Annotated in this window: 46 protein-coding genes and 1 pseudogene; 25 read left to right on the top strand and 22 right to left on the bottom strand. The window is 66.9% G+C overall.

Going from position 1 to position 48,354, the window contains the following annotated elements; all coding sequences use genetic code 11:
- A pseudogene (locus Q0996_RS11845) lies at positions 1–596 on the top strand (3-hydroxyacyl-CoA dehydrogenase); the annotation flags it as partial.
- A gap of 41 nt (positions 597–637) precedes the next feature.
- Complete coding sequence (locus tag Q0996_RS11840; protein ID WP_299619511.1) at positions 638–2,425, top strand: acyl-CoA dehydrogenase C-terminal domain-containing protein; 1,788 nt, start codon at positions 638–640, stop codon at positions 2,423–2,425.
- A 172-nt stretch (positions 2,426–2,597) separates the two neighbouring features.
- Here Q0996_RS11840 and Q0996_RS11835 read toward each other — a convergent pair whose 3' ends face one another.
- Both Q0996_RS11835 and Q0996_RS11830 read right to left on the bottom strand, forming a co-directional pair.
- A complete protein-coding gene (locus Q0996_RS11835) occupies positions 2,598–3,071 on the bottom strand; it encodes a DUF1203 domain-containing protein (RefSeq protein WP_299619508.1) in 474 nt (157 codons plus the stop codon).
- An 82-nt stretch (positions 3,072–3,153) separates the two neighbouring features.
- Positions 3,154–3,801 (bottom strand): MarC family protein, encoded by a 648-nt coding sequence (locus Q0996_RS11830; protein WP_299619505.1) that lies wholly within the window; start codon positions 3,799–3,801, stop codon positions 3,154–3,156.
- A 247-nt stretch (positions 3,802–4,048) separates the two neighbouring features.
- Here Q0996_RS11830 and Q0996_RS11825 point away from each other — a divergent pair, with 247 nt between their 5' ends.
- From Q0996_RS11825 to Q0996_RS11810, 4 genes are all read left to right on the top strand, one after another.
- Positions 4,049–4,630 (top strand): TetR/AcrR family transcriptional regulator, encoded by a 582-nt coding sequence (locus tag Q0996_RS11825; protein ID WP_299619502.1) that lies wholly within the window; start codon positions 4,049–4,051, stop codon positions 4,628–4,630.
- A 117-nt stretch (positions 4,631–4,747) separates the two neighbouring features.
- Positions 4,748–5,164, top strand: a complete 417-nt coding sequence (locus Q0996_RS11820; RefSeq protein WP_299619499.1) for a hypothetical protein — start codon at positions 4,748–4,750, stop codon at positions 5,162–5,164.
- Between the two features lie 33 nt (positions 5,165–5,197).
- On the top strand, positions 5,198–5,935 hold the full coding sequence (locus tag Q0996_RS11815) for an SDR family NAD(P)-dependent oxidoreductase (RefSeq protein WP_299619496.1): 738 nt from the start codon (positions 5,198–5,200) through the stop codon (positions 5,933–5,935).
- Positions 5,936–5,995: 60 nt separating this feature from the next.
- Complete coding sequence (locus Q0996_RS11810; RefSeq protein ID WP_299619494.1) at positions 5,996–6,721, top strand: hypothetical protein; 726 nt, start codon at positions 5,996–5,998, stop codon at positions 6,719–6,721.
- Positions 6,722–6,727: 6 nt separating this feature from the next.
- Here Q0996_RS11810 and Q0996_RS11805 read toward each other — a convergent pair whose 3' ends face one another.
- Positions 6,728–7,627: a transcriptional regulator GcvA gene (locus Q0996_RS11805; protein WP_299619491.1), complete on the bottom strand. Its 900-nt coding sequence runs from the start codon at positions 7,625–7,627 to the stop codon at positions 6,728–6,730.
- A gap of 369 nt (positions 7,628–7,996) precedes the next feature.
- On the opposite strand from Q0996_RS11805, the gene mgrA reads away from it, so the two are divergent.
- On the top strand, positions 7,997–9,040 hold the full coding sequence (gene mgrA, locus Q0996_RS11800) for an L-glyceraldehyde 3-phosphate reductase (RefSeq protein WP_299619488.1): 1,044 nt from the start codon (positions 7,997–7,999) through the stop codon (positions 9,038–9,040).
- 180 nt (positions 9,041–9,220) lie between these two features.
- On the top strand, positions 9,221–9,766 hold the full coding sequence (locus tag Q0996_RS11795; protein WP_299619485.1) for a PAS domain-containing protein: 546 nt from the start codon (positions 9,221–9,223) through the stop codon (positions 9,764–9,766).
- 20 nt (positions 9,767–9,786) lie between these two features.
- On the opposite strand, the gene Q0996_RS11790 is transcribed toward Q0996_RS11795, so the two are convergent.
- The gene (locus tag Q0996_RS11790) at positions 9,787–10,137 is read right to left on the bottom strand and encodes a low molecular weight protein tyrosine phosphatase family protein (RefSeq protein ID WP_299619482.1); all 351 of its coding nucleotides are present in this window, start codon (positions 10,135–10,137) and stop codon (positions 9,787–9,789) included.
- Positions 10,138–10,156: 19 nt separating this feature from the next.
- Positions 10,157–11,164, bottom strand: coding sequence for an aldo/keto reductase (locus Q0996_RS11785; RefSeq protein WP_299619479.1), 1,008 nt, complete (start codon positions 11,162–11,164; stop codon positions 10,157–10,159).
- A 240-nt stretch (positions 11,165–11,404) separates the two neighbouring features.
- Between Q0996_RS11785 and Q0996_RS11780 the strand changes: the two genes are divergently transcribed.
- From Q0996_RS11780 to Q0996_RS11760, 5 genes are all read left to right on the top strand, one after another.
- Complete coding sequence (locus Q0996_RS11780; protein ID WP_299619476.1) at positions 11,405–12,364, top strand: ABC transporter substrate-binding protein; 960 nt, start codon at positions 11,405–11,407, stop codon at positions 12,362–12,364.
- Positions 12,365–12,596: 232 nt separating this feature from the next.
- Positions 12,597–13,499, top strand: coding sequence for an ABC transporter permease (locus Q0996_RS11775; protein WP_299619473.1), 903 nt, complete (start codon positions 12,597–12,599; stop codon positions 13,497–13,499).
- Positions 13,496–14,290 (top strand): ABC transporter ATP-binding protein, encoded by a 795-nt coding sequence (locus Q0996_RS11770; protein ID WP_299619470.1) that lies wholly within the window; start codon positions 13,496–13,498, stop codon positions 14,288–14,290. The genes Q0996_RS11775 and Q0996_RS11770 overlap by 4 nt, the downstream gene beginning before the upstream one ends.
- A gap of 77 nt (positions 14,291–14,367) precedes the next feature.
- A complete protein-coding gene (locus tag Q0996_RS11765) occupies positions 14,368–14,592 on the top strand; it encodes an AbrB family transcriptional regulator (protein WP_299619467.1) in 225 nt (74 codons plus the stop codon).
- A complete protein-coding gene (locus Q0996_RS11760) occupies positions 14,589–14,987 on the top strand; it encodes a type II toxin-antitoxin system death-on-curing family toxin (protein ID WP_299619464.1) in 399 nt (132 codons plus the stop codon). Before Q0996_RS11765 ends, Q0996_RS11760 begins: the two co-directional genes overlap by 4 nt.
- Positions 14,988–15,035: 48 nt before the next feature.
- On the opposite strand, the gene Q0996_RS11755 is transcribed toward Q0996_RS11760, so the two are convergent.
- Positions 15,036–15,272, bottom strand: a complete 237-nt coding sequence (locus Q0996_RS11755) for a hypothetical protein (protein WP_299619462.1) — start codon at positions 15,270–15,272, stop codon at positions 15,036–15,038.
- A 310-nt stretch (positions 15,273–15,582) separates the two neighbouring features.
- Here Q0996_RS11755 and Q0996_RS11750 point away from each other — a divergent pair, with 310 nt between their 5' ends.
- Positions 15,583–16,311, top strand: a complete 729-nt coding sequence (locus tag Q0996_RS11750; protein WP_299619459.1) for a hypothetical protein — start codon at positions 15,583–15,585, stop codon at positions 16,309–16,311.
- Positions 16,312–16,337: 26 nt separating this feature from the next.
- On the opposite strand, the gene Q0996_RS11745 is transcribed toward Q0996_RS11750, so the two are convergent.
- Positions 16,338–18,020, bottom strand: coding sequence for a thiamine pyrophosphate-binding protein (locus Q0996_RS11745; protein ID WP_322096694.1), 1,683 nt, complete (start codon positions 18,018–18,020; stop codon positions 16,338–16,340).
- Positions 18,021–18,175: 155 nt separating this feature from the next.
- Between Q0996_RS11745 and Q0996_RS11740 the strand changes: the two genes are divergently transcribed.
- The 6 genes from Q0996_RS11740 to Q0996_RS11715 all read left to right on the top strand — a co-directional run bounded on the left by Q0996_RS11740 (position 18,176) and on the right by Q0996_RS11715 (position 25,718).
- Positions 18,176–20,662, top strand: a complete 2,487-nt coding sequence (locus Q0996_RS11740) for a mechanosensitive ion channel family protein (RefSeq protein WP_299619456.1) — start codon at positions 18,176–18,178, stop codon at positions 20,660–20,662.
- Positions 20,663–20,780: 118 nt separating this feature from the next.
- On the top strand, positions 20,781–22,442 hold the full coding sequence (locus Q0996_RS11735; protein ID WP_299619453.1) for an ABC transporter substrate-binding protein: 1,662 nt from the start codon (positions 20,781–20,783) through the stop codon (positions 22,440–22,442).
- A 114-nt stretch (positions 22,443–22,556) separates the two neighbouring features.
- Positions 22,557–22,979: a rhodanese-like domain-containing protein gene (locus Q0996_RS11730; protein WP_299619450.1), complete on the top strand. Its 423-nt coding sequence runs from the start codon at positions 22,557–22,559 to the stop codon at positions 22,977–22,979.
- Between the two features lie 45 nt (positions 22,980–23,024).
- Positions 23,025–24,218 carry an O-succinylhomoserine sulfhydrylase gene (gene metZ / locus Q0996_RS11725; RefSeq protein ID WP_299619447.1) on the top strand — a complete coding sequence of 398 codons (1,194 nt, stop codon included), beginning with the start codon at positions 23,025–23,027 and terminating at the stop codon, positions 24,216–24,218.
- Between the two features lie 82 nt (positions 24,219–24,300).
- Complete coding sequence (locus Q0996_RS11720; RefSeq protein ID WP_299619444.1) at positions 24,301–24,684, top strand: hypothetical protein; 384 nt, start codon at positions 24,301–24,303, stop codon at positions 24,682–24,684.
- 221 nt (positions 24,685–24,905) lie between these two features.
- Positions 24,906–25,718: an alpha/beta hydrolase gene (locus Q0996_RS11715; RefSeq protein WP_299619441.1), complete on the top strand. Its 813-nt coding sequence runs from the start codon at positions 24,906–24,908 to the stop codon at positions 25,716–25,718.
- Between the two features lie 26 nt (positions 25,719–25,744).
- Here the strand turns inward: Q0996_RS11715 and Q0996_RS11710 are convergent, their stop codons facing one another.
- Both Q0996_RS11710 and Q0996_RS11705 read right to left on the bottom strand, forming a co-directional pair.
- Positions 25,745–26,188 (bottom strand): tellurite resistance TerB family protein, encoded by a 444-nt coding sequence (locus tag Q0996_RS11710; protein ID WP_299619438.1) that lies wholly within the window; start codon positions 26,186–26,188, stop codon positions 25,745–25,747.
- A gap of 88 nt (positions 26,189–26,276) precedes the next feature.
- Positions 26,277–27,326 carry a cobalamin-independent methionine synthase II family protein gene (locus Q0996_RS11705; protein ID WP_299619435.1) on the bottom strand — a complete coding sequence of 350 codons (1,050 nt, stop codon included), beginning with the start codon at positions 27,324–27,326 and terminating at the stop codon, positions 26,277–26,279.
- A gap of 182 nt (positions 27,327–27,508) precedes the next feature.
- Between Q0996_RS11705 and Q0996_RS11700 the strand changes: the two genes are divergently transcribed.
- The gene (locus tag Q0996_RS11700; protein ID WP_299619432.1) at positions 27,509–28,513 is read left to right on the top strand and encodes an NAD(P)-dependent alcohol dehydrogenase; all 1,005 of its coding nucleotides are present in this window, start codon (positions 27,509–27,511) and stop codon (positions 28,511–28,513) included.
- On the opposite strand, the gene Q0996_RS11695 is transcribed toward Q0996_RS11700, so the two are convergent.
- Complete coding sequence (locus tag Q0996_RS11695; protein ID WP_299619429.1) at positions 28,510–29,115, bottom strand: ABC transporter substrate-binding protein; 606 nt, start codon at positions 29,113–29,115, stop codon at positions 28,510–28,512. The genes Q0996_RS11700 and Q0996_RS11695 overlap by 4 nt on opposite strands.
- Positions 29,116–29,228: 113 nt before the next feature.
- Here Q0996_RS11695 and hpnA point away from each other — a divergent pair, with 113 nt between their 5' ends.
- Positions 29,229–30,263: a hopanoid-associated sugar epimerase gene (gene hpnA, locus Q0996_RS11690; protein WP_299619426.1), complete on the top strand. Its 1,035-nt coding sequence runs from the start codon at positions 29,229–29,231 to the stop codon at positions 30,261–30,263.
- Between the two features lie 168 nt (positions 30,264–30,431).
- Positions 30,432–31,586, top strand: a complete 1,155-nt coding sequence (gene hpnH / locus Q0996_RS11685; RefSeq protein WP_299619423.1) for an adenosyl-hopene transferase HpnH — start codon at positions 30,432–30,434, stop codon at positions 31,584–31,586.
- Here hpnH and Q0996_RS11680 read toward each other — a convergent pair.
- From Q0996_RS11680 to Q0996_RS11645, 8 genes are all read right to left on the bottom strand, one after another.
- Positions 31,569–32,249, bottom strand: a complete 681-nt coding sequence (locus Q0996_RS11680) for a hypothetical protein (RefSeq protein ID WP_299619421.1) — start codon at positions 32,247–32,249, stop codon at positions 31,569–31,571. The genes hpnH and Q0996_RS11680 overlap by 18 nt on opposite strands.
- Positions 32,250–32,302: 53 nt before the next feature.
- The gene (shc, locus tag Q0996_RS11675) at positions 32,303–34,342 is read right to left on the bottom strand and encodes a squalene--hopene cyclase (RefSeq protein WP_299619418.1); all 2,040 of its coding nucleotides are present in this window, start codon (positions 34,340–34,342) and stop codon (positions 32,303–32,305) included.
- 183 nt (positions 34,343–34,525) lie between these two features.
- Positions 34,526–35,809, bottom strand: coding sequence for a hydroxysqualene dehydroxylase HpnE (hpnE, locus tag Q0996_RS11670; RefSeq protein WP_299619415.1), 1,284 nt, complete (start codon positions 35,807–35,809; stop codon positions 34,526–34,528).
- A gap of 4 nt (positions 35,810–35,813) precedes the next feature.
- Positions 35,814–36,671 (bottom strand): presqualene diphosphate synthase HpnD, encoded by an 858-nt coding sequence (gene hpnD, locus Q0996_RS11665; protein ID WP_299619412.1) that lies wholly within the window; start codon positions 36,669–36,671, stop codon positions 35,814–35,816.
- Between the two features lie 8 nt (positions 36,672–36,679).
- The gene (gene hpnC, locus Q0996_RS11660) at positions 36,680–37,564 is read right to left on the bottom strand and encodes a squalene synthase HpnC (protein ID WP_299619409.1); all 885 of its coding nucleotides are present in this window, start codon (positions 37,562–37,564) and stop codon (positions 36,680–36,682) included.
- Entirely contained in the window at positions 37,561–38,778 is a 1,218-nt protein-coding gene (locus Q0996_RS11655) for a glycosyltransferase (protein ID WP_299619406.1), read from the bottom strand. The genes hpnC and Q0996_RS11655 overlap by 4 nt, the downstream gene beginning before the upstream one ends.
- Before the next feature lie 100 nt (positions 38,779–38,878).
- A complete protein-coding gene (locus tag Q0996_RS11650; RefSeq protein WP_299619403.1) occupies positions 38,879–39,400 on the bottom strand; it encodes a PAS domain-containing protein in 522 nt (173 codons plus the stop codon).
- Positions 39,401–39,545: 145 nt separating this feature from the next.
- Positions 39,546–40,133: an HD family hydrolase gene (locus tag Q0996_RS11645; RefSeq protein WP_299619401.1), complete on the bottom strand. Its 588-nt coding sequence runs from the start codon at positions 40,131–40,133 to the stop codon at positions 39,546–39,548.
- Positions 40,134–40,299: 166 nt separating this feature from the next.
- On the opposite strand from Q0996_RS11645, the gene phnX reads away from it, so the two are divergent.
- Positions 40,300–41,112, top strand: coding sequence for a phosphonoacetaldehyde hydrolase (gene phnX, locus Q0996_RS11640; RefSeq protein WP_299619398.1), 813 nt, complete (start codon positions 40,300–40,302; stop codon positions 41,110–41,112).
- Positions 41,113–41,124: 12 nt separating this feature from the next.
- Here the strand turns inward: phnX and Q0996_RS11635 are convergent, their stop codons facing one another.
- Positions 41,125–42,123 carry a Gfo/Idh/MocA family protein gene (locus tag Q0996_RS11635; RefSeq protein WP_299619395.1) on the bottom strand — a complete coding sequence of 333 codons (999 nt, stop codon included), beginning with the start codon at positions 42,121–42,123 and terminating at the stop codon, positions 41,125–41,127.
- A 35-nt stretch (positions 42,124–42,158) separates the two neighbouring features.
- Positions 42,159–43,106 (bottom strand): NAD(P)-dependent oxidoreductase, encoded by a 948-nt coding sequence (locus tag Q0996_RS11630; protein WP_299619392.1) that lies wholly within the window; start codon positions 43,104–43,106, stop codon positions 42,159–42,161.
- A gap of 194 nt (positions 43,107–43,300) precedes the next feature.
- Between Q0996_RS11630 and Q0996_RS11625 the strand changes: the two genes are divergently transcribed.
- Entirely contained in the window at positions 43,301–44,485 is a 1,185-nt protein-coding gene (locus Q0996_RS11625) for a mandelate racemase/muconate lactonizing enzyme family protein (protein WP_299619390.1), read from the top strand.
- 85 nt (positions 44,486–44,570) lie between these two features.
- On the opposite strand, the gene glsA is transcribed toward Q0996_RS11625, so the two are convergent.
- Both glsA and Q0996_RS11615 read right to left on the bottom strand, forming a co-directional pair.
- Complete coding sequence (glsA, locus tag Q0996_RS11620; protein WP_299619388.1) at positions 44,571–46,709, bottom strand: glutaminase A; 2,139 nt, start codon at positions 46,707–46,709, stop codon at positions 44,571–44,573.
- 95 nt (positions 46,710–46,804) lie between these two features.
- On the bottom strand, positions 46,805–48,142 hold the full coding sequence (locus tag Q0996_RS11615; protein ID WP_299619385.1) for an ammonium transporter: 1,338 nt from the start codon (positions 48,140–48,142) through the stop codon (positions 46,805–46,807).
- Positions 48,143–48,354 lie beyond the last annotated feature (212 nt).

Genomic DNA, 48,354 nt, shown 5'->3' with positions numbered 1-48,354 from the left:
ACGCGGTGCAGGCCCATGCCGAGAGCTACGTCGGCCTGGTGGAGGCCGGCGTCGGTGTGGTGCCGGCCTGGGGCGGCTGCAAGGAACTGCTGAGCCGGCTGGCCCGCGATCCGCGGCGGCCCAAGGGCCCCATGCCGCCGGTGGCCAAGGCCTTCGAGACCATCGGCATGGCGCAGGTGGCGAAGTCCGCTTTCGAAGCCAAGGAGATGGGTTTCTTGCGCGGCGAAGACCTCGTCACCTTCAACCGCGAACGCCTGCTGGCCGACGCCAAGAAAAAGGCGCTTTCCCTGGTGGAGGGCTACGCGCCGCCGGAGCCCCTGGAACTGACGCTGCCCGGGCCCTCCGGCAAGGCCTCCCTCGCCTTTGCGCTGCGCGATCTCTACGCCAAGGGCCTCGCTACCGACCACGACATGGTGGTGGCCGGCGAACTGGCGGACGTGCTGACCGGCGGCGATGACGCGGACCTGACCGAGCCCCTGAGCGAAGACGTCGTGCTGAAGATGGAGCGCGAGGCCTTCATGCGGCTGGTGCGGACCCCCGGTACCCTGGCGCGGGTCGAGCACACGCTCGAGACCGGCAAGCCCCTGCGCAACTAAAACCTCTGCGGAACTAGGAAGAGAATTCGAGGACCCTGATCATGGTTAGCTATACCGCTCCCTTGGACGATATCCGCTTCGTGCTCTACGACCTGCTGGACTACGACGGGCGGATCGCCAGCCTGCCGGGCTTCGAGGAGGCCGGCCGCGACCTGGTCGACGCGGTCATCGAAGAGGGCGCCAAGTTCTGCGAGAACGAACTGCTGCCGCTGAACCGCTCCGGTGACGAGGAGGGCTGCAGCTTCGAGAACGGCGTGGTGCGCACGCCCAAAGGCTTCAAGGAACTCTACGAGACCTTCTGCGAGGGCGGTTGGAACGGACTGGCGCTGAGCCCCGAGCACGGCGGCCAGGGCCTGCCCAAGACTCTGCAGTTCGTGCTGACCGAGCTGATCTGCTCCACCAACCTCAGCTTCGGCATGTATCCCGGCCTGACCCACGGCGCCTGCAACGCGTTGGAACTGCACGGCAGCGAGGAGCTGAAGGCGACCTTCCTGCCCAACATGATTCACGGCCGCTGGACCGGGACCATGTGCCTGACCGAACCGCACTGCGGCACCGACCTGGGGCTGATCCGCACCAAGGCGGAGCCCAACAGCGACGGCAGCTACAAGATCTCCGGCACCAAGATCTTCATCTCCGCCGGCGAACACGATATGAGCGAGAACATCGTTCACCTCGTTTTGGCCAAGTTGCCCGACGCGCCGGAAGGCTCCAAGGGCATCTCGCTCTTCATCGTGCCGAAGTTCCTGGTGAAGGCGGACGGCAGCCTCGGTCCGCGCAACGGCGTGGCCTGCGGCTCCATCGAGCACAAGATGGGTATCAAGGCCTCCTCCACCTGCGTCATGAATTTCGACGAGGCCGAGGGCTATCTGGTGGGCGAGCCCCACACCGGCATGGCCAAGATGTTCACCATGATGAACGTGGCAAGGCTCGACGTCGGCATGCAGGGCCTGGGCCTGGCGGAAACCGCCTATCAGTCCGCCGTCGCCTACGCCAAGGAGCGCCTGCAGGGCCGCTCCCTCGCCGGCCCGCAGCATCCCGACAAGCCCGCCGACCCGATCATCGTGCATCCGGACGTACGCAAGAACCTGCTCACCATGAAGGCCTACAACGAGGGCGCGCGGGCACTCGCCTTCTGGGTCGCCATGGCCGTCGACATCGCCGAGAAGCACCCGGACGAGGCCGCCCGGCAGGAGGCCGACGACCTGGTCGCGCTGATGACGCCGATCATCAAGTCCTTCTTCACCGACCAGGGTTTCGAGAACACGAACCTGGGGGTGCAGGTCTTCGGCGGTCACGGCTACATCCGCGAATGGGGCATGGAACAGTTGGTGCGAGACGCCCGCATCGCCCAGATCTACGAGGGCGCCAACGGCATCCAGGCGCTGGACTTGGTGGGCCGCAAGCTGGGCCAGAACATGGGCCGCCTGCTGCGCCGCTTCTTCCACCCGGTGCAGGATTTCGTCGAGGAGCATCAGACCGACCCGCAGATGGCCGAGTTCGTGGCGCCGCTGGCCAAGGTGCTGAGCCGCCTGCAGCAGTCCACCCTCTGGATCGCCCAGCAGGGCCTCAAAGATCCTGAGGAGGCGGGGGCGGCGGCCACCGACTACCTGAACCTCTTCGCCCTGACGGCGCTGGCCTACATGTGGGCGCGCATGGTGAAGGTGAGCCTGGTGCAGGCAAATGGCGAGATGTCCGAATTCCACGAAGCCAAGCTGGCCACCGCCCGCTTCTTCTTCCAGCGCCTGCTGCCGAGAAGCTCCGGCCTCTTCGCCGCCATCATGGCCGGCAAGGCCCCGCTCATGGACATGAAGGAAGCGGCGTTTTAGGGGGTAACCGTCAGGTCCCCCTCACCCAGCTTCGCCTAAGCTCGGTCTCCGACCTCACTAAGGCTCCGCAACCCTCTCCCGCCAGGGGAGAGGGCTGTTTTGGGTCCCTCTCCCCAGCGTGGGAGAGGGAGGGGCCCGCGTCAGCGGGAGGGTGAGGGGGGCTTTGGTTCCCTTACCCCCGCTCGATGCGGAACTGGTAGCAGTTGTTGCTGGCCGAGCGGACGTGGAGGTAGGCGATGTCGGGCCGTTCCAAGACCTTCGCGGAAACCGCTTCGATGTCCTTTGGCGCCACTGACTGGCCGGTGCCGTAGACGATGCGGTCGTCCGCGCCGTAGCCACGGATGAGCACGGCCTCGCGCTTGCCCAGGTAAGCCGGCACGGCGGTCTCCTGGGCATAGCGCGGACAGGCTTCGGCGTGGAGAAAGAGCGGCCCGACTTCCGCATAGGGCTGGGCCGCCGGGAAGGGGCGGTGGGCGAGCACCAGCATGGGTTCCTCCGCGCCGATGTCGTCCAAACAGTGGCGGCAGGGGTTGCCGCCGCCGTCGGAGAGCTGGCGTTCGGGCCGCTGGCCGTTGGCGTCCCTGCCGCCGTTGCGAAGATCCTTCACGGTCTCGCTGTGCAGGGCGACGACTCGTAGCGTGGTCATGGGTCCGGCTTTCCTTGGGTGATCCATGACCCGATAAGGCCAGATCCCGCCGGTGTCGTTCTATCCGCTTCTTGCGCGCCGTTCAGGACGTCCTGAAGAGCGCACTATCTGCGACCCCGTCGAAGATGAACTGCACTGCCAAGGCCGCCAGAAGCACACCGGCGACACGGGAGACAACGTGCAGTCCGGTCACCCCCAGCAGGCGTTGGACCTGGCCGGTGAGAAGCAACAGCACAAAGGTCAGCAACAACATGGCCGTGAGGCAAGCCACGACCACGGCGATGTGGGTCCAATCCCCTTCCGCGTCTGCCACCAGCAGGATGGTCGCACCCATTGTACCGGGCCCGGCGATCAGCGGGGTCGCCAAGGGAAAGACCGAGATGTCTTCCTTTGCCGTTGCCTCCCGGTTTTCCTCTGCCGTTGTGGTCACCGCGCCGGAGGACCTGGCAAAGACCATGTCGATGGCCATCAGCAGCAGGAGAACGCCGCCCGCGGTTCTGAGCGCCGGCAGCGTAATGCCGAAGAGCGCGAGAAGAGAGTCGCCGAAGGCTGCAAAGGCCAGCAGGATGGCGAGCGCGATCAAGGTTCCCTTGAGGGCGATAGCGCGACGCTCTGCTGGGGTGTTGTTCGGAGTAAGGGCGGCGAAAAGCGCTGCCACATCGGGCGGGCCGATGGTCGCAAAGAAGGTGGCGGAGGAGACGAGGGCGATTTCGAGCATGGTGACTGACACGGCTTTGGACGATCGTATTTTGGCTGTCGTATGTGGTGTCGTCCAGGAGCTTCATTCTGCGGATGAGGTGGGGGTCAAACGGGCGAGGGCTTGCGCCCTGCCGGGCAAGTCGCCCTTTTGCCAAAGGTTGGGCGAACAGGGAGAGCGGCCATGACCGATACGATTCGCCACTGCAGCGCGCCCCTTGACATCCTTCGCGGGTTCACTTATCTGATTTCATATCAATTGCTATGAAATGGAACTGATCATGGCGCGCCCGAAGGAATTCGAACCCGAAGAGGCCCTGGAAAAAGCCATGCACCAGTTCTGGGTTAAGGGCTATCACGACACCTCCATCCGCGATCTGGTGGAACGGACCGGGGTGAATTACTACGGGCTCTATGGCGAGTTCGACAGCAAGCACGGGCTCTTTCTGGCCGCTCTGGACCACTACCAAAGAACCGTCACCGCCGAGGCGCTGGGCGAACTGAGAAAGTCCGGCCCGATGCGGCGGGCAATCACCCGGACCTTCGAGCGCTTGGCCAAGGCCACCCTGACGCCGGATGGCCGTGTCGGCTGTCTGATGTGCAACACCGCGGTGGAAATGGCGCCAAGCGACCCGGAGGCGGCGGAGAAGTTCAAGGCGCACACCAAGCTGCTGCGAGATGCTTTCCGCGCGAAGTTGGCCGAGGGCCAGCAGGCCGGCGAGCTGGCTGCCGACAAGGATGTGGGGGCTCTGGCCGAGTTCCTGGCGACGACGGTCTACAGCGCCGGCTTTCTCACCCGTTCGGGCTTTGGCGAAGCCTATGTCGCCCGCCACATCCGCACCGCCCTGACGGCCCTGGGGTAAAAATTTTTGTCCAATTTCATATCAATCGATATGGAATGACAGAGGAGGTCGAAGGTGTCCGGTTTGCGGAGTTCATCGAACCCGAACCCGGTCGCCGCAGACCCAGAGGAGGAGATGATGACCGACACCTTGCAGTGGGCCGAGCGCGGCCTCAGCTTTTCCGACGGCAGCCGCCTGGCGGACTGGGTGAAGATCGAGGAGAGCGGTGTCTGGCACTGGCAGTATGACACCCACGAGCTGACCTTCGACATTTACGAGCACGATGGCCAGTACTGGAAACTCTACCGCGCCCGCTTCGTGCCGGAAGGCGAACGGGACTATGCCTACGGCTTCGGCGGCCAGGCCTGCCGCATGGCCTTGGTGGAATACAAAGAACAAACACGCTCGCTCCATTCCTCCAAGCTGATGCGCCGGGGCGAGCGGGAGTGGGTGCGCACCTACGAGGTCGACGAGTCCATTCACAGAGTCCTCAAGGCCGGCCGCCGCGATGCCAGGTACGGCGAACCCTACGGCCCCAAGTCTGCGGCCGCATGACGGCCGCCCGAATCCGAACCGAAGGAGATCGTCATGTCCAATCCGGTCTGTCTCATCACCGGTGTCGGTGATTCCACCGGCGCAGCCCTGGCCCGGCGCTTCACCGAGGGCGGCTATCGCGTCGCCATGATCGCCCGCAATGCGGAGCGCCTGGCGGCGCTGGAACAGGAAATCGAGGGCGCGAGAGGCTTCGTCTGCGACGTCAGTGATCTGGAGAAGCTGACCGCCACGGTGGAAGAAATTCAAGAGAGCATGGGGAAGCCGGCGGTGCTGATCCACAACGCCGTCTCCCATACCTTCGATACCTTCCTTGACGCCGATCCCGAAGACCTGGAGCGGAACTTCCGGGTCAACACGACGGCCCTGCTCTATCTCGCCCGGGCGCTGGCCCCCGACATGATTGCAGCCGGCAAGGGCGCCATCATGGTGACCGGCAACACCGCCTCCCTGCGCGGGGTTGCGAACTATGCGCTCTTCGCGCCGACGAAAGCGGCGCAGCGCATCCTGGCCCAGTCGCTCGCGCGCGATCTCGGGCCCAAGGGCATTCATGTCGGCTACGTCACCATCGACGCCGCCATCGATGTCACCTGGCTCGGCTCGGAGGAAGAGCGGCCGTCCTGGCTGACGCCGCCCGCGGACTGGGCCTGGCCGAAGGAGGACTATTACGCCAAACCCCCGGCCATCGCCGAAGAGGTCTACCACCTCGCACACCAGGACCGCTCCACCTGGACCTTCGACCTGGTGATCCGGCCCTTTGCCGAAACCTGGTGAGAGGGCGGTTTCCAGGCGACTTCCTTTTGAGAGGCCGCCGCGTGAACGAAAGCCAAGACCATGCAGCTCTCCATGACTCCCTTCCTCCTGGCGATCCAGCTCGGTTTCCTTCTGGTGCTGGCCCGGCGCAGCGAGCGGCTCGCCCCGGCGGACGGATCGATGGCTCCGGTCCATCTCTTCGTCCTCTGGATCGCGGCCTATGGGGTCGTCACCAGCGTCCTCGGCGCCCAGGGGTTCTACATCAGCGAGGAAATGCTGCGGCTCTATCCCGCATTCTGGCTGCAGGTGGTAACCGTGGCGGTCGCGGTTGTTCCGGTCGTCCTCTTTGCCGGTCTGCGAGACGGGCTGCGCCGCATTGTCGACAGCACACCGCTGCATTGGTTCGCCGGGTTCCATGCCCTGCGGATCACCGCCCTGGGCACCGCGGCCAAGACCCTGCAGGGCGAGTTCCCGCTCTACTTCGAAGTCCTGGTCGGCCTGCCGGACCTGCTGTTCGGGCTCTCCGCCCTCTGGGTCGCCGCGCGCCTGAAGCAGGCTCGCCTGGGCAAAAGAGGGTTTCTCTGGTGGAACCTCATCGGCGCTTTGATCATCGTGCCCTCCGCGCCGATCCTCATTCAGCTCGGCCTGCCAGGACCGCTGCAGGTCTTCAACGGCCTGCCGGATGCGCGCGCCGTGCTCGCCTATCCCATGTCCATTGCGCCGATGATCGTCGTGCCGCTGTTCGTGCTGGCGAACCTCTTGCTGGTCTGGCGCCTTTGGGAGCGGGCCGGCCCCGTCAAAACATGAAAGGCTCTATAGAACGTCCGTCTGGACTTTGCGGGCCTCTGTTTCCAGCCAGTCGCAGAAGACCTTAACCTTTGGCCGTGCCTCGGCGCCGGGCGGCGTGACCAGGTAGTAGGCACCGTCGCTGGGCACCCGCAGATCGAAGGGCTCCACCAGGCGCCCGGCCGCGAGGTCGTCGGCCACCAGCACCCATTGGCCGAGCGCCACGCCCTGGCCCTCGATAGCGGCCTGCATCATCAGGCCGGCATCGCTGAACTGCGGACCGCGGCGCTGGGCGAGGGTTTCCAGACCGGCTGCCTTCAGCCATTTGATCCACTCCGGGCTCATCAGCCGCAGCATGGTGTGGTGTTGCAGGTCTTCCGGCTGTTTCAGGGGGCGCGGCCCGTGCAGCAGGGCGGGGCTGCAGACCGGAAAGAGCTCCGTCGTCATCAGCCGCGTTGCCGAGACTCCGGGCCAGCTCCCGCCGCCGAAGCGCACCGCCACGTCGATGTCGTCCTCGCCGAAGTTGGTGAGCGCGTTTGAGGAGGAGAGGCGGACGTCCAGGTCCGGCTGCAGCGCCTGGAATCCGGCCATGCGGTGGACCAGCCATTTGGCGGCAAAGGAGGGGGTGGTGGCGATGGTCAGGCGCCCGCCGCGGTCGGCGCCACGGGCCTGTCGCGTGGCGGCGGCGATCTGGTCGAGGGCCGGGCCGAGGGCCTGGGCATAGTCCCTGCCGACGGCGGTCAGGGCGATGCCCCGCGGGCGGCGCAGGAACAGGCCGACGTCCAGCCGGTCCTCCAGGTGGCGCACCTGCTGGCTCACTGCCGCCGGGGTGATGTGGAGTTCCTCAGCCGCCTGGGTGAAGCTGCCGTGGCGTGCCGCCGCCTCGAAGGCGCGCATGGCGATCAGGGGCGGCAGGTCGCGGGCCATGATCTTCTCATTTGACTAAGCCAAACTTAGCCTCACCTTAGATCTTATCGTTTGTCAAGCTGGGGCATCGGCGCCATCTTGCCCTTGCACTCCCCAAGTGAGTGGCCGCTTTCCTCCCATCCAAGAGATCGGCCACATGTTTCGGATCCGCGTGACGGAAAGCACCGCCCTTCGCTCTTCCGTCACGCGGTTTCCGTTTGAGGAGCGCGCCTTCGGATTGCCGCCGGGGGGGCCGATGCCTGGTACAGCAGTCATTAAGTTGTGCTTTAAAGCGGCCCCGGTGTACCCTCGCTAGGACCGGGCCGACCCCCTGACGGCCCGCAAGACCCGCCCGCCCTTTCGCCCCCTCCGACCGCAGAGGAGTCAGCCATGTCCGCTTTCGCGCCCTATCTCGCCCGCCAAGAGCGCTACGACGCCATGACCTACAATCGCTGCGGCCACAGCGGGCTGAATCTGCCGGCGATTTCCCTCGGGCTGTGGCACAACTTCGGCGGCGACCGCCCCTTCGAGACCGGGCGCGCCATTTGCCGCCGCGCTTTCGACCTGGGGATCACCCACTTCGACCTTGCCAACAACTACGGTCCGCCGCCGGGCTCGGCCGAGGCCAACTTCGGGCGCATGCTGGCCCGCGACTTCGCGCCCTACCGCGACGAATTGATCATCTCCACCAAGGCCGGTTACGACATGTGGCCGGGCCCCTACGGCATCTGGGGCAGCCGCAAATACCTCCTGGCCAGCCTCGACCAGAGCTTGCAGCGCATGGGGTTGGACTACGTGGACATCTTCTATTCCCACCGCGTCGACCCCGACACGCCCCTGGAGGAAACCATGGGAGCCCTCGATTCCGCGGTGCGCCAGGGCAAGGCGCTCTACGTCGGGATCTCCTCCTACGGTCCGCAGAAAACCCGGGAGGCGGCGAAGATCTTGCGGGAGTTGGGCACCCCCTGCCTGATCCACCAGCCGAGCTATTCCATGCTCAACCGCTGGGTCGAAGAGGAGGGGTTGCTCGATGTGCTGGAAGACGAAGGGATCGGCTGCATCGCCTTCTCGCCGCTGGCCCAGGGCCTGCTGACCGACAAGTACCTGAAGGAGGTGCCGCAGGACAGCCGGGCCGCCGCCGACAAGTCGCTGAGACCCGACCACATCGGCGAGGAGAATCTGGCCAAGGTGCGCGGGCTCAACGAGATTGCCCAGCGCCGCGGCCAGAGCCTGGCGCAGATGGCCCTGGCCTGGGTGTTGCGCGACCCGCGGGTCACCACCGCGCTCATCGGCGCCAGCCGCGTGGCGCAGGTGGAGGACTGTGTTGCCGCCCTCGATCACCTGACTTTCACCGAAGCCGAACTGGCAGAGATCGACGGACTTGCCACCGAAAGTGGCATCAACCTCTGGGCCGCGTCCAGCGCCCATGGCTGAGGCGGATCTGGACCCGAAATCGGCTGGAATCGCTCGCTTTTTTTGACCAAGGCTCTGGCAGAGAGTCCGGCCTGTGCTAGATTTCACACATAGGGAGTTTGGAATACCTAGGCTCGGCCGCCGCCTGAGAACGGTCGTTGCAAAGACCGCAGGGTCCGGGCCTATGGGGGATGGGAAGCCATGATCTCAGGCATGGAAAGCCAGAGCCTGCACCTGCTTCTGGAGCACTACCTGGAAGCCAGGGGGGACCGGCGCATGCCGGCCCGCGGCGACATCGATGCCACCCGCCTGGGCCCGGTGCTGCCGATCATCTGGGTCAATGCCTATGAAACCGACGCCGGGACCTTTCGCTACCGCCTGGCGGGGGAGGAGGTGAACGCGATCTTCGGGGCACCCATCGCCGGCCGCCTGCTCTCGGACTTCGTCAGCGGCGAGCGCTTCGATCAGGTGAACGGGAATTTCCTGCGGGTCGTCCGCGAGGAGCAGGCGATGCTGGCGCGCGGGCCGATGTATCGCTGCGCCGACCGCATCGCCCTGGGCGAACGGCTGGCTTTGCCGCTGTCCAGCGACGGCACGACCGCCGACGGCATCATCGGCGCCACCGCCCGCAACTCCCTGGTGGACTTCGACGCCGTGCAACTGACCGCGCAGACCGTGACCTTTCTCCCCGTCGACGACCTCAGCCGGAACAGCGGCGGCCTGGCCGCGGGAAGCCACGGCAGCTAAGGCTGGTCCACCGCGCGCGGTCAATCCGTTGCTTTCCTGACGAGGTTCAATCTCAGATGGTGCGGCACCCGTGCCTCCAACAGCCGCACCAATGCCGGATCCATGTACGCGTAGTCGTCGGGTATGCCCAGGACGACGAGCCGCTTGTCCTTGAGCAGCGGCCGGAACCTGTCCATCAGCCTGTTGCGATGGGGCTTCTCCATCGCAAAGACGATGTCGGCCCATTCGATCAGGTCACCCGAAACGGGCGTTTCCGCATCGTTGTTGGTGCCGGCGGAGATCGCCTCGATCCCTTCGTATTGCGAGAACACCGCCTCTGCCGTCGGGCTGCGCAAACGGTTCTGACTGCAAACGAAGAGCAGGCGTTTCACGGTTTCGTTTGCGGCACCGTCACCCCACCGGTCGGCCGGTGAGCGGATAGGCGGGGTCGTTATAGCCGGGGCTCGAGGGGTGGCCCGGCGGGACCAGGGAATTCAGCAACGCCTCGTCCTCCTCATCGAAGCCGTGCTCCAGTGCGCCGAGATAGCCCTCCCAATGCTCCAGGGTGCGCGGGCCGGCGAGCACCGAGGTGACGATGGGGTTGGCCAGCACCCAGTTGACGGCGAAGTCGGCGGCCTTCATGCCCTTGGCCTCGGCGTGGGCCTGGATCTTCTGGGCGATGACCATGGACTCCTCGCGGAACTCGGTTTGCATCATGCGCTTGTCGTTGCGCGCCGCGCGGGTGCCCTCCGGCGGAGCTTCGCCGGGCGCGTATTTGCCGGTCAGGACGCCGCGGGCCAGCGGGCTGTAGGGCACCACGCCCAGGCCGTAGTGTTCGCAGGCCGGCAGGATCTCCACCTCCGGCACCCGGGTCATGGCGTTGTAGTAGGGCTGGCAGACCACCGGCCGGTCGATCCCCGCCAGCTCCGCCAGACGGATCAGCTCGCAGATGCGCCAGGCGCGGAAGTTCGAGACTCCCCAGTAGATCGCCTTGCCGGAGCCGAGCACGTCGGCCACCGCGCTCACTGCTTCTTCAAGGGGCGTCGAATAGTCGTCGAGGTGCAGGTACCAGATGTCCACATAGTCGGTGTCCAGGCGGTCGAGGCTGTCCTCGATGGCCTGCAGCAGCCACTTGCGGCCGAGACCGGCGCTGTTGGCGTGGGTCTCGCGCACCGGGTTGCCGGCCTTGGTGGCCAGCACCCAGGAGTCGCGGTTCTTGGCGATGGCGCGGCCGACGATCTCTTCCGAGGCGCCCTTGGCGTACTGGTCGGCGGTGTCGATGAAGTTCACCCCGTGATCGCGGGCATGGTCGATGATGCGCCGCGCGCTGTCCTCGTCGGTCTGGTCGCCGAACATCATGGTGCCGAGGCAGAGGGGGGAGACGGTCAGGCCGCTGCGGCCCAGTTTGCGCATGTCCATGGGGGTCCTCGCGCCGTGGGTTGTGGCTTCGGGAGCCGGTTGGGTCTGGGATTGGGGCTGGAATGACGGGCCGGAAGTGTAGTCCGATCCGCAGGCCCCGGGCAACAACCGGCAACCGCCGGCAAGCTTTGTTGCTCGGCTGAAACAGCTTGGCCATTGGATTGCCGCCGGGCCCCGTGCTAATCCAGAGGCAACGAATAATGGTTTCCCTTGGAATCCCCGAACAGGAGCGAGGCCGTCATGCGTCTTGGAACCGTCCTAACGACACTCTCGTTTGCGCTGCTCGCCGCGACTGCGGCCCGGGCGGCGGACATCACCGTCGCGACCACCGCCATCGTCGAACACCCGGCTCTGGATGCCGCGCGCGACGGGGTGCGCGACGAACTGGCCGCCGCCGGCTACAAGGAGGGCGAGAACCTGCGCTTCCTCTATGAAAGCGCCCAGGGCAATCCGGCCACGGCGGCACAGATCGCCCGCAAGTTCGTCGGCGAGGCGCCGGATGTGATCGTGCCCATCTCCACCCCCTCGGCCCAGGCCGTGGTCTCCGCCACCAAAGACATCCCCATCGTGTTCACCGCGGTCACCGACCCGGTGGGCGCCAAGCTGGTGTCCAATGCGATGAAGCCCGGCGCCAACGTGACGGGCATGAGCGACCTTTCGCCCATCGGCAAGCACATGGACCTGATCAAGCGGATCACCCCGGATGCGGCCTCCGTCGGCGTGCCCTTCAATCCGGGCGAGGCGAATTCAGTCACCCTGCTGGCGCTGATCAAGGCGGAGGCGCCGGCCCGTGGCCTGACGGTGATCGAGGCGCCGGCCACCAAGTCCTCCGAGGTGCTGGGCGCCGCCCAGAGCCTGGTGGGCAAGGCCGACGTGATCTACGTGCCTACGGACAACACCATCGTCACCGCCCTGGAAGCGGTCATCAAAGTCGGCGTCGACAACAAGGTGCCGGTCTATGCCGGCGATACCGACTCGGTGCCGCGGGGCGCCATGGCCGCGCTGGGCTTCAACTACTACGACCTCGGCCGCCAGACCGGGAGGATGGTGCTGCGGGTGCTCAAGGGCGAGGCGCCGGGAGACATCGCGGTGGAGGGCGTGGAGATCACCGAGCTCTACGTGAACCCCGGCATGGCCGCGAAGATGGGCGTCACCATTCCCGACGCGCTGATCGAGGAAGCCAAGGAAGTGGTGCGCTAAGCGCACCGCTCCCTTAGCAGGCTGTTGAGAAAGCCGGTTTGGTGATTGACCTCGTGCTTCGAGACGCTTCGCTCCTCAGCATGAGGTCAATCAGGCTTACACCTTGCCTCACCCTGAGGAGGCCCCCGGATTGTTCAAAAGGGGGGCCGTCTCGAAGGGTGGTGTACCTTATGCAGATACTTTTTCAACAGCCTGTTGGGGCCGCAGAGCCGCACGCGGGTCTGAAGTCTCCATGAACCTCGTCTCTTTCCTCGGGGCGATCGAGATCGGCCTGGTCTACGGTCTCGTCGCTCTGGGGGTTTATCTCTCCTTCCGTATCCTGAACTTCCCCGACCTAACGGTGGACGGCAGCTTTCCACTGGGCGCGGCGGTGGCCGCCACTCTCATCGTATCCGGGGTCGATCCCTACGTGGCGACGGCGGTGGCGATGGTGGCCGGCGGCCTCGCCGGGCTGGTGACGGCGGTCCTGAACCTGCGCTTCGGCATCCTCCACCTGCTGGCCTCCATCCTCACCATGATCGCGCTCTATTCGGTGAACCTGCGCATCATGGGCCGGCCCAACGTCGCCCTGATCACCGAGCCGACGGTGCTGACCCCCTTCGAGGGGCTGGGGCTGTCGGGGCTCTATCTGAAGCCGATTGTCGGATTGGTCGTCGTGGTGATCGTTGCCGCGCTGCTGGCCTGGTTCCTGATCACCAGCTACGGCCTCGGCATGCGGGCGACCGGGGCCAACCCGCGCATGGCCCGGGCCCAGGGAATCGCGACGGCCCAGGTGACCGCTGTCGGCATGGCGGTCTCCAACGGCATGGTCGCCTTGGGCGGCGCGCTGTTTGCCCAGATGAACGGCTTTGCCGATATCACCATCGGCACCGGCACCATCGTCGTCGGTCTGGCGGCTGTGATCGCCGGAGAGGCGATCTTCCGGGTGCGCGGCGTGGTGGTTGCCGTGGTCGCCTGCCTGCTCGGCTCCATCATCTATCGCCTGGCCATCGCCCTCGCGCTCAACGCCGACGTCTTGGGCCTCAAGGCCAGCGACCTGAACCTGGTGACCGCGGTGCTGGTGGCCCTGGCGCTGATCCTGCCCGGCGCGCGTAATCCGCTGAAGAGCCTCTTCAAACGGGCGGCGCCGCCATGATCCGGGTGGAGGACATCCGCGTCACCTTCAACGCCGGCACCATCATGGAGACCCGGGCCCTGCAGGGGCTCTCGGCGGCCATCGATGCCGGGGAGTTCGTCACGGTCATCGGCTCCAACGGCGCCGGCAAGACGACGCTGCTGAACTGCCTCACCGGCGAGGTGGCGCCCAGCGCCGGACGCATCGTCATCGGCGACACCGAGGTGACCGGCTGGCCGGCCCCGCGCCGGGCGGCGCTGGTGGCGCGGGTCTTCCAGGACCCCCTGGCCGGCACCTGCGAGGGCCTCACCATCGAAGAGAACCTGGCGCTGGCTGCCGCCCGCGGTGTGCGCCGCGGCTTCGACAAGGCGCTTACCCAGCAGCGGCGCCAGGAGTTCCGCGACAAGATCGCCCGTCTCGGCCTCAACCTGGAAAACCGTCTCGGCGACCGCATGGGGCTGCTCTCCGGCGGCCAGCGCCAGGCGGTGAGCCTGGTCATGGCCACCCTGCGGCCGACCAGGATCTTGCTGCTGGACGAGCACACCGCCGCCCTGGACCCGCGCATGCAGGCCTTCGTCCTCGAACTCACCCGCGAACTGGTGGAGAGCGAGCGGCTGACCACTCTTATGGTGACTCATTCCATGCGCCAGGCCCTCTCCTTCGGAACCCGCAGCCTGATGCTGCACGAGGGCCGGGTGGTGCTGGACGTGAAGGGGGAGGAGCGGTCCCGCCTGGAGGTCGCCGACCTCATGGCGCTCTTCGCCAAGGTGCGCGGCGAGGAACTGGACAGCGATTCCCTGCTGCTGAGCTAGGCCCTAGGAATTATACAATTGTAAAATCCTAGGCTATACTCTTGGCGCCGTTCAAGACCGCACCTGGAGCCGGCGCCATGTCCGAGCCTGTGAAGATCCGCAAGATCGGGAACTCCCTGGGAGTGACCCTTTCCGAGCACGTCCGCGCCATGGGCCTGAAGGAGGGCGACAGCCTCTATGTGGTGAAGACCCGCGATGGTATCGAACTCACGCCATACGACCCTGACTTCGCCGAGGCTCTGGACGCCGCCGGCGACTTCATGCGGCGCTATCCGAACGCCATGAAAAAACTGGCGGAATGAGTGACTACCGCTGGCTCACACTGGCGATGGTGGAGGCCTTTCATCGCCAGTCCATCGCGCGCTTTGGCGGGATCGACGGGGTCCGCGATCTTGGGCTGCTGGAAAGCGCGTTGGCCCGGCCGCAGCACCGCGCGACCTATGAACAGGACGCCTCGGTCTTTGCGCTGGCGGCCGACTACTGCCTGGGCATCGTCCGCAATCATCCCTTTCTGGACGGAAACAAGCGCAGCGGCGTTCTTGCCGGCGCCGTGTTCCTGGACTTGAACGGTTATGCTTTTGAACCGGAGGAAACCGAGATCGTGCAGGTGATCGTCGGCCTGGCGGCGGGCGAGATCGACTCCGCCGTTCTGGCCCAATGGTTCGAGGACTATTCGAAACCCAGGTCCCCGAAGTAGCACAGTCGACTGCTCCCGCCACGACGGCGAAATGAATGTCGACAGATTCTACTCCGGCTGGTCTTTCTTGGCCATCTCGCGGCGCAGGCGGTCCTGAAACTTGCCGCCGTCCTGGCGGGTTGTCAGGAACTGACGCACGGCTTCGCCCGCGGATTCGCGGTCATAGGGCTCCCAGCCGTCCACCTTGCGCAGGAAGTGGTTGATGGCGCGCGGGTCGATCCGGTCGCGCAGGGCGCTCAACTGCTGCAGCAGCTTGCGCCGGGGATCATCGGAAGACTTGCTCATCCCGATCTCCGGCTGCTGTCCGCTGCGGCTTCCGCCTGAGGGTAACCATGTCTCATTTTTGTCACTCTAGAAGGTCAAGCGGTAAGCTTTCGTTAACGCCTGAGGGCGCCCCGGCCCTGCGCAGACCCGGCTTGGCGGCTTGCTTGGGGGTCGGCCGGGTGGTAGAAATTGCTCCCGTCTTGATCAAAGATCACGCGATTTCAACCGGTTACGACTGAGTTCCAGGGATTTGGAACAAGCGCTGGCCGTCGGATCTTGACGCGGCGCGCTGAGCGGAAAATTCGAAGAGCAGACGAAAGCGTAGTTCGCAATGTCTTTAGGCCTCCATGAAAATCGGCTGCGCCGCCGTCGGCGGCTGTGGTGGGGTGTCATCAAGTGGGCGCTGGCGCTGGCGCTGATCATCGCCGCCGGAGCCTATTCCTACCGCATCGGATCCCAGCTCGCGGCGCGGGACGTGACCAAGGCCGAACAGCGCATCGCCGAACTCGCCAACGAGGTCTCCGGCCTGGAGCGTCAGTCCAGTGCGCTCGCGACCGAACTGGCCAAGGCGCGGAACGCGATCTCGGACTGGCAGGCGCGCTACGAGGAAGAGGTGCCCACCGGTTTCGTGCGGGAGCTGATGACCCTGGTGCAGCAGAAGCTCGAGGCCGGGGCGGACGAGGACCGTCTGGCCTTCCTGATCTCCGCGGCGGAGAACCCGCGTATCTGCGACGAGCAGCCGGAGACGAAGCGCTTCATCGTCACCACTTCCCTGCAGAAGGGCGCCAACGACGCGGTGAGCTTCGCCAACCGCAAGGTCACGGTGACCGCCAGCGGCACGGCCGCCCGCGATGCCGACGGCAACATCGAAGCCTGGTTCGATCCCAACCAGCCGATCACGGTCGCCTTCACCCAACTGGGTGGTGCCGCGGTGAAGACAGAGGGAAGCCTGCCCATCCACCACTCCCTGGTGATGGGCGACGACGAGTATCGCTTCACGATTCTGCCCGGCGCCCGCGGCTTCCTCAGCGTGACCGCCGACCGCTGCGACTACCCATGAGGGGCTGACCGCGAAGGTCGAGTCGGCTATTCCGCGCTGGCCAGGGCGGCCTCGCGCAGGCCGCTCAAGGTGGCGGTCGGCGTGATCGCTTCCGGATCGATCCGCAGTTCCAGGAGCGCCGGTTTGCCCGCGGCCTGGGCCCGCGCGAATGCGGCGGCGAAATCCTCCGTCCGCTCGACCACTTCGCCATGGGCGCCGAAGGCGCGGGCATAGGCGGCAAAGTCGGGATTGACGAAATCGGTGGCGGAGACGCGGCCGGGGTAGTGGCGTTCCTGGTGCATGCGGATGGTGCCCAGCATGTTGTTGTTGATCACCAGCACGATGATGTTGAGGCCGTACTGCACCGCCGTGGCCAGTTCCTGGCCGTGCATCAGAAAACAGCCGTCGCCGGCGAAGCAGACCACCGGGCGGTCCGGGTGGACGGCCTTGGCGGCCACCGCCGCCGGCAGCCCGTAGCCCATGGAACCCGACGTCGGCGCCAGTTGACTGCGGTAGCGCCGGAAGCGGTGGATACGCTGCAGCCAGGTGGTGTAGTTGCCGGCGCCATTGCAGAAGATGGTCTCCGGCGGCAGGGTCTTGTCCAGCCAGTCGACGATCTCGCCGAGCTGCAGCGGGCCGGGCATGGCGGTCGGCCGGTTGTGGGCGAGGTAGTCGGCCCGTGCCGCGGCGGTCCAGGCATCCCAGCGGCCGGAGTCCAGCGGCTCCATGACCGCCAGAGCCGCGGCGAAGTCGGCGCCGCCGGCCTGAATCGGCAGGTCGGGGCGGTAGACCCGGCCCAACTCCTCGGCGCCGGGATAGACGTGGACCAGGGCCTGTTCCGGGTTGGGGATCTGCATCAGGCTGTAGCCGCTGCTGGTCATCTCGCCGAAGCGGCAGCCCAGAAGCACCAGCAGATCGCTGTCCTTTACCCGCGCCGCCAGCTTCGGATCGATCCCGATTCCCACCTGGCCCACGTAGCAATCGTGATCGTTGTCGAGGTAGTCCTGGCAGCGGAAAGAGACCGCCACCGGCACGTGGTTGGCGGCAGCGAAGCCTTCCAGATCGCTCTTTGCCGCCACGGACCAGCCGCCACCGCCGACGATAATCAGCGGGCGCTCGGACTGTTCGAACTTTTGGCGCAGGGTGGCCAGTTGCTGCGGGGCGGGGTAGCCGGCGCTCGGCGTGTATGGCTTGGCCAGGGGCGGCGCCGGCAGGCTGGCGCTCAACATGTCTTCCGGCAGGGCCAGGACCACGGGGCCCGGCCGGCCCGAGGTGGCGGTGTGAAAGGCGCGGCTGACGAACTCCGGGATGCGCGCAGCCTCATCGATCTGGGCCACCCACTTGCTGAGTTCGCCGAACATACGTCGGTAGTCGATCTCCTGGAAGGCTTCCCGTTCGACCATGTCCCGCGCCACCTGGCCGATGAACAGGATCATCGGCGTCGAGTCCTGAAATGCGACGTGCACGCCGGCGCTGGCCGAGGTTGCGCCCGGCCCGCGGGTCACAAAGCAGATGCCGGGCTTGCCGGTCAGCTTGCCGTAGGCATCGGCCATCATCGCTGCGCCGCCTTCCTGGCGGCAGAGGTGAAAAGTGATCTCCTGAGTGTCGTAAAGGGCGTCGAGAACCGCCAGGTAGCTTTCTCCCGGCACGCCGAAGGCGCGGTCGACCCCCTCGGCCACAAGTTGATCCACCAGAATGCGCCCGCCGTTTGCCAGATTGCTGTCGCTCATGATCCGTCGTTCGTGTCTGTCACGTATCAAGGCCGTGAATCCGAGTTTCTTCCGGCCGAGTTGCCAGGACTCTAGAACGCGCTGGCGGCGCTTTCACTGCTTATTCGGCCCATGCTAGGCTTTTTCATCGGATTTCGCCGAACGGGGTGACATCGGTGCGCTTTCCTGCCTTTTTCGGCGTCCTTCTACTCTCAGCACTCTGGTTGGGTCTGTTCCTTCCGACCGCTGCGCTTGCCCAGACCACGACGGGGCCGGCGACCTCTTCGGTGCTGGTCGGGCAATGGACGCGCACCCTCGATCTGGTGGACCAGCAGTTGCGCCGCGCCGACACCACGGCGGAAAGTGCGCGCCGCTTTCTGGAGGTCACGGCGCGGGTGCGCGAGGAAGCCTCGGAAATCAAGGCGCTGGTCGAGGAGGAGATTGGCGGCCTCGAGCGGCGCCTGGAAGTCCTTGGCCCGGCGCCGGAATCGCCGGAGCAGGCCGAGGCGGAGGAGGTTGCCGAACAGCGCCAGGCTTTGAGCGATCAACTGAAGGGACTGAGGGCTCGTCTGGCGCAGGCCAATCTGGCCATTGTGCGCGCCGACGAACTGGACCGACTGGTGGGCTCGCTCTCCCAGAGGAAACGCTTCGAGGCGCTGTTCCAGGTCTATCCCTTTCCCTGGGCGCCGGGAACCTGGGCGCGCGGCGTTCCCGAATTCGTCGTGGTCGTCGAGAAGATCCTGCGATCGCCGGCGATCTGGTGGCAGGGGCTCGAAAACGATGAACGGCGCAATGCGGTTCTCTATCGAATCGCGATCCTGCTGACACTGGCCTTGTCGATCGGCTGGCTGCTGCGGCGTTGGCTGTTGTACCGCTATGACCGCGATCCCGCCCTCGCCGATCCGAGCTACGGCCGCCGGCTCATCGCATCCATCGCCAATGCCGTGGCCCGCGGCATCGTTCCGGCCCTTCTGTTCGGCGGACTGCTCTATCTCGCGGTTTCCAGCGGCGCGACGGAGCGCAGCCTCTTCGGAACGCTGGTGGCCCTCTTCTTTGCGGTGATGATCTTTTTCTCGCTGGCCTGGGCATTGCCCTATGCGGTGCTGTCGCCGGACATGCCCCAGTGGCGGCTGCTGCCGGTCTCGCCGGACAACGCCCGCATCCTGGGGCACCGCTTCACTCTGCTGGCCGCATTCTTCGCCTTCGAGATCTTCATGACCGAGGCGCATACGCAGATCGGTGTGACGAACACCTACTTCTCGCTTTCGACCTTCGTGCTGAACGCGCTGCCGGCGCTGGTGCTGATCGACATGACGCGCCGCCGCTGGTGGCTGATGGCCGCGCGGGAGAGCAGTCTGGACGAGCCGGGTCCCAGCGGCTGGAGCTGGGACGAGGAGGAAAATGACCATCTGACCTCGGGGCAGGAGGGGGCGCAGGAGCCGCGCACCGTCGTCCAGTCGAACTTCTGGAAGCTGATCCGCCAGTTGGTGATGATCTTGGCCGGGGCCAGTATTCTGGCCTCCCTGGCCGGCTACGCCGATCTCGGCGATTTCCTTCTCGCCAACCTCCTGCTCAGCGCCATTACCCTGGGCGGCATCGTGATTCTGCGCGGCCTGGGGCGCGAACTGGTCGGGGCCTTCCTGCGCTCCGATTTCATGCGCGACTATCTGGCCATCCGCCATGTCGCGCGGAGCCGGATCAAGTTCTGGCTGCGCGCCTTGCTCGACGCGATCTTCGCGGTGCTGGGCACGGTGCTGATCGCCGCCATCTGGTCTTCGCCCTTCGGCGAGTTCTGGTCCGAGGCGCGCAGCCTTCTGACCGGCGTCACCATCGGCGGCGTGACTATCGCACTGACCGACGTGCTGGCGGCGGTCGTTGTCTTCGGTTTCATCCTGCTGATCACGCGGCTGAGCCAACGCTTCCTGCGCAACAAGGTGTTGCCGGAGACCGGGTTCGATACCGGGGTTCAGCACTCGCTGACCGCCGGCTTCGGCTACGTGGGAATCATGCTGGCGGTGGTCTTCGGCATTTCGGCACTGGGGGTCGATCTCTCCAACATCGCCCTCATCGCCGGTGCGCTCTCGGTGGGCATCGGTTTCGGCCTGCAGACCGTCGTCAGCAATTTCGTCTCCGGCATCATTCTGCTGATCGAGCGGCCCATCAAGGTGGGCGACTGGGTGGTGGTCGGCGCCAACGAAGGCTTCGTCAAGCAGATCACCGTACGCTCCACGGAGCTGCAGACCTTCCAGTTCGCCTCGGTCATCATCCCCAATTCCGAGTTCATTTCGACCGCGGTAACCAACTGGACCCACAAGGACCACTATGGCCGCGTCGAGGTTCCCGTCGGGGTGGCCTACGGCTCCGACGTGGAAAAGGTGAAGTCGATCCTGCTGGCCTGCGCAGGCCGGCACGAACGGGTCCTGACCTCGCCGGAGCCCTTTGTGCTGTTCATGGACTTCGGCGCCAGCAGTCTCGACTTCGAGTTGCGCTGCTTCACCAACGACGTCAGCTACCGGGTGATCATCGCCAGCGATCTGCGATTCGAGATCGAGCGCCAGTTTCGCGAGCAGGGGGTGGAGATTCCTTTTCCTCAGCGTGTGGTGCATTTTGCCGATGGCAGCGCGGAGGCGCCAAACCCCAGGGAATCCGGGCCTTCCGCGTAAGCCCCGTCGCTTGGACAAAGGCCCGGAGCGGACTATCATCCTTGCATAGGGGAGCGCCGCTTCGGCCGCATTGTCTGCGCCGCCGTCGCCGGCAGCCATCTGCCCTCGGGGTGCGGCGATGGACGAGCAGTATCGACATCCCTTGCTTGAGCGCTTGCGCCAGGGCTTGGCGCAGGGCTCGCTGAGCCGGCGGAGTTTTCTCCGGGCCGCCACGCTGCTCGGCGTGTCGGCGCCACTCGCCTATACGATGGCGGGGCAGCCGGCGCGCGCCGGCGATGCCGCGGCGACGCGCCCGTCCAAGACACGCTCCGGCGGGCGACTGACGCTTGGCATGCGTGTCCAGGCGGTGGACGAACCGCACGCCCTCGGCTGGCTGTCGTCGGCAAATCTCGTCCATCAGGTCTGTCAGCCGCTGACCTGGATGGGATTCGACAGCGTGACGCGCCCACACCTGCTTGCGTCCTGGCGGGTCGCGCCCGACCTGCGCCGCTGGGATCTCTACCTGCGGCGCGACGTGACCTGGCACAGCGGGCGGGCTTTTACGGCCGACGACGTGATCTGGAACCTGCGCCGTCTGCTGGACCCGGCGACGGGCTCCTCGGCGGTCGGCCTGATGCGGTCCTACATGCTCGACGAGTCCTCTGGTCGGACCAGGTCGGGGCCCCCGCTGTGGGACGCCTCGGCGATCGAGAAGATCGACGACTTTCATGTCCGGCTGAACCTGAAGCGCCCGCAGATCGCGGTGCCCGAACACCTCTTTCACTACACCAACGTCATGCTCGATCCCGACGAAGGCGGACGCTTCGGCGTCGGGTCCAACGGGACCGGGCCCTTTGTCTTGGCAGAATTCGACGTCGGGGAGCGCGCGCTGTTCCGGGCACAGCACGGCCGCTCGGCCTTCGCCGCACACCTCGACGAGCTTCTCCTGATCGATCTGGGCGACGAGTCGGCGGCGGTCACGGCAGCGCTGGTGTCTGGTCAGGTCGACGGCGTCGATCGCTGCGACTACTCGGTGGCGGAGACCCTGGCGGACCATTCGGACCTGGAGGTTCACCGCACGGCAACGTCGGCAACGGCGATCCTGCAGATGGACGTGACCCGCCCGCCCTTCGACGACCCGCGTGTCCGCCGGGCCATGCGTCTGGCCGTCGACCCGGCGGAGATTACGCGCCTTGCCCTGCGCGGCTACGGCACCCCGGCGGAGCATCATCTGGTGGCACCCAGCCACCCGGACTATGCGCCGCTGCCGCCGATGCAGCGGGACCTTGCCGAAGCCCGCCGGCTGCTGGCCGAGGCCGGTCACCCCGGCGGCATCGACATCGAAATGACCTGCAAGAACTGGCCGGGTTGGGAGGCCGCGGCGGTACAGGTGATGGTGGAGCAGTATCGCGAAGCCGGCATCCGCAGCACCATCGACATCCTGCCCGCCGCCCGCTTCTGGGAGGTCTGGGACAAGGTGCCGCTGGCCTTCGTCGAATGGGCGCCGCGGCCGCTCGGCTTCATGCTGCTGGGGTTGACGGTGCGCTCCGGCGTGCCCTGGAACAGCACCGGCTTTTCGGACGCCGCCATCGACCAATGGCTGCTTGAGGCCGAATCGACCCTCGATCTGGAGGCGCGGCGCGCCATCATGGCGCGGGTCGAAAAGCGCATGCAGGATGTCGGTCCTATGGTGCAGCCTGCCTGGCTTTCGGTGGTCACGGTGATGTCGCGGCGGGTCCGGGGCTTTCGGCTGCATCCCACAACCCTGCTGTCGGCGGCCGACTACGCGATGGTTAATTAGCAAGGGCTTCAGAAATCCGGTTGCTTCTGTCGCCGGGACGCCTAAACTCCGCAGCCCCCGGGTGCAGGAGCCGCCAGATCGATCGAACCCCGGGGATGCACTGGGAGAGGCGCAATGCGAGACGGCTATGCCGGTGATCTGCGCCCGGCGGAAGCCTGGGCGCTGCTGAAGGACGATCCAAACGCGGTCCTGGTGGACGTGCGCACCGCACCGGAGTGGAATTTCGTCGGCCTGCCGCGGCTGGACAGCCTGGGCAAGGAGACGATCTGCATTTCCTGGCAGGTCTTTCCCCACATGGGCGTGAACGACGACTTCACCGAGGAGGTGGCCGCCCGCGGCGTCGGCAAGGATCAGCCGGTGCTGCTGCTCTGCCGCTCCGGCGTGCGCTCGCGCTCTGCCGCCATTGCGCTGACCGTTGAGGGTTTCGGGCCCTGCTACAACGTAGCCGAGGGCTTTGAGGGCGACCGCGACGGCGACCTGCATCGCGGCAGCGTCGGCGGCTGGAAGGTGGCGGGCCTGCCCTGGGCCCAGGGTTGAAGTGCGGGAAGGGTGACGCGGGACGGCGGAAAGGAAGACAAGACCGTGCCAAAGGATTCCAACTCAACGCGCCGCTGGCGCCCGCAGACCGAGATGGTGCGCGGCGGCCAGCTGCGCAGCGGCTTCGACGAGACCAGCGAGGCGGTCTACCTGACCTCCGGTTATGTCTATGCCTCGGCTGAGGAAGCCGAGGCCGCCTTCAAGGGCGACAAGGAACGCTTCGTCTATTCCCGCTACGCCAACCCCACGGTCTCCATGTTCGAAGACCGGCTGCGCCTGCTGGAGGGGGCCGAGGCCTGCCGCGCCACGGCCAGCGGCATGGGCGCCGTCTTCGCCTCCCTGCTCTGTCAGCTAAAGGCCGGCGACCGGGTGGTCGCTTCCCGCGCGCTCTTCGGCTCCTGCCATTACATCGTCTCCGAGCTCCTGCCGCGCTACGGCGTCGACACCCAGCTCGTCGACGGCACCGACCTCGCGGCCTGGGAAGCGGCCTTGGCCAAGGGTGCCACCAGCGTGTTCCTGGAAACGCCCTCCAACCCGACCCTGGAGATCATCGATCTGAAGGCGGTCTGCGATCTGGCCCATGGCGCCGGCGCCACTGTGGTGGTGGACAACGTCTTTGCCACCCCGATGCTGCAGCGGCCGCTGGATTTCGGCGCCGACGTGGTGGTCTATTCCGCCACCAAGCACATCGACGGCCAGGGCCGCTGCATGGGCGGCGCGATCCTCTCCAGCGAGGCCTTCATCAAAGACCATCTGCAGATGTTCTACCGCCACACCGGCCCCTCCATGAGCCCCTTCAACGCCTGGGTCATGCTGAAGGGTCTGGAGACCCTGGAACTGCGGGTCGAGCGCCACTGCGCCAACGCCCTGGCGGTGGCCCAGTTCCTGGAAGGACAGGCCGGGGTCGCCCGCGTGCTCTACCCCGGCCTCGACAGCCATCCCCAGGCGGCACTCGCCAAGCAGCAGATGAAGGGCGGCAGCGGCCTCGTCGCCTTCGAGCTGGAGGGCGGCAAGGAACGGGCCTTCCGCTTCCTGAACGCGCTGGAGGTGATCGACATCTCCAACAACCTGGGCGATGCCAAGAGCCTCATGACCCACCCGGCGACGACGACCCACCAGCGCCTCTCCCCCGAGGAGCGGGCGGAGCAGGGCATCGGCGACGGCCTGCTGCGGCTCTCCGTCGGCCTGGAAGACCCCGCCGATCTGATCGAGGACCTGGAGCTGGCGCTGAAGGCCTGACGCGCGCATAGGGCCAGCGGCTGGTCGATGGTTCCGAGAGAGTGCAGGTCGGCGGCATTACGCTTCGTACCGGGAATGTCGGATGGGCCTGTTTGACGAGTACATCCCAGACCCGCCGCTCGATTGCCCTGTCTGCGGATCGCCGCTCAACCGTTGGCAGGGCAAGGATGGCCCGAACGCTCTGATGGTCTGGAGGCAGGGCTGTGCAGGGCCGGTCGACCAGCGCGTCCCCGAGGAGTTAAGGCTGGACCCCGGCGAACTGGCCAAGCTTCGGCTTCCCGGGCAATTCACAATCTACACGCAGTGCTGTGGCGGGCGGTTCTTCGTGGAAGCCAGGTGTCGAACAGAAGACGGTATTTGGGCCCAGACCGACCTGATGACTGCCGAGAACGCCGTGCAGAAGACACGCGAAAGCCGTGGCGATTTCGAGGCGCGGCTTCGCTGGCTTCGAGGCGTGAACCACTAGGCGTTGCTTCCCTTCTGTTGCTGTGCTGCCGGGTCCTTCAATGGATTTGAAGGTCTGACGTCCGATCTCGCGGTGTTCGAAAGGAGCTCCCTGCTCCGACCTGACTTGGGGATTACCCGGAAATCAGGCATTCTGTGTAGAGAATCTCAATCTTGAGTTTCACCTCGGCGTTGCCTGGGGGAGATTTGTAGGGGGGTCGAAACATGGGGTTTTCGGAGAGCATGGCACGGAGTCTTGCCGCGGCGGCGATCCTTTGGCTCACGGGTTGCGCAGCGGCGGTGCAGGACCCGGCCGAGCCGGCGCCGGAGCGACTCGCTGCAAGCGTCGTGCTGCTCTACATGCCGGGCTCGACCCAGGAATTTAGGGAGGACCCTTGTAGTTGGAAGTCCGGGGAGATGCTCGGCCGCACGCCACTGTGGTTTCGCAGTTTGAATGGCACTGAAATCGGTGGCTGGCCGGTCTACGCGACGACCTACTGCACGCCGACGAAAGTCGGCATGTTCGATCACAAGACCAAAAGCGGCAAACTCAAGGTCGTCAAACGGGCCGAAGACATCTGCAATCGGGTTCGTGAACTGCAAAATAAGGGCGTGCCGCCGAACCGCATCTTCCTGGTCGGAAACTCGGCCGGCGCTTGGGCCTCGCTATTGGTCGCGGTGGACCATGCCGAAGAATTCAACGCCCTGATCGGAATGGCCCCCGCCTTTGCCGGACGCGAAGGTGGCCGGAAAGAGGGTTGGACGTGGGTGCGCGGCCAACAGATCGAAAAGATCAGTGCGGCGCCCGGGATCGACGGGCTCATCTTCGCCTTTGAAGGCGATCGCTTCGAGGGACCCGATGACCTTGACTTCCTGGACCGCATTGCGGACATCGAATTCGTGCCACTGCCCATCTACAACATGGATGGTCATTTGTGCGGACGGGGTGGATCAGCACACGCGCGACACCATCGCCCCTGCTTTGCCCGTTCGCAGCTTCCACGCATCCTGAAGTTCATCGAAGATCGCCTACCGGCCTCACCCGCAACAAGCTGAGCGTGCGCCTCTGCCGAAGCTGTCTGCTATACGGAGCCCTTCAGAGGGTCTTCGTAGTCTGCCGGGTTGAGCCCCAAGGCGGCGCAGATCTCTTCGAAGACGTGTCTTTCGCCCTCGCTGAAGACGCCGTCGGAGGCGCAGATCGCCAGCACCACGCTGGGGATGACCCTGGCGCTCTCGGGGTCCTGGCCGGCCCGCGCCAGTTTGCCCAGCAGGACCTCGCGGGCTTCGCGGTCATTGCTGCGCAGGTCGTGGATGAACTCGTCGAGAATGGCGATGGCCTTCTGCGGGTCGTAGATCTTCAGCCCTTCCAGGCGCTGCAGGATCTCGTCGAGGCGGTAGCGCTCGGCGAGCTGGACCTCGCCGTCGGCCAGCATGGCCAACGCCGAAGCCGCCATGGTCGCCTTCAGAAACGGCTTGTTGCGCTGTCTCGCGACCGCTGCTTGGATGAATTCCAGTGATGCCAGCATGGCGCCTTGTCCCCCTCTGCCCGCCAGGTCCCCAGTCTGCCCTTTGGGTTGTGCGTTGTCATCAGGCTCGCGCGGCTTTGCCGAACGTCTAGACGCTCTTGGCCGCCTCCGAGAGCACTCTCAGCTTCTTCACCGCCAGCTCCCGGCCCAGGTGGCCGAGGCCGCAGTCGGGCCCAGCCATGAGGCGCTCGGGCGGCAGGTGCTCCAGGGCCGCCTTCAGGCGCTCGCGCACCTCCGCCACCGATTCCACGCGGCTGCGGGCGATGGCGATGACGCCGAAGATCACGGCAGTGTTGCGGAAGCGGTCCAGCAGGCCGAGGTCGTTGTGGCGGTGGGCGTCCTCGATGGAGACCACGTCCACCTGCGAGGCGTCGACCGCCTCGGCCAGCTCGAAATAGGCGTTGGGGTTGGCCTTCGCATAGTCCTCCTGATCCAGATGGTTGGGATAGCCGCAGCACATGTGCATCACCTTGGTGACGCCCGCCGGCACGCCCTGCCAGCAGCGGTCGATGTTGGCCAGGCCATAGTCCAGCGCTTCCTCGGGCTTGCGCGCGAAGAGCGGCTCGTCGATCTGGATGTGGCGGCAGCCGGCCTCGGCCAAGGCCAGCACCTCGGCATTGAGCGCCGCCGCCAGGTCGGCGCCCAGCGCCTTGGGATCGCCGTAATGTGCGTCGGCGGTGGTGTCGGCGATGGTCATGGGCCCGGGCAGGGTGATCTTCACCGGCTTGTCGGTGAAGGACTGGGCGACCCGCCAGTCGTGGGGCAGGAAGGGCTCGCGCGCGCGGACCGGTCCGGTGATGGTGGGCAGCTCGGTTTCGTAGGCGCCGCCGCGCAGCACCCGGTGGGTGAGGGTCTCGAAGTCGAAGCCCTCCAGATGGCGGCAGTGGTAGTGGACGTAGTTCTCCCGCCGCACCTCCCCGTCGGTGGGGATGTCGATACCGGCGGAAACCTGGTCCTCGATCACCTGGCGCGTGCCCTCGGCGAACACCGCCTCCGCCTCGGGCCCGAGCCGTTCGACGGCGGTCTGGTAGTCCCGGGTGGCGACGCTGGTGTCCATGGCGCCGGGATCGAACCAGTCCGGCACAGCCACGCTCTCCGGCTTCGGATAGGCCCCGATGGTGGTGGTCAGCAGCGGCACGGGCGGCGTCCTCTTCTTCGAAGTTTCTTCTGGCCCCGCACCATGGCGATGCAGAGTCTTCTCGGCTCCGGGCGCCAAGGACGCTAGCAGAGCCTCCGCTGGGTCGCCAGCCGTCCCGGGCTTCTTCTCGGCAGCGGGCCGCCCTATGATCGCCGGCGGTGCACTTGAAGGGAGCAGGAGACATGCGGGCCTGGCAGATCCAGACGGCCGACGGCATCGAGGGACTGAAGCTGGCGACGCTCGAACCGCGGGAGCCGGGTCCGGGCGAGGTGCGGGTGAAGGTCCGCGCCAATTCCATCAACTACCGCGACCTGAGCGTGGTCAGCGACCCCGCGGCGCGCGGCATCCCCTTGCCGCGAATCCCCAACTCCGACGGCGCCGGCGAGGTCCTGGCGGCCGGCCCCGGCGTCGACGGCTTCCAGCCCGGCGACCGCGTGGCCGGCTGCTTCTTTCAGAACTGGAGCGACGGTGCCTGTTCGGCCGAGGCCATGGCCTCGGCCCTGGGCGGCGAACTCGACGGCATGCTGGCCGAAGAGGTGGTCCTGAAGGCGGCAGGGCTGGTGAAGATCCCCGGGCACCTGAGCTACGCCGAGGCGGCGACGTTGCCCTGCGCGGCCTTGACCGCCTGGCGGGCGCTGGTCGACGTCGGGCGGGTGAAAGCCGGCGACACCGTTTTGCTGCTGGGCACCGGCGGGGTCTCGATCTTCGCCCTGCAGTTCGCCCGGCTGATGGGGGCCAGGGCCATCGTCACCTCCTCCAGCGACGAAAAGCTGGAGCGGGCGAAGGCGCTGGGCGCCTGGCGGACCTTGAACTACCGCACCACGCCGGACTGGGAGCGGCCGGTGCTCGAGATGACCGGGGGGCGCGGTGTCGACCTGACGGTGGAGGTGGGCGGTGCCGGCACCCTGCAGCGTTCGGTCGCTGCCACCCGCATCGCCGGCGTCATCGGCTTCATCGGCGTTCTCAGCGACGCGCCGGTGAACCCGCGCCCGATCATGGCCAAGTCGATCACCCTGCAGGGCATCTACGTCGGCCCGCGCCGGTCCTTTCAGGACATGAACCGCGCCATCGCGGCGGCGGAGTTGCGCCCGGTGATCGACCGCAGCTTCGCCTTCGAAGAGGCGCCGGAGGCCTACCGCGCCATGCGGGCCGCCGGCCACTTCGGCAAGCTGGTCATCGAGTTTTAGGGCGCCGCGTAGCCGGCGGCCTTGTCCTTCAGGGCGTCGATCAGGGCATCGATGCCTTGATTGGCGACGATGCTGCCGTATTCGGACCGCCGGGTCGCCAGCTCCGAGTACTTGGCATCCAGCAGGGTGTCGATCAGGCGCCAGCCGTTTTTGGTCGGAAGGGCCAGGTAGTTGATGGCCACGGCTTCCCCGTCGCTCTTCACGATCCGGTTGCGCACCAGCACCGCGCCGCGCTTGGCCTCATCCTCGCCCAGGATCTCGAAGCGCTCGCCGGAATAGCCGTCGAAGCGGCTGGCGAAGATGGCGATGCTGTGGTCGGTGAAGGCGGTGACGAAGGCTTCCTGCTTGTCCGGCGCGGTCTTGCGCCAGTGGCGGCCCAGGGTCACCCGCGCCATACCCGGGAAATCGAAGATTTCCGTGAGCTCCGGCGAAAGCCTGTCGTAACGCCCCTGATAGCCAAGGCTGTCGGCATTCTTCATGACGTCCAGAAGCACGGTGTTCAGCCGCTCCACGGTGGCGCTGGGGCCGTCCTGCGCCCAGGCCGACGGGGCGAGCAGGAGGCAGAATACGAGGGCGAAAGCCTTCATTGGCGATGATGTCATGGGCGGTCTCGCTGGTCCTGGTTCCCTTGATGTACGGAGCCTGCGGGCCAATGCCAAGGCCATTGTCGCGCTGGCGTCTTGCTGTGATACGCGCGGAGAGGCAAGGTCGTGCCATGAGCATTCTTGTGACCGGTGGGACAGGTTTCGTCGGCTCCGCCGTGGTGCGGGCCCTGGTCGCGCGTGGCGAGCGGCCGCGCTGTCTGGCGCGGCGCGGCAGCGACCGGCGCAACCTCGTGGATCTCGAGGTTGAGATCGTCGAGGGGGACCTAACGGATTCCTCCTCCCTGGAGGCGGCGTTGGAGGGCTGCAAGGCCCTGTTCCATGTCGCGGCCGATTACCGCATCTGGGTGCGCGATCCGGAGGTCATGCACCGCACCAACGTGGAGGGCACCCGCCGGCTGATGGAGGCGGCCCTGCGCCTGGGCGTGGAGCGGGTGGTCTACACCTCCTCCGTCGCCGTGCTGGGCAAGGCCCCCGGCGGCGCGCCGGCGGACGAGGAAACGCCGGTGACCCTCGACGACATGATCGGCGTCTACAAGCGCTCCAAGTTCCTGGCGGAGGAGGCGGTGCGCCGGCTGCAGCGCGAGGCGGGGCTGCCGGTGGTGATCGTCAATCCCTCCACCCCCATCGGTCCGCGCGACGTCAAGCCGACGCCCACCGGGCGCATGGTGGTGGACGCGGCGGTTGGGCGCATTCCCGCCTTCGTCGACACCGGCCTCAACGTGGTCCACGTCGACGACGTGGCTGAGGGCCATATGCAGGCCTATGACAGGGGCAAGGTGGGGGAGCGTTACCTGCTGGGCGGCGAGAACCTGGATCTCGCCGAAATCCTGCGCCAGGTGGCCGAACTGCGGGACCGCCCGGCGCCCAAGGTGCGCCTGCCGCGGCGGCCGCTTTTTCCCCTGGCCTATGCGGCCGAGGCCTGGGCGCGGGCGACGGGCGGGCGCGAGCCGCTGCTCACCGTCGACGGCCTGAAAATGGCCGCCAAGCCGATGTACTTCGCCCACGACAAGGCGGCCCGCGATCTCGGCTACCGGCCCCGCCCGGCCGCCGAAGCGATCCGCGACGCCGTCGCCTGGTTCGAACGGGCGGGTTACCTCGGCGGGCACCCTTCGAGCCCCGGTCCTGCGGACCGCTCTTCAGGGTGAGGCCGGGAAGGGGCCTCATGGTGAGGAGCCGCCAAGGGCGGCGTCTCGAACCATGAGGCGGGGCATGGCGCCCCAATATCCCCACAGCCTCTGGGGTGGTGTTGCCGGGCAAAGTCGCTAGACTGGCGCGAATCGGGCCCACGATCCCTGTCTTCCCGGAGTCCAGTTTTGGCAGTTCCCCTGATCCAGCAGTTGCGCGTCGGCGCCTATATCCTGAAACAGCGCCTGAAGCGCAACGAGCGCTATCCCCTGGTGCTGATGCTGGAGCCGCTGTTCCGCTGCAACCTGGCCTGCCCGGGCTGCGGCAAGATCGACTATCCCGACGAGATCCTGAACCGCCGCCTTTCGGTCGAAGAGTGTATCGAGGCGGTGGAGGAGAGCGGCGTTCCCATCGTCTCCATTCCCGGCGGCGAGCCGCTGATCCATAAGGAGATGGACCGGATCGTCGCCGAGCTGGTGGCCCGCAAGCGCTTCGTTTATCTCTGCACCAACGCGCTGCTCCTGGAGAAGAAGCTCGATCTCTTCACCCCCAGCCAATACCTGACCTTCTCCATCCATCTCGACGGCCTGGAGGAGGAGCACGACAAGGCGGTGGACCAGAAGGGCGTCTTCAAGCGCGCCGTCAAGGCCATCGAGGCGGCCCGCGACCGCGGCTTTCGGGTCAACGTCAACTGCACTCTCTTCAACACCGCCAAGCCGGAAGAGGTGACGGAGTTCCTGGACTTCGCCCGCGATCTGGGGGTCGAGGGGGTGACCATCTCGCCGGGCTATGCTTACGAGCGGGCGCCGGATCAGGAGCACTTCCTGTCGCGGCGTCAGACCAAGGAGCTGTTCCGCGAGGTCTTCCGCCGCGGCAAGGGCCGCAAGTGGCGTTTCTCCCAGTCGACGCTGTTCCTCGACTTTCTGGCTGGCAACCAGAGCTATCACTGCACGCCCTGGAGCAATCCGACGCGCAACGTCTTTGGCTGGCAGCGGCCCTGCTATCTGCTGAACGAGGGCTACGCGCCCAGCTTCAAGGCGCTGATGGAAGAGACGGACTGGGGCAGCTACGGCACCGGCAACTACGAGAAGTGCGCCAACTGCATGGTCCACTGCGGCTATGAGGGCACCGCCGTCGCCGACACGGTGAAGCACCCGCTGAAGGCGTTGAAAGTCGCTATGGGCGGCATTCCCACCGAGGGCGAGATGGCCCCGGAGATCGACCTCAGCGGGCAGCGCAAGGCGGTCTACAGCTTCGAGGACTTCGTGGCCGAGGCCGTGACGCAGAAGCCGCAGTCCCCGGCCCCTGCCGGCGGATCTTCGCCCTCACAAGCCGCCGAATAGCACTGCGCTTTCAGCTTCAAGACTCTCCAGCCGGCTGAGCGCCAGCCGGCTCTGCCGGCGCATGCGAAACAGCGCCGGCAGGTCCTGGGGGCGCTTCGCCAGAGCGGCCAGGACCCGGGCCACGGCCGGCTCGCCGTCCGGGCGCACCGCCGTTTCGATCAGCGGCGGCAAACTGTCCGCTTGCGTGTCGGAGATGGCGCGCAGGGCGAGGAAGGGGCGGCCGTGGGCCGCGGCGACAGCCGCCACCCCCTGGCTTTCCATGTCGACGGCCAGACAGCCTGAGGCGGCGAAGGCGGCGGCCTTTTCGTCGGGCTGCCGAAGGGCCCGGTGGTGCCCGAGGATACTGCCTTGCCGGAACGGCAGGCCGGCCCCATCGATCCGTTCGTTGAGGACGTCCCGCCAGGGAGGGTGACAGTCATGCCGGGTGCCGTCTTCGAGGCGGACGCTGCCGGCGACGACAAGGTCGCCGCAGTTCAGGTCGGGGGACAGTCCGCCGGCAATGCCGAAGCTGAGGAGGGCCTCGACGCCTTCGGCCAGGAGGCCCTGTGCCAAGCGCTGTGCCTCACTGGCACGCGCGCCGCTGCAGACGACACGCACCGCGATGCCGGAGGATTTGGCAAGCCGTTCGACGAGGGCTGCTTCCGCCGCGATCCCGGTGACCACCCCGACGCGCGGTCGGCGGGGTGCGTTTTGCTCAGGGGCTGATGCCGCCGGGCTCACATCCCGAAAGACACGCGCCGTTCGTTGCTGCGCATGAGGTTGCGGTAGCGCGCCAGGGCGAGCAGCGGGAAGTAGGCGCTGTAGCCGTGGTATTTCAGGTAGAAGACGCGCGGAAAGCCGGTGCCGGTCCAGAAATCCTCTTCCCAGCGCGCGCCCTCGCGCGGCTGGGCCATCAGCCAGGCGACGCCGCGGCGCACCGCATCGCTCTCCACCGCGCCCGCGGCCATCAGCGCAAGCAGCGCCCAGGCGGTCTGCGAAGCGGTCGAACCCTTGGCCGCGTCGTAGCGCCGATGGGCCCAGTAGCTGGCGCAGTCCTCGCCCCAGCCGCCGTCTTCACGCTGGCGGCTCTCCAGCCAGGCCACCGCCTTGCGGATGTGGGGGGCTGTCAGGTCCTCGCCGCAGGCATTGAAGGCCGAGAGCACCGACCAGGTGCCGTAGACATAGTTCACGCCCCAGCGGCCGTACCAGGAGCCGTCCGCTTCCTGCTCCCGACGCAGGTAGTCGAGCCCCCGCCGCACCACCGTGTGGTCGCGCCCATAGCCGAGCTGGGCGAGCATCGACAGGCAGCGCGCCGAGACGTCGGCGGTCGGCGGGTCGAGCAGCGCGCCATGGTCGGCGAAGGGGATGTGGTTCAGGTAGTCGAAGGCGTTGTCCGCGTCGAAGGAGCCCCAGCCGCCGTTCTTGCTCTGCATGGCGATGATCCACTGGGTGGCCCGCTCCATGGCTTCGCCGCAGGACTCCGACCGGGCGCGGTCCATGGCCATGACAACCACCGCCGTGTCGTCCACGTCGGGATAGTGAGCGTTCTGGTACTGGAAGGGCCAGCCGCCCGGGGGGGCCTTGGGTCGCCGCCAGGCCCAGTCGCCACGGACCTCCGTAATCTCCCGCTGCAGCAGCCAGTCGAAGGCCTTGGTCACCGTGTCACCGGCGCTGGGATCGTCGCTGGCGCCGGAATCGCCCGCCTCCAGGACGGCATGGGCCGCCAGGCAGGTGTCCCAGATCGGCGACAGGCAGGGCTGACAGGTGGTCTGTTCGGCGTCGCGGTCGATCAGCAGGCGGTCGATCGCTTCGCGCGTCATGCGGTAGTTCACTTCGTCCCAGTCGTAGCCCAGGGCATGGAAGGCCATGGCGGCATTGGCCATGGCCGGGAAGATGCCGCCCAGCCCGTCTTCGCCGTTCAGCCGCTCCTTGACGAACTCGATGGCGGCCTTGATTGCCTTTTGCCGCTGGGCGCGTGGCCGCAAGGGACCGCTGAGCCGCAGCATCCGGTCGAGGCCGGCGAAGACCGCGCCCAGAGGGCTGCCGGTGGCGTTCATCTGATACTGCGTGCGCTCGGGGTCCTCCTGGAACAGCTCGCGGATGTCGATGCCCAGCGGATTGGCCGCCTGCGGCTTCAGATCCATGATGATCAGCAGCGGGGCGATCACCGTGCGCGACCAATAGGAGACCTTGGAGAGGTGGAAGGGGAACCAGCGCGGCAGCAGCATGATCTCCACCGGCATCTCCGGCACGGCCCGCCAGGGCACCTGGCCGAAGAGCGCCAGGGCGATGCGGGTGAAGACGTTGCTCTGAGCGGCGCCGCCGGCGGCGAGGATGGCCGCGCGCGCCCGCGCCATGTGCGGGGCCTCGGGAGCGTCGCCGGCCAGCTTCAGGGCGTAGTAGGCCTTGACGCTGGCGCTGAGATCCAGTTCGCCGCCGTGGAACAGCGGCCAGCCGCCGTCCTCGCCCTGCAGGCTGCGCAGGTGGTTGGCGATCCGCGGTTCGACGCTGCGGTAGTCGGCCCGTTCGATGCGGCCCAGGAAGTGCTGCAGCAGGATGTACTCTGCCGGGATGGTGGCATCGGCCTCGAGTTCGAAGACCCAATGCCCGTCATCGCGCTGCGCCGCCTTCAGGGCGGTGCCCATCGACGCGACCAGATCCTCCACTTCACCCAGGTCCGGCAGTGGCGCCGGGGGGCGGGCGTCCGGAGGGGCGGCATCCGGGGCCAGATCGGTCCGCGCAAGGGGGTTGCTGGTCATCGCGCTGTCAGGGGACATGGTCTCAAGGGATGGTTGTCAGGAAATCTCGGTGAGGGGTTTCGAATGATCTGTCCCGCTGCGCGGCATGAATGGTGTGGGCGGGCGAAATGGATAGCGTGCGACTCGGGTAGTGATATAGCCGAATTGTGACCAAGCAGGCCTGCGGTGACAAGCCCCGGCACCTCGGAATTTGGGGCAAAATCAGGACTTTGCAAGTGTTTTGACGGCCGCAAGGCCGGAGCGGACGGCAGATTCGATGGTGGCCGGGTATCCGGTGTCGGTCCAGTCGCCGGCCAACGCCAGGTTGGGCCAGCGGGTCTGCTGCGGGGGCCGGCGGCGCAGGGCGTCCGGGGTCTGCGCCAAAGTGGCGCGGCGTTCCTTGATGATGCGGGTTATGGGCGCTGCGGCCGGATCGAGGCCGAGGGCCCTGGCGGTGTCGCGCCACATCCGTTTGGCAATCTCCTCCGCCGGATCGTCGGCCAGCGTTTCGGCGGCGCTGACCGTGAGGCTGGCCACGTCATCGCGCAGGAACAGCCAGTCGGCAGCCCCGCCCACCAGGCCCAGGATGGGCAGCTCGGGCGGCAGCCGCCGTTTGGGCACGGCCCCCTCGGGCAGGCGGATGTGGGCGTTGACAATGGGCCGGCTGTCTTCCGGCACGGTGAGGCCGGGCACCAGTTCGGTGGCATTGCCGGGCGGTAGTGCCAGCACCACCGCGTCCGCCGCGTCGAGCGCAATCCGCCGCTCGCCGAAAGTGAGCGCCGCGACCCCGGCGTCCGCGAACTCCAGGGCCCTCAATCTCTGCCCGAAGTGTACTTCGCCGCCGCGGTCTGCAAGCATCGCCAGAGCAGGGTCGACGAAGGTATCGCTGAGGCTGTGCCGGGCCACATAGGGCCGGCAGGCCGCGGCCCCCTTGGCGAAGGACTCCCGCACCACCAGCCACAACAATCTGGCGGAGGCCTCCCGGGGATGGGTGTTGAGGGCGGCGACGGTGAGCGGCACCCAGAAGCGCTCCCAGAGGGGGCCGTGAGTCCGCAGGCAGTCGGCGACGGTGGCGTCCCGCGGCGCGCGGGCCAGGCGCAGCGCGGCCAGATAGTCGCCGGCCGCGGTGCCGGGAATGCGCCGCCGGGAATCGAAGATCCACCAGGGCAGGGCCCCCCGGCTGGGCTCGACCTGCCAGGCCTCCCCGGTCTTCAGGTCGAGGAAGGGAAAAGCGGTGCGCTGCGGGCGGGTGACGCGGTCGCCGGCGCCGATCTGATCCAGGTAGGAGAGCGCCGCCGTGTTGGCCGCCAGCAGCATGTGGTTGCCGTTGTCGATCCAGCGGTCGAGCTTGGCGTCGTGGTAGGACCGGCAGCGGCCGCCGGCCTGGGCCGCTGCCTCATAGAGCGTGACCGGCCAGCCGCGCCGGACGAAGTCCACCGCGGCCGCAAGGCCGGCGATGCCGGCGCCGACAACATGCGCGCGGCGGGAGCCCCTGTCCGACGCCATGCGATCAGAATCCGTTCCGCAAGGCGATCCAGAGTTTCTCCGCCTTGGGCAGACTGACCCGCACCGACATGTCGCACCAGTCCTGATGCTGCAGGCGGGTCAGCAAACGGCGATAGACCGCCAGCATGATGCGCGCCGGGCGCATCGGGCCGCGCCCGCAGAGAGACATCAGCCGTTCGGCCTCCGCGAAACGCTCCTCGGCCATGACGGCCAGCGCGCGGCAGGCCGCCGGCAACCGGGCATCCTCCAACACGGCTGCGGGATCGCGGCTTGCGATGCCGTTGTGTTCGAGCAGCTCGCGCGGCAGATAGAGGCGACCGCGTCCGGCGTCCTCCCGCACGTCGCGCAGGATATTGGTGAACTGCAGGGCATCGCCCTCGGCCAGGGCCAGGGCCTTTGCCTCCGGCTCGGTGGCGCCGAAGGCGTGGACCGAGAGCACGCCGACCGCGCCCGCGACCCGCCGGCAATAGAGGCGGAAGGTCTCCATTTCCGGCGCGCAGATGTTCTCCTGCGCATCCATTTCCATGCCGTCGATGACGGCGTGAAACTCCGCTTTCGGCAAGCCGTAGTCTTCGACCGGCCGCAGCAGGGCCCTGGTTGTCGGCTGCCCAGGCTGCCCGGCATAGAGCCGCTCGATCTCTTCGCGCCAGTCGGCGAGCCGCGCAAGTTTCTCCACCGGCCTGCCGCCTTCGTCGGCGATGTCGTCGACCTCCCGGCAGAAGGCGTAGATGGCGTACATGGCCTCCCGCCGGGGGCGGGGCAAGAGGCGCATGCCCCAGAGGAAGGAGGAGCCGGAATCGGTGGCGACCTGGCGCACATGGGCTTCGGCGGCGGCAAGCAAGCCGTCGGAAGAACTTTGCATCGCCGTTATCATCCGCCCTGTCGTGCCGATTGTGGCCGGCCCAGGGCTCTTTGCAATTGCACGCCGAGAACCCCCTTGAGACCGCAGAGAACGAAGTCCGCGCGGCTGAGCGCGACCCGTCCGGCCAGCGGGTCGCCGCGCCGCAGCCGCACCGCAAGACGCCTGGCGAGGCGGACGATGACCGCCGATTCCATCGCCAGGCGGGCCGACCGCAGGAGTGCCGGGAGCTGTTCGGCCTCGTCCAACAGCACATCCACCCGGTCCAAGCAGCGGTCCAGGACGCGGCGTAGCCCGGGCGGTGAAGCGGCGAGTTCGAGCACGGTCACGTCCAGGCTTTCGGCCCGCAGCCAATCTTCCGGCAGGTAGACGCGGTCCAGGGCGCGATAGTCGTCCTGGCAGTCCTGCAGGTGGTTGAGAACCTGCAAGGCGGTGCAGAGTGCGTCGGAGCTGGCGTAACCCTCCGGGCTTTCGCCGTGCAGATCCAAGAGGTAGCGCCCGACCGGATTTGCCGACAGGCGGCAGTAGCCCAGCAGCTCACCCCAATCCGCGTAGCGCAGCTTCACCGCATCCTGCTTGAAGGCGGCGACCAGATCGCTGCCCCGGGCCGAAGGGACCGCCGTCGCCGCGAGACTGTCGCGAAGGCGCGCCGCCTTTTCGAGGCCGGGCCGGTCTTCGGAAGCGTCCAGCAGGGCGGTGTCGAAGAGGGAGAGGCGCGCGATCTTGTCTTCGGCGGAAAGCTCCGGGTTGTCCGCGATGTCGTCGATGGCGCGGGCAAAGGCGTAGTAGGTCGCGACGTGCGGGCGCAGGGCCGCCGGCAACAGCCAGGACCCGACCGGGAAGTTTTCATCCGCCGCGCCCTTGCCCGACGGGGTCTCCACCGCCGGCCTGGTCATCGGCCGCTCGATGTTACGGGGGACTGGTCTTGCGGGGCCGTCGCCGCGTGGGTCCGGCCCTTCCAGTGGCCGCCGACACCCCGCCAGTGGCGCCAGGCCGAATCGCAGGTCATGGCACTGTAGAAGGCCGCGGCCAGCGGCAGGAGGGGAGCCAGCCAGGGCGGTTGCCGGTAGAGCCGCAGTGTCGGCAGCAGGGAGAGGGCCATCAGCAGCCAGGCGAGCCCCGCCATCAGCGTCGTCGGGGCGCTGTGATGCCAGGGTGCGCTGAGCAGAAGCAGCGGCGGTGCCAGATAGGTGAGAGCCATGCCCAGGAGCGTACCGGCCAGCAGCAGGGGATTGTAGCGCAACTGCGTGTAGGCGGTACGCGCCACCATGGTCCAGATGGCCGAAAGCCCCTGGTAGGGCCGGATCGAGCGGGCTTCGGTGGCGAGGCCCAGCCAGATGCCGCCACTGGCGGGGCGGCGGCCGGCCTTGATACTGGCGGCCAGGCTGCAGTCGTCGATCAGCGCGCCGCGGATCGCATTCAGGCCGCCGACTGCCTGCAGCGCATCGCGCCTGACCAGGATGCAGCCGCCGGCCGCCGCTGCATCGCGCCTCTTCGGGTCGTTGACCCAGGCGAAGGGATAGAGCTTCTGGAAGAAGTAGATGAATGGCGGAATCAGTAGCCGCTCCCAGAAGGCCTCGCAGCGCAGCGCCACCATCAGCGAAACCAGATCTCGTGCCTCGGTTTCGGCCTTGGACACCAGCCAGCGCAAGCCGCCGGGCCCTTGGGCGATGTCGGCGTCGCTGAACCAGAGATAGCGGCAGTCCTCCGGAGCGGCCCGCAGACCCTGCTCCAGGGCCCAGAGCTTGCCGGTCCAGCCGGCCGGCAGGTCGGGGGCCTGCAGTAGCGACAACCGCTCGTTCTCTCCGTCAGCCGCGCGCAGGGCCGCCTCTGCGGTGCCGTCGCTGCTGTGGTCGTCGACCAGGATCACCGAGAAGGGGCCGGGGTAATCCTGCGCCAGCAGGGTGGGCAGGCTCTCGCCAATCACCGCCGCCTCGTTTCGCGCCGGGACGATGACAGCGACCGCCGGCCAGACCGCCGGTTCCCGGATGGCGCCGTCGGGGCGTTGCGCGCAGCGCCAGAACCCGCCCCGGAAGACCAGCAGATAGATCCAGATCAGGAGAGACAAACCGGCAAGGCTTGACAGCAGGACGATCAAAGGCAGTGGCACTCCGGTTCAGGCGGCGCAGGACTCAGTCTAGGCATCACATGAGAGACGGCAAGGCCGCGCTGAGGCCGCTGGCCGTTCGTTGCTCCTTCACTCGCCCGCCTTAGAGTTTCCGGGTTGTGACATTCTTGGGCTCGAAGTGGTCTTGGATGCGCAGGGGCGCGGACTTGTCGTTCGCACAGTCCGGTGTGCTCACCGTGGCGGAGAGCACCATGTTGATGTCTTGCTGGTCGTCGGAAAGTGGCAGCATGAGGCTCTTGATGTGGATCCTTTGGGCTTTGTCCGGCTGAAACCAGTTTTCCGAATAGATCGGCGCGAAGCCGTCCACCAGCGTCCTGAAGAGGCCAAGCAGATGGTCGCGATAGTGGCCATCGATGGCCTCGTCGACGAAACAGTTGGTCAGGGCGCAGCCGTACATCGCCTCCACCTTGGTTCCCGCCAGACGGCAGCGGAACCGTCCCGCCCGGTCGAGAACCTCGATCAGTGTCACGTAGGGCAGCAGCCGAGGAATGTCGATGGGATCGATGTCGGAGCGCGCCGGTGCCCTTCGGCCATTGGCGCAGCCGATCCAGTAGCGATGAAGCTCGACGAGCAACGGCTCGTCAAGCTGCTCCGTGAACGCCATGTAACCCGGTCCCCAAGGGTTCGACCGGGGGCTATCGATCAGCCCGCCGCCTTCTGTCTTTTTGTGGCATCGCCGCGAATCTGCGACTGTTGCGGGAGGAATTATAATCAACTCTCGCGGGATGACCAGAAATCTGCGGTTTTGATTAGACGCGCTTTGACAGATTTTGGTAACGCGCCAGGAAAAGGCGCTTGGCCTTTGGGGCCGGCCAGGGCGTCAAGGTCATGGATTCGAAGCGCTTATGCCGGCCGAAGAGGCGCCGGCCCTCGGTGATCGAGAACCCGGCGAGCTGGGTCGCTTCCAGGAAGGCTGCGCTGCGGTCAGCCTTCTTGATCAGTTTGGCGAGTGCTTCCGGCACCGCGCCGGTGAGACCGAAGCGCAGGCGAATGGCCGTCATCAGGCGCAACTCCAGGGCCTTGTAGTCCAAGCCGACCGCCGCCTTGAAGGGCGTGATCAGGTCGCCGATGACGTACTCCGGGGCATCGTGCAGCAGCGCGCCGAGCCGTTCGGCGGGCGATGCGCCAGGGCGCAGCTCGCCGACAAGGGTCTCGACCAGCAGCGAGTGCTGGGCAACCGAGAAGGCGGAGCTGCCGCTGGTCTGTCCGTTCCAGCGGGCCACCCGGGACAGCCCCTGGGCGATGTCGTCGATCTCGATGTCCAGCGGCGAGGGGTCGAGAAGATCCAGCCGCCGACCCGAAAGCATGCGTTGCCAGGCCCTTGCCGGTTCGGCCATGTCACCCTTTCCTCAGTACTATTGAGACGCGCTGGGCGACTTTGTCGCAGTTCGCCGGGGAACAGCCAAGGCCGATCCGCAGTGGCGGCGCAGATGTCCTATTCCGGAGCTTGCAACGGCGCACAAGCCATGCTGAAAGAGCGGCTCTAGCAGGAAAGGCGCTGAGATGAGCCTGATCAAGGCGGTGATTTTCGACTGGGCCGGAACGATGATCGATTTCGGCTCGCGGGCGCCCATGGGCGCCTTTGTCGAGGTGTTCGGGGAGTTCGGCGTCGACCTGACGGTGGCCGAGGCGCGGGGGCCCATGGGTCTGCCGAAGCTGGACCACATCAAGGCGCTGGGCGCGCTCCCGCGCGTCGCCGAAGCCTGGAAGGTCGCCCACGGCGGTGCCCCCTTCGACGACGCCGCAGCGCAGCGGGTCTACGACATCTTCGTGCCCTTGAACGCACGCATCGTCAGCGACTATGCGGCGCTGGTTCCCGGTGCCGCCGGCATGGTGGCGGACCTGCGGGGCCTGGGCATCAAGATCGGTTCGACCACCGGATACACCCGCGACATCATGGCGCCGGTGCTGCCGCTGGCCGCCGAACAGGGCTATGCGCCGGACAACCTCGTCTGCGCCGGCGATCTTGTCGCCGGGCGGCCTTCGCCGCTGATGATGTACAAGTGCTTCGTCGACCTGGGCGTCTGGCCGGCCTCTGCCTGCGTGAAGGTGGACGACACCGACCCCGGCATTGCCGAAGGCCGCGCCGCGGGCACCTGGACCGTGGGCGTCTCCCTCTCAGGCAACGAGGTGGGCCTGTCGGTGGAAGAGCTGGCCGAGACCCCAACCGAGGAGCGTGACCGCTTGAACGGCGAGGCCGTAGCGAAGCTGGAGACCGCGGGGGCGCACTACGTGATCGACACGGTGGCTGACCTGCCGGCGGTACTCGACAAGATCGAGGCCCGCATCGCCCTCGGGGAACGCCCCGACGCCTGACCGGACCCGGTTCTAGGGCTGCTCCCAACTGCCGCTTTCTTCCGAGCGGAAGAGGGCGTCGATGATCCGCATGTTCTGGATCGCATCGGCGATGCCGTAGGGCAGATCGCTCTCGCCCTGCACCACGGCGGCGAAGGCGTCGGCCTGCTCTGCGTATTGGTCGGAGGCGGCGATCGCCTGAACCTTGATGGTGCTGCCGTCCAGGTTGCCGCCGTCGTCCAGCAGGATGCGGGCAGGCTCGCCCTGGGGCGCGTTGAAGGGGATGACGATCTCCAGACGCCCGGCGGTGCCCACGATCTGAATGCGCTGATAGAGTACGACCTGGGTCGAGACCGTGAAGTCGACGCGCCGGCCCTCCGCAAAATCCAGGATGCCGGTGGTCAGACGGTCGGTGCCGAAGTCCGGGTCCCGTTCGATGAGGGCGAAGACCCTCTGCGGCTCGGCCTCGAAGAAGAACCGCCCGGCGACGATGGGATAGCAGCCGATGTCGAGCAATGCGCCGCCGCCGGTTTCCGGCGCGTTGCGGATATTGGCGGGGTCGCGGTTGTAGTAGGAGAAGAAGGCCTGGATGGCCCGCACCTCCCCCAGGCTGCCGGAGCGGATGGCCTCCCGCGCCCAGAGCCATTGCGGGTGGAAGCGCACCATGAAGGCCTCCATCACCGGCACCTTGCCGTCGATGGCCAGTAGCCGTTCGGCGTCGGTCCGGTCCAGGCCGATGGGTTTCTCGCAGAGCACCGCCTTGCCGGCGGCGGCAGCTTCCAGGGTGAGGTCGACGTGGAGGTTGTTGGGCAGGGGGTTGTAGACCGCGTCGATCTCCGGGTCGGCCAGGAGCTCCCGGTAGCTGCCGTAGGCCTTGGCGATTCCCAACTCGGACGCTGCTGCCTGGGCGCGGGCCAGGTCCCGCGAGGCGATGGCCGCCACGTGGCCGCGTTTGGAGCGCTGAATCCCGGGGATCACCTTTTCGACCCCGATCCTGGCGGTGCTCAGGACACCCCATCGCAGTTCGTCCATGGTCCTCGTTCCTCCGCTCGCCTGTCTGCCCTTGATCAGCCCTTTTGCGTTGAGGCCGCATCCGCGCCGCCCATGCCTTCCAGGACCTCGGGAAAGCCGGGCGCGCGCAAGGGCTCCTGGAGCTGATCTTCCAACAGTTTGACGGCCTGAGTCGACCAGGCCTCGTCGCCATAGGCGGCCATGGCCCGCTCGAAGATGTCGTTCACCAGATCCGCCATGGGCAGCGGCGTTTCGGATTCCCGCGCCAGCTTCGTCGCCAAGCGCAGGTCCTTCATCGCCAGGCCCAGGGTGAAGGCGCAGTTGTAGGAGCCGTTGAGCACGAGCTGGCCCTCGGTCTCATGGGCAAAGGAATTGCCCGAGGAGATGCGGATGCCGTGAAAGGCCTTCGCCAGGTCCACGCCGTTGCGCTTGGCCAGCATCATGGCTTCGCCGCTGGCCCAGAGATGAACGAAGGCCAGCATGTTGGTTATGACCTTGACGACGGACGCCGCGCCGATGGTGCCCATGTGCTCGATTTCTCCGCCCATGACGGCCAGCAGCGGGCGGTAGCGCTCGAAGACCGCTTCGTCGCCGCCCACCAGGATCGAAATCTCCCCGGTCCAGGCGCGGTTGGCGCCGCCGGTGATGGGGGCCTCGAGCACATCGAGGCCGCGGGCCGCCGCGTCCCCGGCGTAGCGGCGCATGTCCGCCTCGTCGGTGGTGCTCATCTCGATCCAGAGGCTGCCGGAGGCAAGCGCGGCCAGCAGGCCGTCGTCGCCCGGCACCACGGCGGTGACGGCGGCGGGGTTCGGCAGCGAGGTGACGGCCACTTCCGCGCTCTGGGCCGCCGCCGCAACCGAGTCGGCAAGGCGCGCGCCGGCCTGAACGAGGGGCGCCGCGCGCGCCGGGTCGAGGTCGAAGAGCGTCATCTCGTGCCCGGCGTTCAGCAGGTTTCTGGCCAAGGGGAAGCCCACATTGCCCAGACCGATAAAGGCGATTCGCATGTCCGTCCCCCTGGCCGCCGGTTCGCGATGGCGGGCAGGAGAGCCCGATCCCTCCGCTGCTGTCCAGCCTCTTAGCGACCTCCTGATGGCGCGTTTCTTGGCTTGACGCGGGACTCCGCGCCATCGCGTAATCGATCTCTTGCGATCCCGAGCCGCCGCGAGTCGCGGCCAACCGGGTGGGGGGAGTCCAACGCATGAAGATCAGCGCCTTCGAGGTCTTTGTCGTCGGCAATCCGCCGCCGCACTTCGGCGGACGCTACTGGGTCTTCGTGAAGCTGACCACCGACAGCGGCATAGAGGGCATCGGCGAGGTCTATTGCCTGCCCTTTCACCCGCGCGCGGTGGAGGCGATGATCGCCGACGTCTGTGAGCGCCAGGTGATCGGCAGCGATCCCTTTCGCATCGAGGACCTCTGGCGCCGGGTCTACGGCAGCGGCTACAGCCAGCGCCCGGACCCCTCCCTCATGGGAGTCCTCAGCGGCATCGAGATGGCCTGCTGGGACATCGTCGGCAAGGAGTTGAACCGGCCCGTCTACGACCTTTTGGGCGGAAAGGTCCACGAACGCCTGCGCAGCTATACCTATCTCTATCCCAAACCAGGGGAGGACGAAGAGGTCTACCTCGACCCGGACCTGGCGGCCGAGCGCGCCTGCGAATACCAGGCCCAGGGATTCACCGCGGTGAAGTTCGACCCGGCGGGCCCCTACAGTGTCTATGACCCGCGCCAGCTTTCCCTGGAGGCGCTGGAACGCTGCGAGATCTTCGTGAAACGGCTGCGCGAGGCGGTGGGGACTTCCTGCGATCTTCTCTTCGGCACCCACGGGCAGATGACTCCGGCCGGCGCCATCCGCCTCGCCAAACGCCTGGAGCCTTACGACCCGCTGTGGTTCGAGGAGCCGACGCCGCCGGAGATGCCCGAAGCTATGGGGCAGGTGGCGCGCGCCACCTCGATCCCGGTGGCCAGCGGCGAGCGGTTGACCACCAAGTACGAGTTTTCCGCCCTGCTGCAGGCCAAGGCGGCCGCCATCCTGCAGATGAACCTTGGGCGCGTCGGCGGCCTCCTGGAGGCCAAGAAGGTCGCCGGGATGGCGGAGACCTTCTACGCGCAGATCGCCCCGCACCTCTATTGCGGGCCGGTGGTCGGCGCCGCCAACATCCAGCTCAGCACCTGCAGCCCCAACTTCCTGATCCTGGAATCGATCCAGACCTGGGGCGGATTCCACGCCGAGATCCTGAAGCGGCCGGTGCGCTGGGAGGAAGGCTATGTGATCCCGCCCGAGGCGCCGGGTCTCGGGGTCGAACTGGACGAGGCCGTGGCCCGGGCACACCCCTACGAGGGCGAAGCCCTGCATCTGGAAATGAGCGAACGGCCGGGGTGATGCCCTGTGTGATCTCCGTGCCGCCATGGACCGCTTCGACACCCTCGGCTTCACGGTCATCAACCGCTACTGAGCCCAAAGAGCCTCAGGCCGAAACCCTTTGCCGCTTCTCCGGGCGCTTGGGCGCCGCGGTCTTGCCGTCCCGCCCGCCGTGACGGCGCAGCAGGTCGGCGACCGCCGCGCGGTCGTGCCGCAGCGCATCGTCCAACGGCGTGTTGCCCCAGCGGTCGCGCGGATTGACGTCGAGCTTCTGGGTGACGAAGTACTGGACGATCTCCGCATGCCCTTCGGCCGCCGCCAGGTGCAACGGGGTGCGCGCGTCATAGTCGGCAGTGTCCAGGGGCACGCCCTGGGCGACCAGCCGGCGGATGGTGACGAGGTCGCCGGTGCTCGCCGCCAGCACCAGCTCTGCGATCTTGTGGGAGTCGGCCTGTAGCCCGTTCGTTCCGGTGCAGACGCCGGGGCTGACCGCTGTCCCGAGCTTGCCCCGCTGGCCGCCGGCGCGTTCCAACAGCGCGATGATCTCTGCATTGCCGTGCAGATGGGCGTCGTCCAGGGGCGTGCCGCCCCAGCGGTCCCGGGGGTTGAGGTCAATGCTCTGGAGACCGGCGGCCTGCTGCTCGATGAAGAACTTCACCACCTCCGGCTGGTTCTCCGCGGCGGCCAGGTGCAGTGGCGTGCGCAGGTCGTAGTCGGCGGAGTTCAGGTCGGCGCCGTGCAGCAGTTGATCGCGCATGGCGCTGAGGTCGCCCTTGCTGGAGGCCCAGATCAGTTCGTTGACCTTCACCGCCTGGCGCTGGATCTGGCTGACCCTCGGATCCTTCTTCTCCGAGAGGCCGGTCAGGTTGTCGTAGTTGTGGAAGTTGAAGGTCTCCACCAGGCGGCGGCAGAACTCCAGGCCGCGCACCGAATTGCCGATCTCATCGAGCCGCGGCGACCAGGTGCAGATGCCCAGCACGTTCGGGACGACGATCATGATCGCGCCGGAGACTCCGCTCTTCGCGGGCAGGCCGATGGTGAAGGCGAATTCGCCGGAGAAGTCGTACATGCCGCAGGAGGACATCAGCGACAGGCAGGACTGCACGGTCGTCGGCTGGAACACGCGTTGGCCGCTCACCGGACAGATGCCGCCGTTGGCCAGGGTCGCGGCGACCAGGGACATCATCTGGCAGTTCAGCTCGATGGAGCAGCACTGGAAATAGAAGTCCAGCACGTCTTCCAGCTCGGCGCCGGCGGGGAAGGCATTCTTCTCCCGCATGTAGTAGCCCAGGGCGAAGTTGCGGTCGGCGGTCGCCCGCTCGGAGAGGTAGACCGGCGTGCTGAAGCGGGGTTTCTCGCCGCCGCAGAGCGCCTGCCAGGTTTCCATGACATGGTCGAAGCGGGCGCCGGACCAGCCCCGCGCCTCGAGGTCGCCGAAGGCGTAGCGCATCTTCTTGTCGCGCTTTTCCTTATGCTTGATCAGCGCGCAGCTCATGATCGCACCGGCGTTGATCATCGGATTGTGCGGGCGGTTCTGCTTGTCGAGCACCAGCTCGTTGAAGCTGCCGCCGCTGGGCTCATGGCCGATGAAGGAATGCACCGTCTCGGCGCCGTGCTCTTCCAGGGCGAGGCAGTAGCTCACTGGCTTGCAGACCGATTCAACCGGAAAGAACACCTCTGCATCGCCGGCGGCGTGGCGCTGGCCGTCGATGCTGCAGACTGCCAGACCGAACTGGTCCACGGCGGGCTCGGGTAGGTTGAGCTGCGGGATGTAGTCCGCAGGTTCGCCGGAACGGTTCTTGCGCGTTTCCTGGAACAGCGCATCGATCTCCCGGGCAAAGGCATCGAAATCGGGGATCACCAGGTTGCCCTGGAGTGCCCGCTCGATCAGCAGGATGTTGTGGCGGATGGCCCGGAAGAATTCATCCTTGGGAATGCCGGGCTCGGGCTCTTCCTCCCGCGCCGCCGTGGCGGCGCGGTGATGGGCATCGAGGGCGGCCATGCTCTCCTGCAGGCGCGGGTCGTCAGCGGAGAGGCCGACCTGCCGCAGCACCTGCTCCAGGTCGCTGCGCAGGACCTGATGGTCGTTGTCCAGATCGAGGGCGCGGAAGAGCATCTCCTCACGGCCGTCAAGCGCTTGATCGGTCTCGACGTCTATGCCGTCGGCCTTGCGGCCGACCAGGCTGGCGAAGTTCTTCCGGCCGTTGGTTTTCGAGGGTCTGTCCGCTGCGGTCTTGCGTGACATGGGTCTGGTTCCTCGGGTGGTTCGCGGTTGTTAGGTGCCGGGGGTGGAGGCCTTGAGATCCTCCACCCCTCAGCTTTATGTGCGGCTGTCGGGGTTCAGCGCTGCGGCAGGCCGAATTCCGGATAGGCGCGCATGCCGGTCTCGGCCTCGTCGACGCCCTGGGTTTCCGCCTCGGCGCTGAGCCGCAGGCCGACCAGGGCCTTCAGGATCAGCCAGACAGCGGTGCTGCTCGCCACGACGAAGGCGCCGATGGCGATGACGCCGATGGCCTGGGTGACGAAGCTGGCATCGCCGTTGGTCAGCGGCACCGCCATGGTGCCCCAGATGCCGGCCACCAGGTGGACCGGGATCGCACCGACGACGTCGTCGATCCTCAGGCGGTCCAGCAGCGGCACGGTCACCACCACCAGGGCACCGCCGATGCTGCCGATCAGCAAGGCCGCGCCGAGGGTCGGGGTGTCCGGCCCGGCGGTGATGCTGACCAGGCCGGCCAGGGCCCCGTTCAGCGCCATGGTCAGGTCCACCTTGCGGTCCAGGATCTGCGACAGGCCCATGGCCGCCAGCACGCCGCCGGCCGAGGCGATGGTGGTGTTGGCGTAGATGTTGGCGATGGCGATGGCGTCGCCGGCCGATCCCAACGCGAGCTGCGAGCCGCCGTTGAAGCCGAGCCAGCCGAGCCAGAGGATGAAGGTGCCCAGGGTGGCCAGCGGCAGGGAAGACCCCGGCATGGCCGCGACCCTGCCGTTCTCCAGGTACTTGCCGCGGCGCGCACCGACGATGATGGCCCCGGTCAGGGCCGCCCAGCCGCCCACCGAGTGGACGATGGTGGAGCCGGCGAAGTCGGCGAAGCCCAGCTCGGACAGCCAGCCGCCGCCCCACTGCCAGGCGCCCTGAACGGGATAGATCACCGCGGTGAGCACCGTGACGAAGGCCAGGAAGGGCCAGAGCTTGATCCGCTCGGCCAGCGCACCGGAGACGATCGAGGCCGCCGTCGCCACGAACACCATCTGGAAGAACCAGTCGGAGGAGGCGGCATAGCCGGCGGAGAAATCGCCGTCCAAGGCGGCGCCGTCGTCCGCGCCCCACCAGCCCGGATTGCCGATCAAGCCGCCGTCGACGCCGTCGTACATCAGGTTGTAGCCGACCAGGAAGTAGGTAACCCCGGCGATGGAGAACAGCGCCAGGTTCTTAAGCAGGATGGTGGTCACGCTCTTGGTGCGCACCAGGCCCGACTCGAGCATGGCGAAGCCGGCGGCCATCCACAGCACCAGGGCGCCATGGATGAGGAAGGAAAAGGTGTTCAGGACGTAGGCCGTTTCCGAACTGACCTCCGCCTGGGCCGGCGCGGCCGTCGCCAGGGCAACGAGCGCGGCGGGGATGGCGATGCGGAGCCCGCGGCAACCACGGTTCCGACTTTCAGGACTAGCCCGCATTTCTCGCCACCTCCATGGTCTGCGCGGTGGCGTGCTGTCGACAGGACAGGAAAGCCGCGCAGCGCGATGTGGGGCATCGGGCAAGCGGCTTGACGCAGCCTGTCGACAGCACGGCGCCGCCCCCCGGGTCGTGTGCAGGGGGGTCGTGTTCAGACGCCCGTCCGCGGCGTCGCGGCCCTCAACCGTAGTCCCCGCTACGCTTTTCGGACCGC

It is taken from the genome of Pelagibius sp., from assembly GCF_028289705.1.
Taxonomy (GTDB): Bacteria; Pseudomonadota; Alphaproteobacteria; order Kiloniellales; family Kiloniellaceae; genus Pelagibius.
This window is presented reverse-complemented; position numbering and strand designations above follow the sequence as displayed.

Bases quoted from the DNA above. Each gene is read 5' to 3' on its own strand.
- Q0996_RS11625 (WP_299619390.1), top strand. From the start codon at position 43,301: ATGAAGATCAGCGCCTTCGAGGTCTTTGTCGTCGGCAATCCGCCGCCG.
- Q0996_RS11755 (WP_299619462.1), bottom strand. From the start codon at position 15,272: ATGAGCAAGTCTTCCGATGATCCCCGGCGCAAGCTGCTGCAGCAGTTG.
- Q0996_RS11700 (WP_299619432.1), top strand. From the start codon at position 27,509: ATGCGGGCCTGGCAGATCCAGACGGCCGACGGCATCGAGGGACTGAAG.
- Q0996_RS11810 (WP_299619494.1), top strand. From the start codon at position 5,996: ATGCAGCTCTCCATGACTCCCTTCCTCCTGGCGATCCAGCTCGGTTTC.
- Q0996_RS11825 (WP_299619502.1), top strand. From the start codon at position 4,049: ATGGCGCGCCCGAAGGAATTCGAACCCGAAGAGGCCCTGGAAAAAGCC.
- Q0996_RS11795 (WP_299619485.1), top strand. From the start codon at position 9,221: ATGATCTCAGGCATGGAAAGCCAGAGCCTGCACCTGCTTCTGGAGCAC.
- Q0996_RS11840 (WP_299619511.1), top strand. From the start codon at position 638: ATGGTTAGCTATACCGCTCCCTTGGACGATATCCGCTTCGTGCTCTAC.
- Q0996_RS11765 (WP_299619467.1), top strand. From the start codon at position 14,368: ATGTCCGAGCCTGTGAAGATCCGCAAGATCGGGAACTCCCTGGGAGTG.
- Q0996_RS11645 (WP_299619401.1), bottom strand. From the start codon at position 40,133: ATGGCCGAACCGGCAAGGGCCTGGCAACGCATGCTTTCGGGTCGGCGG.
- hpnD (WP_299619412.1), bottom strand. From the start codon at position 36,671: ATGCAAAGTTCTTCCGACGGCTTGCTTGCCGCCGCCGAAGCCCATGTG.
- Q0996_RS11820 (WP_299619499.1), top strand. From the start codon at position 4,748: ATGACCGACACCTTGCAGTGGGCCGAGCGCGGCCTCAGCTTTTCCGAC.
- Q0996_RS11750 (WP_299619459.1), top strand. From the start codon at position 15,583: ATGTCTTTAGGCCTCCATGAAAATCGGCTGCGCCGCCGTCGGCGGCTG.
- Q0996_RS11745 (WP_322096694.1), bottom strand. From the start codon at position 18,020: ATGAGCGACAGCAATCTGGCAAACGGCGGGCGCATTCTGGTGGATCAA.
- Q0996_RS11775 (WP_299619473.1), top strand. From the start codon at position 12,597: ATGAACCTCGTCTCTTTCCTCGGGGCGATCGAGATCGGCCTGGTCTAC.
- Q0996_RS11715 (WP_299619441.1), top strand. From the start codon at position 24,906: ATGGCACGGAGTCTTGCCGCGGCGGCGATCCTTTGGCTCACGGGTTGC.
- Q0996_RS11635 (WP_299619395.1), bottom strand. From the start codon at position 42,123: ATGGACGAACTGCGATGGGGTGTCCTGAGCACCGCCAGGATCGGGGTC.
- Q0996_RS11785 (WP_299619479.1), bottom strand. From the start codon at position 11,164: ATGGACATGCGCAAACTGGGCCGCAGCGGCCTGACCGTCTCCCCCCTC.
- Q0996_RS11695 (WP_299619429.1), bottom strand. From the start codon at position 29,115: ATGACATCATCGCCAATGAAGGCTTTCGCCCTCGTATTCTGCCTCCTG.
- glsA (WP_299619388.1), bottom strand. From the start codon at position 46,709: ATGTCACGCAAGACCGCAGCGGACAGACCCTCGAAAACCAACGGCCGG.
- Q0996_RS11710 (WP_299619438.1), bottom strand. From the start codon at position 26,188: ATGCTGGCATCACTGGAATTCATCCAAGCAGCGGTCGCGAGACAGCGC.
- Q0996_RS11780 (WP_299619476.1), top strand. From the start codon at position 11,405: ATGCGTCTTGGAACCGTCCTAACGACACTCTCGTTTGCGCTGCTCGCC.
- Q0996_RS11630 (WP_299619392.1), bottom strand. From the start codon at position 43,106: ATGCGAATCGCCTTTATCGGTCTGGGCAATGTGGGCTTCCCCTTGGCC.
- Q0996_RS11805 (WP_299619491.1), bottom strand. From the start codon at position 7,627: ATGGCCCGCGACCTGCCGCCCCTGATCGCCATGCGCGCCTTCGAGGCG.
- phnX (WP_299619398.1), top strand. From the start codon at position 40,300: ATGAGCCTGATCAAGGCGGTGATTTTCGACTGGGCCGGAACGATGATC.
- Q0996_RS11615 (WP_299619385.1), bottom strand. From the start codon at position 48,142: ATGCGGGCTAGTCCTGAAAGTCGGAACCGTGGTTGCCGCGGGCTCCGC.
- Q0996_RS11650 (WP_299619403.1), bottom strand. From the start codon at position 39,400: ATGGCGTTCACGGAGCAGCTTGACGAGCCGTTGCTCGTCGAGCTTCAT.
- Q0996_RS11720 (WP_299619444.1), top strand. From the start codon at position 24,301: ATGGGCCTGTTTGACGAGTACATCCCAGACCCGCCGCTCGATTGCCCT.
- Q0996_RS11835 (WP_299619508.1), bottom strand. From the start codon at position 3,071: ATGACCACGCTACGAGTCGTCGCCCTGCACAGCGAGACCGTGAAGGAT.
- Q0996_RS11735 (WP_299619453.1), top strand. From the start codon at position 20,781: ATGGACGAGCAGTATCGACATCCCTTGCTTGAGCGCTTGCGCCAGGGC.
- shc (WP_299619418.1), bottom strand. From the start codon at position 34,342: ATGTCCCCTGACAGCGCGATGACCAGCAACCCCCTTGCGCGGACCGAT.
- hpnE (WP_299619415.1), bottom strand. From the start codon at position 35,809: ATGGCGTCGGACAGGGGCTCCCGCCGCGCGCATGTTGTCGGCGCCGGC.
- hpnA (WP_299619426.1), top strand. From the start codon at position 29,229: ATGAGCATTCTTGTGACCGGTGGGACAGGTTTCGTCGGCTCCGCCGTG.
- Q0996_RS11730 (WP_299619450.1), top strand. From the start codon at position 22,557: ATGCGAGACGGCTATGCCGGTGATCTGCGCCCGGCGGAAGCCTGGGCG.
- Q0996_RS11815 (WP_299619496.1), top strand. From the start codon at position 5,198: ATGTCCAATCCGGTCTGTCTCATCACCGGTGTCGGTGATTCCACCGGC.
- mgrA (WP_299619488.1), top strand. From the start codon at position 7,997: ATGTCCGCTTTCGCGCCCTATCTCGCCCGCCAAGAGCGCTACGACGCC.
- Q0996_RS11770 (WP_299619470.1), top strand. From the start codon at position 13,496: ATGATCCGGGTGGAGGACATCCGCGTCACCTTCAACGCCGGCACCATC.
- Q0996_RS11760 (WP_299619464.1), top strand. From the start codon at position 14,589: ATGAGTGACTACCGCTGGCTCACACTGGCGATGGTGGAGGCCTTTCAT.
- hpnC (WP_299619409.1), bottom strand. From the start codon at position 37,564: ATGACCAGGCCGGCGGTGGAGACCCCGTCGGGCAAGGGCGCGGCGGAT.